The sequence below is a fragment of the Clostridium hydrogeniformans DSM 21757 genome, assembly GCF_000686705.1.
Taxonomy (GTDB): Bacteria; Bacillota; Clostridia; order Clostridiales; family Clostridiaceae; genus Clostridium_Z; species Clostridium_Z hydrogeniformans.
This window is the reverse complement of record NZ_JMLJ01000015.1, coordinates 1-57,671: the sequence shown is the minus strand read 5'-3', so window position 1 is coordinate 57,671 and position 57,671 is coordinate 1. Positions and strand designations below refer to the sequence as shown.

The following is a 57,671-nucleotide window of genomic DNA, read 5'->3' as shown; positions in this document are numbered from 1 at the left end:
GGAAGATTCAGTAGATAAAATTTCCTGAATTTCATCATTAAAGGATATATAGTTAGTCATGGAGCTAAAGGTAGTCACAGTAGAATCTACAAACTTACTAACTATCTTCAGGTTGTTTTTTAAGGTAGTATTTCTTTCAGAATTTGTGTAATTTAATGTATTATAATAGGATATAAACATAAATATTAAGGGGATTGCCATTATAAGAATAAATGCTTTAAAAAGTCGTTTTCTAAACATAAGTATCCTTTCTTTAAGTTAAAGTTACTCTAAGTTTTAGTGTAGAGTTAAAAGATTTATTAATATAAAATTTTATTGGGTATTTAGGCATTTTTCAAATAGTAATAATAGGAAATTTTTTCTATACATTTTAACTTTTATAAATAAACATATAAATTCTTTTTAGAATTATTATAACATCAAAAATAAAAAAGACATAAGGATAAAACCTTATGTCTTTAAATTATATTAAATTATATGAACATTAACAGCATCAAAGGATACTTTAACATTAGCACCTTCTTCAAAAATCTTTTTACCTTGAGGATTATTAAGCTGAATCTTAAGCTCACTATTTTTAGTTTTTACTATATAATCCTGGTAAGATCCCATGAAGGTTGATAGAGTAACAGTTCCGTCAAGTAAACCTTCTTCTCCGATGTCTACAGCTTCAGGTCTTAATACAATAGTACAAGAGTCTTTAGCTTTTTTATCACCAGTATAAGGAACTGTAAGTTCTTGACCTTCTACAAGTATTTTAGCTTTTCCGTTACTTACTTCTATAATTTCTCCATCTATGAAGTTAGCAGTTCCGATAAAGTCAGCTACAAACTTAGTTTTTGGAGTGTAGTAAACCTCTTTAGGAGTACCAACTTGTTCTATAATTCCTTTATTCATTATTATTATTCTATCTGAAAGACTCATAGCTTCTGACTGATCATGAGTTACATATATAGCAGTTATTCCAACCTTTTGTTGTATTTTTCTTATTTCTGTTCTCATATATACTCTAAGCTTTGCATCTAAGTTTGATAGGGGTTCATCAAATAAAAGAACTCCAGGCTCCATAACTAAGGCACGAGCTAGGGCAACTCTTTGTTGTTGTCCTCCAGATAATTGATTAGGATATCTATTTTCCATTCCCTTAAGACCAACAAGATCTATTATATTAGTTACCTTTGATTTTATAGTTTCCTTATCTAATTTCTTAAGTTTTAGTCCATAAGCTATATTATCAAAGATATTATAGTGTGGGAATAAAGCGTAGCTTTGGAACACCATAGATGTATCTCTTTTATCTGGTGAAAGATTATTTATAACCTCATCTCCTAGAACTATATCTCCAGAAGTTGGAATCTCAAAGCCTGCTACCATTCTTAGAGTAGTAGTTTTACCACAACCAGAAGGTCCAAGTAGTGTTACAAACTCACCAGGTTTAATATCAACTGATATATTATCAACTGCTTTAAAGTTGTTATTACCTTCATATATTTTAGTTAAGTTTTTTATATTAACGCCTTTATTTGACATAGTAATACCTCCATATTATAAAAGTGAATTATTAAATTATATATTTTATAAGTTTAAATTTCTTCTTTACTTACTCCTAGCTTACTTAATGCAAAATACATTATTGATATAGCTATATAAACAATTACTATTAAAACTGTTGCAAAGGCACAGGCAACTCCGAATCTTCCTGTATCTACTTGAGAAAGAACTTGAACAGTTAATAGCTTATATCTTGCAGATACTAAGAATACTACTGCACTTACAGCAGTCATACTTCTAACAAAGGTATAAACTAGCCCACTAAAGAATGCAGGTTTAATTAATGGTAGAGTTATAGAGGTAAATACTTTTCTAGTATTAGCTCCAAGATCTGATGCAGCTTCTTCTATAGCTGGATCTATTTGTTGAAGGGATGCAACCCCAGATCTAACCCCTACAGGAACACTTCTCATAATAAATGAAATTATAATTATAGCAGCAGTTCCAGTTAACATAAGTGGTTTAGAGTTAAATGCAGATAAATAACCTATACCTACAACAGTTCCAGGTACTGCCATTGCAAGTAATGAAGTAAACTCAACAAATCCTTTTCCAAGGAATTTCTTTCTTACAATTAAGAAGGCTATTATCATTCCGTAAATTCCAGTTATAGGTGTTGCTATAGCTGCAAGGTAGGTTGTATCTATTAATGAGCTAAGACCAAGATTAAATACATATTTAAAGTGATCTAGTGTTAATGAGTAATCAACCCCTACAACCTTAAATAATCCACCTAAAGGTATAAGGATATAGAATAAGAATACAAATAGTGATATTAATAAACAGAAAATATCTATTGGCCAAACTATCTTGCCTTCAGTTATAACATCACGTTCTCTAGAAGCTTTACCTGTAACAGTAACATATGATTTCTTTTCAATCCAATATTTTTCAAGAACGAATAATAGTATGGATATAATCATTAATATAACTGCAACAGCTGCTCCACCCTTCATGTCATAGTTACCAATGGCTTGCATGTATATCTTAGTAGCTAGGGTAGAGAAGTTACCACCTATAACCATTGGGTTTGAAAAGTCTGCTACAGACTCTATGAAAGTTAATAAGAATGCATTAGCGATTCCAGGTATCATAAGGGGGAGGGTTACAGTCTTGAAGGTTGTCCATCTAGATGCTCCCATATTCCTAGCTGCTTCTTCAAGAGATGGGTCTATTTTCTTTAATAAACCAGTTAAAAGAAGATAAGCAACTGGGAAGAAGGTCATAGTTTGAACTATAACAATACCCTTAAATCCATATATACTAGCATCTTGTATTCCAAGTATTTGTCTAGTTATAAGTCCATATTGTCCAAATAATATAATAGAAGATAGTGCAAGGACAAATGGAGGAGATATTATTGGTAATATAGATACTATCTTAAATATTTTCTTAAAGTGAGATTTTATATAAGAATCTGCATAGGCAAATATAAATCCTATGATTGTAGATAATATACCAACGGTGAAACCTAAAATTAAGGTATTCCATAAAGCTGATTTAAATTCTGAGTCATTTAGAGTGTTGATATAAGCATCTAGTGAAAAACTACCGTTATCTATGAAACTAACCTTAAGTACAGCTATTAAAGGATAAATTATAAATATTGCTAAAGTTAATATGACAAAAGTTATTGTAACTAGAAGCATTGGATCACGCCATATTTTTTTCATGTCCGATTTATTTAACATATTGCTTCTCCCTTCCTAGAAAAGTTATTTGGTTAATATTAAATTGACTTTTAAAGTCTTAAAAGAGACCAGAAGCTTATTTGTTGTTCTGGTCTCAAAGTTAATTACTTAATAGACTTGTTCCATTTTTCAACTAATGCTGTTCTGTTTTTACCTGCCCAATCTAAGTCGTACTTTATAAGTTTTGTGTCTTTTAATTCTTCAGCTTTTTCAGGAGCATTAGCATCCTTATTAGTTAAGAATTGATAAGAACCAACTGTTTGTCCAAGTTCTTGAGCTTTTTTAGATAGACACCAATCTACAAACTTTTTAGCAGCTTCTTGATCTGGACCGTCTTTTATAACACCTACAGCTCCAATCTCATATCCTGTTCCTTCTACTGGAGCAGTCATAACAAGATCCTTCATTCCTTCTTCTCTATACTTTATACCATCATGTAAGAAACTTAATCCAACCATAGCTTCTCCTTGACCTGCAAGTCTAGCAGGAGCAGTACCTGATTTTTCATAAGATTTTACTTGACCGTTAAGCTTTTTCATGTAATCTAAGCCTTTTTCTTCTCCCATTAATTGAACTACTGTAGCTAAAGTTGTGTAAGCAGTTCCAGAAGAACCAGGGTTAGCAGTAGAAACTTGTCCCTTAAATTCTGGCTTTAATAAATCTTCCCAAGACTTAGGTGCTTCTATGCCTTTTTCCTTTAATAATTTTTCGTTAGATACAAAACCTAAGTATCCTACGTATATTCCTGTCCAGAAACCATCTTTATCTTTAAATTCATCTAGTATATCCTTAGCACTTGGGGACTCATATTTTTCTAAAAGACCTTCCTCAGAAGCTTGTATAAAGCCATCTGCAGGACCACCGAACCATACTGAAGCTTTTGGATTAGCTTTTTCAGCTCTCATTCTAGTTAATATTTCACCAGAGCTCATTCTTACAGCCTCTGTTTTTATTCCTGTTTCCTTTTGAAACTCATTAACAGCTTTAACCATGTAATCTTCCATAAGACCAGAGTAAATTGTAAGTTTTAAATCACCATTTTTGCTTGCGGAATCTTTACTTCCACATCCAACAAAAGCAGTCATAGTAATTACAGCTCCAAGAGCTAAAGCTAATAATTTTTTCTTATTCATCTATTTTTCTCCCCCTAATATATTTAGATTATTATTTTATGACTTCCTAGTCATAATGAAAATAGATTTAAATATTATGAATACGTTTTTCATTATAAGGTATTATTTAAGAAAGAGTATAATATAGAGCAAAATTTTATACATAAAGGTAAAAAAAATTAACATTATAATATTTTTAGGGAACATTTTACATAGGTTATATGTCTAATTAGGGGAGGGGGATGAAGGTGGAATCAGTTATAAAATTAGATAATACTATAGAGTTTCAAGTTGCCTTGGCAAAGAATGGAGATAAAGATGCCTTTGCAAGAATTATAAGACAACATAAGGAGTCTATGTATAGAGTGGCTAAGTCCATACTAAATATAGAAGAGGATGTAGAGGATGCAGTAAGTGAGGCAATATTAAAGGCTTATATAGCCATAGATAGTCTTAAAAGTAATTCTATGTTTAAAACTTGGATTATTAGAATAGTTATAAATGAAAGTAATAATTTGCTAAGAAAAAGAAAAAAGATAATAACACTAGATAATGTATACATGGATAATGAAGGGATAGAAGACAAGCATAAGGATATATGTTTGTATGAGGCTATAAACTCCTTAGATGAAGAGCTAAGAGTTACTACTATATTATTTTATTTTGATGACATGAGCTATAGAGACATTGCTAGTATCTTAGATATTAGAGAAGGTACTGTAAAGTCGAGGCTTAATAGGTCTAGAAAGAAATTATATCTGTTGCTTAAGGAGGAGTAGGTATGAAAGAATCTTATATTGATGATAAATTAAAAAATATTGCAATGAATAGTAATACGGATATTCCAGAGAGCTTTAATGAAAGATTTGAGGATACATTAAGTAATTTAGAGAATAAAAAGTCTAAAAACATAAGTTTTAAGAGAAAGTATTTAATAGCCTCAGTGGTTTTTATTGTTATATTAACAGGGGTTCTTTCTACTCCTAATCCTGTTTCTGCATATATAGAAAGTGTTGTATTTTCTATGTTAAAGGAAGACAAAGGATTAAAGAAAGCGGAGGAAAGAGGATTTATGCAGAACCTAAGTGAAAGGGATGAGGATAAAGGAATAGAAGTGAAGGTTGAAAAAATGTTTTTAGATAAAGAAAATATAGGGATATTTCTAGAGTTAACCTTAGATAAGAGATACAGGAAAGATTTTGATAAAATATCCTTTGGAAAAGCATTATTTAAGGATAATAATGATAATGTATTTTATTATGGAAATAATGATGCGTTATATGATAAAGAATATCATAAGGGAAATGTTGTATCTAAGGGAATGAAAGATAACATTAATTTAGATGACCTTAAAGATAATGGGAAGATTAAATTAGAGTATAGATTTGGGGTTAATTTAAAGGAGATACCAAAGGAAATAAACTTAGATATAAGGAATATACAATTATCTAATAAGGTAGGAGCTATTAGGCGTGATCAAAAGAATAATAGCGGTGGGAAAAAAAGAATTAATATAAATGGACATTGGAATGTTACCCTTAAGGTTAATGAAGAGAAGACAAAATTTGAAGAATATATGTTTAGAGGTGAAAGTGACTTAATAAAAGACATTAAGTTAAGTGTAGCACCTTTTAGTTCTAAAGTAAGCTTTAGGGTGAATAAAGAGACTAATAATGAAGAGATAAGATATTATGAACCATATAAATTAATAGATAATAAAGGAAATGAATATAACAATATATATGGCAGTAGAGAGGAGGGAAGTAATATAGAGGCAAAGATGGAAAGTAGTTATTTTGAGGATATAGAATACTTTGATTTAAAGGTACAGGTAGGATATGATAAGAAAACACATGAGTATATTTATGAAACTATAAGGTTAAATAAACAATAAAATTCACAGAAAGACTTATCATTAGGTTATAGATTAATGATAAGTCCTTCTTTAATTTAAGATATATTATAGGAAATTAACTTTAAAGGTTAATTCATGAACATTTCTAAAGCAAGATAAATCAAATATATTTTTAATTAATAGGTTAGGGATTTATATTAAAATACTATAGGATTTTAAGTTTCAAACTTAATTTATACATCTGCCAAAGCAAAATAAACGAAAGATATTTTTAATGAATAAGTTAAGAATTTATGTTAAAACCATATATACAGTTTTAAGTTTTTATGTAAAAAACCCACAATGATAAAAGATTAATCTAAGACTAGGACTTATTTTATATATTCCTTATAGAAGTTTTTAGGTGATAAACCATAAAGTTTTTTGAAACTACGAACAAAGGTGGAATAATCACAAAATCCACATTCCTCACATACTGATGATATGGATATTCCCTTTTTTATAAGATCTGCTGCCATTATAAGACGTTTTTGAGTTATATAAGAATGGAGGGTATAACCAGTTTCTTTTTTAAACTTATGCATTAAATAATATTTACTCATAAAAAATTTATTGGCTAATATCTCTATAGATAGATTTTCATTAAGATTACTATTTATATAACTTAGAATTTCTTCAATGGTTTTATCAAACTCTATATCTTTTAATGGAGCCGAGTTTTCTTTATTTACAAATAGACGATTTATATATACCATAAACTGAATAAATAGAGAGTTACCTAAGATTGTACTAAAATCCTCTTTGCTTTTAATATTAGTTTCAATCTGCATAAGAAGATTTTCAAACACATTAATCCAAGTATCATTAGGTCTTAAAAGATTAAGTTTTTCCTTAGATGATATAGAAAAACAATTTAAAAGATCAGAGCCATCTTTATTATTAAGGGTTAGGAAATCAGAATTTATCCAAAGAACGTATCTTTCGTAAGGTTCACTACTATCTATTATTGGTTTATGAACCTCGTAGCTGTTAACAAGGAGGATATCCCACGGTTTTAATTTATAGGACTTACCCTCAATTAAATAAGATACTTTTCCAGAAATTAATATAATAATCTTCTTAAAATCATGATAATGAAGTTCGAATTCTTGGTTTAATTTATCTTTTAGGTGAAAAAGCTGAAAGTCTTTATTTAAGTATCCTCTTTTATTAGTAGAGGAAACATCATCTATATCCATGATAAACACCTCTTTAAATATTATTGTAACACTTTTTGCAATATTTTTAGCACTTTTAACTATATACTATGCAAAAAATATTTAATATAATAGTATTAAAGCACAACACTTAAAATTATAGAAACAAATCTTCCTTTAGATGGTGTTATTTCTACTATCTGAGGGTTAGAGTAGTTAATCTAGAGGCATAGCAACTGTTATTCTAAACCTTGTAGTAAGATTTTAGATTTACAGTTACTAGTCATCAGATAAAAACACTAATTCACTTTAACTTATGGCTCTGACTTTGTCTGGGCCTTTTTAAAAACAAATTATTAAATTTTGCTTAATTATACAGAAGATAAGTTTTCTTTAGTAAGAAAAGAAATTAATATGTTTATATAAAGTTTATTACGGAGGTTTAGATATGGAAAGAAAATTAAAGGTAGGAATATTAGGAGCAACAGGATTCGTTGGTCAAAGATTAATAACTTTACTTCATAACCATCCATTCTTTGAAATAGCTGTTTTAGCGGCTAGTGAAAGATCAGCAAATAAAACTTACGAAAATGCAGTTAATGGAAAATGGAAACTTAATATAGAGATGCCAGAAGTGGTTAAAAACATGGTAGTTAAAAATGTAAATGAGGTTAAGGAGATAAGTTCATTAGTTGATTTTGTTTTCTGTGCAGTAGATATGCAAGCAGAGGAGATAAGAAAAATTGAAGAAGAGTATGCTAAAACTGAAACTCCTGTAGTTTCAAATAACTCAGCTCATAGAATGACAAAGGATGTACCAGTTATAATTCCAGAAATCAATAATCACCATTTAGCTATTATTGAAAGTCAGAAGAAAAGACTTGGAACAGAGAGAGGATTTATAGTTGCAAAACCAAACTGTTCTATACAAAGTTATGTACCAGCTATAAATGCTTTAATGGACTTTAAGCCAACAAAGATATTGGTAACTACTTATCAAGCTATTTCAGGAAGTGGTAAGACACCAAAAGAGTGGCCAGAAATGGAAGACAACGTAATACCATTTATAGGTGGAGAGGAAAAGAAAAGTGAAGAAGAACCACTAAAGGTTTGGGGACGTATAGAAGGTAATGAAATAGTACATGTGCAGGAACCTGTTATAAGCTCCCAATGTATAAGAGTACCAGTTTCAGATGGTCATATGGCTGCTGTATTTGTATCCTTTGAAAATAAGCCATCAAAGGAAGAAATATTAGAGCATTGGAAAAAATTCAAAGGAAGACCTCAGGTATTAGAACTTCCTAATGCTCCAGAGCAATTTTTAACTTATTTTGAAGAGGATAATAGACCTCAAACAAAATTAGATAGAGATATAGAAAAAGGAATGGGTATAACAATTGGTAGATTAAGAGAAGATGTTATATTCGATTATAAGTTTGTATGTCTTTCTCACAACACACTAAGAGGAGCAGCTGGTGGTTCTGTTCTTACAGCTGAACTTTTAGCTAAGGAAGGATATATAGTTTCCAAGGAAGGGCTTTAAAATAAAAAAAGGCTTAATTTACATTAAGTTTTAACTTTCTTAAATGTTCAAAGTTTTAGGAAATTGAACCATCTATAAGTTAATGCTTAATTTATAGATACTATATAATACTAAAACTAAAGCTTATATTTTAATATTAAAGTTAAATAAGGAAAGTCATGGATATACTATAAAAGCATATCCATGACTTTTTTATTCTTAATTAAGGTTACTTAGTCTCTAAGTATTCTGTTATTCTAACAACCTCACCAGGTTTAAAGCCTTCACCTTGTATTAGATTACATATAGTTTCCCCAACTAATTCCTTAGAAAGAAGTTGTCCTTCTTCTTTAAAGGATTTGAATTTCTCAATAGATGAAAAATTATCTTTATCTAAGCTTCTTATTTCTTCTTGAAGATTAGTATCTATTATTCCAGGATATAATACCATAACTTCAACACCGCTATTTTTTTCATTTTCTTCTAAGTGAAGAACTTTAGAAAACATGTCTAATCCACTTTTACTAGCTGCATATGTACTCCAGCCAAATACAGGACCTACAGCAGCACCAGAGGAGATATTAAGTATTCTTTTAACTCCACTAAAAGAAGCAGTTCTATTAATAAACTCCTTACAAATCATCATAGGAGATATAAGGTTTATATTAAGATGTGTAGCAACTTCATTAGCATTTAGTTTACATGCTGGCATGGAAGGATATATTACCCCTGCATTATTTATAAGATATATCTCATCATTATCATTTAGATTGATATTTGAAAAAATCTTATCCATTAAACAAGAGATGTTTTCAATATCTTTTAAGTCATAGTTAAAGAAGTTTAGTTTATCAGAAAACTCTTTTTTTAGAATTTCATTAGAACTTCTAGAAATACCTAGTATTTTAACGTTTTTTAAAGCACCAAAGCTTCTAACAATTCCTTCCCCAACACCCTTTGATACACCAGTTAGTATTAAATATTTCAAATTTATAACCCCCTTAAATTATTATAAAAATATAATAACATATAATGGATTAAATATATAAGATATTAATTAAGTTCATAATAATATGTAAGAATATTTAAAAAATATATGATAAAATATATATTATACATAAAGAAGGGAAGTATTATATTGTTTTTTGTAGGTATTTTAGGAGTAGGACAAAAGGAAAAGTTAATAAAAGAATTCAGAGATTGTGTGTGTAGACATTGCACCACATCTAGTATATCCTTAATAAAAACCTATAGCTATTTTCATATATTTTTTATTACCCTACATTCTTGGGGAGAAAAATATTATGGATATTGTCCAAATTGTAATATACTTTATGAAGTGTATAAGGAAAAAGGAAAGGCTATAGAAGAAGGAAAAATAGATACTCTAACTTATTGGGACTTAATTGATATAGAGAAGCATAAGTTAGGAGATAATCTTTGTAGTAGCTGCGGAGGTGTACTTGAAAGTAAGTATACTTATTGTCCGTATTGTGGTAAGCACATAGAATAATTATTTTTTAAAATAAATATTCTATGTGCTTAAATTTAAACTTTAATTTAGTTAGCCTTGACCCCGATTCTTTCTCCCATTAAAATATGAGTTTCAAATCCAAGTCTTGCTTGTTCTAATATGTCATCATCTAATTTTAAGGTATTTTCCTTAAAGAATAATATAGTTGTAGAGCCTCCAAACTTAAAGTACCCTTTTTCATCCCCTTTTGTTACTTGTGAGTTAGGTGTATAGGTTTGAATTATAGTACCAACACAGGTAGCACCTACCTCCATAACTATTACATCATCAAAGTTATTAGAATGTAATATACTCCATTCCCTTTTATTTTGGCAGAAAAGCTTTGGAACTTTCTCAAGGGCAATAGGGTTAACAGAATAATAATGACCATTTATTTCTCTTGATTCAGAACAGACTCCATCATCTATAAAATGTAGTCTGTGATAATCAGTAGGACATAATCGTACCACCATACATGTTCCATTTTCATATTGTTTAGCTATTTTTTCATCTCCTATAAGCTCCTCTAAGCTATATGTAAATCCTTTAACTTGGACTATATTTTGAAGATCTATGTTTGTAAACACACTTAGTCTTCCATCAGCTGGAGAGGTTAAAACTCCAGGAGTAGTATCTATAGGTCTAGCATCAGATTTTAATTTTCTTATAAAAAATTCATTGAAGGATTTAAAATCTTCTTCTTTAGATTGTGCAATAGACATGTCTATATCTAAGTCGCTAACAAACTTAGATATTTTTTTTGAACTAAATTTTGTATCACAATATGAACCATATATTTTTGAAAAGAATTTTCTCTTAATAAACAATTCAAGAAGATTCATACCCATAGGTGATGAATAGTTCCATGTTAAATATTTTTCTCCAGCTACTTTCTCTATATCATAATTTTTAGTTTTTCTATTATACACTTTTATCATAAAAAATCCCTCACTTAATCAAGAATCTATTTTTAAAATTAATATATATGCTTCATTAATAAAACTACATTTATCTGATGGCTACCAACTGTAACACCCCATCCGCGTGTAAGGTGGGGGTGTTACAGTTGCTACGCCCCTAGATTAACTCATCTAACCTTCAGGTGGTGGAAAGAACACCACCTGAAGGAAGATTCGTTCTATGCTATGTAAGCATTGCAGTAGCAGCTATTCCAAGTAAGGAAAGTTCATTGAATCATATATATATTATTATTATAAAGCATTAACGTATATATTTTAACCTATAATAATCATATAATACAAATTATAAACTTTTTAGTGCAACTATACAGAAAATTCGGCATAAGAAATATTTATTATTGTATGTGTAGTAAACTTAGAGTATTATTAAGATGGATTTACATTATAACTTGGAGTGATTAATTATGAACAAAACAAAAAAAGCTATATTCCAGTCTGCAATAAAAGTTTTTTCAAATTGTGGATATAGTGGGGCTACTATGGATGATATAGCATTAGCAGCAGGGGTTGCTAAGGGGACTTTATATTACCACTTTAAAAGTAAGGAAGAGATTTTTAATTATATAATGAGTGAAGGGATGGATCTTATAAAAGATGAGGTAAAGAGTGCGGCAGATGCAGAAGAGAATATCTTATTAAAAATGAGAACCATGGTTAAAATTCAATTGCAGCTTGTTTATGAAAATAAAGATTTTTTTAAGGTAATTATGAGTCAAGTATGGGGACAAGAACTTAGACAATTAGAGCTTAGAAAACTTCTACAGGGATATTTAGAAATAATAGAAGGATATCTTGAGGAAGCTATGGAACATGGAATTGTGAAAAAGGGAGATAGTAAATTCATGGCATATACCTTCTTTGGAACTTTGTGTTCTGCTGCTATTTATGAATTGATAAATTCTAAAGACGCAGATATTGATGGGCTTATAGATAGTTTAATGGGATATGTTTTAAAAGGAATACAGGTTTAGTTTGTAAAGTTTAGGTTAAAAAAACCTAGACTTTATTTTTTTTATTGACACTAATTTCAAAAAGAGGTATATATATATTATGAACCGACTAGTCAGTACAAAAGATAAGGGGATGTAATAACAATTAAATATAGAAAAGGGGGATGGCCCATGAGCTTTTTAAAGATTGCAAAGCAAGATATAAGCAGTACATTTAAAAACAGATTCATTAGAATATCAGTAATAGCAATTATAATAGTACCACTATTGTACAGTCTTCTTTATCTTGCAGCGTTCTGGGACCCATATAGTAAACTAAGTGAGCTTCCAGTTGCAGTTGTAAATATGGACAAAGGTGCTATAAAGGATGGAGAAAATTTTAATGCTGGAAAAGATGTAGAGGATAAGCTTAAGGAGAATTCAGTAATTGGATGGAAATTCGTATCCTATGAAGAAGCCAAAAATGGAGTTGAAGGAAAGGATTACTATGCAGCATTTGTAATACCTGAAAACTTTTCAGAAGAGGTAATGAGTGCAAAGGATGGAGCTCCTAAGGAACCTAAGATACTTTATACAGCTAATGAAAAGAGAAACTTTTTAGCAGCACAAATTAATGGAAAGGTTCTTGTAGAATTAAAAGGAGAGATAAGCAGGAATATAACAAAACAATATACAGAAGTAGTGTTTGATAAGATGTATGAACTTAAGGATGGAATGGAAAAGGCAGCAGATGGAAGTAAAGAGCTTGCAGATGGCCTTGATACATTAAATAGTAAAGTTCCAGAGTTAAGTGATGGAGTAGAGAAGTTACATGACGGTTCAGGAAAGTTAAAAGATGGACTTGGAGAATTAAACTCTAAGATTCCGACATTAGCAGGGGGAGTTAATCAATTAAAAGAGGGAAGTGGAACATTATCTACTTCTTTAGATAAATATAGAAGTGAAGCTATTAACCCAGTTGCTGGTGGAATTAAAGATTTAAATAATGGATTTAAAAGTTCAGTATTACCTGGTGCTTCTAAATTAGAAGAAGGATCTAATAATTTAGCAAATGGATTAGGACAAGCTGTTCAAGCTTCTAAGCCATTAGGAGAGGGAGCAGAAAGTTTAAGCCAAAACGCAGCTAACTTACAAGAGGGAGCTGGTAAATTAAAGGCGGGAGAGAAGACTCTTAAAGCTGGTATAGGTAGTTTAAAAGAAGGATCTAATCAAGTAGCTAAGGGAGTAGATTCATTAATAGATGGATCTATGAAGACCCAAGGGAAACTTCAAAATTCAGTTGAAAGTAATTTAAAGAAATATTTAGCTGCAAACCCAGAGGCTATGAAGGATCCCAATATGCAAAAGTTTTTAAAGGATTTAGAAGACATAAAGCAAGAATCTAAGGGAAGTGAACAGAATATAGCTTCTTTAAAGAAGGGAGCTCACGATTTAGAACAAGGAGTAGGTAGCTTCGGAAATGGTATAGATGGCTTTATAAAAGGATCTACGGGCTTTGCTGAAGGGGCAACATTATACTCCGAAGGGGCTAAGAAATTCTCTCAAGGAGCTGGTAATTTTACAGGAGGACTTACTGTTCTTCACAAAGGTGCTAAGGATTTAAACTTAGGAGTAAAGGGTTTAAATAGTGGACTTAAGGATACCTTTGCACAAGGACTTGAGAAAATAGATGGAAACATGCCTAAGGTAGTAGATTCTACTAATAAGTTATATGATGGTTCTAAAAAATTAGATGGAGGACTTTCAGAGCTTTCAGGAAATGTTCCAGCTTTAGGTGAAGGTGTAGCTAAGTTATATGACGGGTCTAATGCCTTAAGTAATGGGCTTGGAGAATTAAATGGCAAGATTCCAGAATTAAGTGACGGAGTGACTAAGCTATATGATGGCTCTAAAGAGTTAAGTGATAAATTAGGAGAGGGATCTGAAAAGTTAAAAGACAATTTAAAAAATGACAGTGAAACCATGGGAAAATTTGTTTCAGAACCAGTTAAGATGGATGAAACTAAGTTTGATGCAGTTCCAGACTATGGTACAGGATTCGCACCTTATTTTATACCATTATCTTTATGGATAGGAGCTCTTATGATGTTCTTTATAATAACTGATAAGGTAGAAGGGGTAGAGGATGCAAAACCAGGTTCTATAGTATTAGGTAAATTTTTATCCTATGGATATATAGGAGTAATGCAGGCGGTATTAACGAGCGTAGTGGTTTTATTCCTAGGATTAAAACCAGCTAATTTACCTTTATATATTTTATTTAATGTATTCTTATCTTTCGTGTTTATAGCCATAATTCAATGCTTTATATACTTACTTGGAGAAGCAGGAAGGTTATTGTCTATAGTACTATTAGTACTTCAATTAACTGCATGTGCAGGAACTTTCCCATTAGAGGTTGTTCCTGAGTTCTTTAAGGTTCTTAATCCATTTATGCCATTTACCTATGCAGTATCTGGACTTAGAGAACTTATTTCAGGGGTGGATTATTCTGTTCTTACTAAAGATTTTATAGTTTTAGCAGTAACAATGGTAGTATTTATATCTATATCTATAATAATGAAAGGTCATGCAGATAAATTACAAGAAAGAGTAAGAAATAAAAAAGAAGAGATATCTATTTAACGCCTACTAAATTATTTGTAGTCTAATATAGACATACATTTAATATATTTATAATTTAACATCTAAAATATAATTTCAAAAGGAAAACACTATGAAAATTAATATTATTGATTTTCATAGTGTTTTCTTTTTATTTAGATACTCTATAATTATATTTTTATCTCTAGACTTTGAAATTATAAGACTCCATTTGGTCTAATACTGGGAACAAGGAGTTTAAAGTCACTATATTAGTTCAGATATAATTTATCTGGAATTCATACTCAAAGTTAAGTAAATTATATTTTATAGATACTTTACATAAGACCTGATTTAAGGATTGATATTAAAAGCCAAATTCCAAATATAGCAGAAAGACCAAAACCTACCACCCCTACTATTGATATTCCATACATTTGAGGGCCAGCATTAGAATTTAATATAAGGCAAGAGCCTACAATCATAGAGGATACCACAAGGCCAAATACCATTCTATTAACCATTTTGTTTAATGAATTTATTGGTTTTTCTAAGTTTTTATGATCCATTTGAATTTTAGTTCTACCACTTAATATAGCATCACTAATATCAACTAGTTTGTTTGGAATTTTTAAGCTTTCCTTTATAAAACTATAGCCTTTTAAGCTTAATTCATTAACCGATAACTTAGATAAAATATTAGAGTTGTTTTTTACATAGGGTATTGCAATATCTAATATTTTAAGATTAGGGGCTAATAAGGAGATAGTACTCTCAAGAAGTACTAGACTTTTCATAACTAAGGTTAAATCCTTAGGCAGTTGAACATTATGTTTTTTAACAAGATTAAATATATCCTCTAGAACTAAAGAAATCTTAATGTTTGATATTGAAGAGGATAGATAGCTGTCAAATATATATTTCATATCCTCATAAAGGGAGTTTTTATCTACATAGCCTTTTCTAATACCTATGGATAAAAAGACATTAATAAGCTTATTTATATCCTGAAGAGCTAGAGCTACTATGGCATCATTTAAGGCTTCACGTAAGCTATCAGAGAGATTCCCCATAATTCCAAAATCAATAAAGCATATTTTAGTATCTTTAATAAGAATATTTCCGGGGTGAGGATCCCCATGAAAAAAGCCGTCCTTGAATACTTGCTTTAAGAAACCAATAGCTAACTTCTTAGCAATATCTTCTAAATCATAGTCCGCTTCTTTTAAAGAACTTATATTATCTATTTTTATTCCATTAATGCTTTCTAATGTTAACACCTTAGAGCTACTTAATTCTTCTACTACATAAGGAGTGTATATAAAAGCTACATTTTTATTAAGCTTAGAGAAGGTTTTTATATTACTTATCTCTATATCAAAGTCTAGTTCTTCTTTAGAAGCTTCCCATATTTCATCTATAGCATCATAGGGATCTATAGGGGAAGAAGCAAATCTATTCTTAGCAAACTTTAAAATTTTCTTAATAATATGTATATCAACTTCCATCTTCTCTTTAACATGGGGACGCTGAACTTTAACTATAACCTCTCTGCCATCCATAAGAGTAGCACTATGAACTTGAGATATGGAGGCTGATGCTAGTGGAGTTTTATTAAATTTAAGAAATGAGTCATCTATGGATTTATTAAATTCATCTCTAAATACTTCATCTATTTCCTCAAAACTGATAGGGGATACGTTGTCTTGAAGCTTTCTAAGTTCATCTATGTATTCTTTAGGAATAAGGTCAGAACGTGTACTTAAAATTTGTCCTATCTTAACAAAGGTAGGTCCAAGATCTTCAAAAGCTTTACGTAAATTCTCAGCAGAAGGATTCTTCTTTTTAAGTTTTAAGTCTACGATAAAGCTGAATCCATAGTTTGTAAAAACCTTAACTATTTCTTTGAACCGTTTGTGATATCTACTATACATACATCCTCCTATACAAATAATCATAATCTTACATGATTCATAAATACTAATTAAATATATTATACTGTTATGGTAAGTAATAATATATTTAATTAATATTTATAACACATTAATTACATACCCTATCAATAGGGACTTATATTAAAACCCTATATTTTAAGGTTTAATTATGGATTAACTTAAATTATATATTAATTAAGCAAATACTACCATATATTAATGGCTGCCCTAAGATAATAAGACAGCCATACTTTAATTACTTTAATTTTTCCTCAAGAAGTTTTATTCTTTCTTCTAGGCTAGAAATTTCATTTTTTAGTTCTTGAACCTGAAGTTTTGATGCAAATTGCATATCTTCTAAAAGTATATATAACTCCTTTTTTGTAAGAGGTATAACTTTTTCAGATATTTCATCAGAAGAATTTTTAATATTTTTCTTAAGTTCTGATGAAAGTTCTTTACCTTCTTCAATGGATAACTTACCTTTTTGAACAAGGTCTTCTATAACCTTTGAGGATTTTTCATAGGTATAGGCTATTGAACCAATACCAGCAAGTAATATTTTCTTTAAATCTTCCATAATCAAAAACCTCCTATATTAGAATAGCTACGGATTCTTATATAAGTTAACCTAAACTTATAGGTATTAACCTTTACCTATAAGTTTAGATTAACTCTATTTATAAGATATTATAGTAGTATTATACTATAATGAAAATATTATTAAAAGTTAAGCTGATTAGTATAGTTAGTACTTATTATAATCTCTTGATTTTAGAAATTTATAATTTTAAATTATAAATTTTGGTTGCTTTTAGGTTTAATTAAAAGAACAGGTTATTATATTATAGATATATAATTTTAAAGTGAACTGATAAGTTAACCTTTAGAAGAGTTAATTTAAGGGTTATTTTGTTTTTTATCTTTATACTATTATAGCCACTTAAAAAAGAAAAAACACATAGGCAAGCCTATGTGTTATATAACTGCTCCAGCATTATTTTCTCTTGCTTCTTCTACAGAAGGAGAGTTTTTCTTATTTTTAATAAAATCCTCAGCTATTTGAGGGAATAGAATATAAGATAAAACATCTTCATCCTTTGTTGTTATATCTTTAAGTTCTTTTTTAGTATCCTCAAATATTGGAGATAAGGTATCAGCAAATCTTCCTGTTATAGGAGTATCTTCACCTAATGCTTTCTTAGACACCTCAGGGTTTATATCTCCAGGAGCCTTACCATACTCTCCTCTACAATAGGATTTTACTTCTTTCAATATCATTTTATAGCTTTCACCAGTTAGTATGTTAACTGTAGCTTGTGTTCCTACCATTTGGCTCATAGGAGTAACAAGTGGAGGGAAACCTAAATCTTCTCTAACCTTTGGAATTTCATTTAAAACCTCATCTAGCTTGTCTATGGCATTTTGAGCCTTAAGCTGAGATATCATGTTTGAAAGCATTCCACCAGGTATTTGGTAAGTTAAAGCTTCAGGTTGAGGAGTTAATACCTTAGGATCAAGAACTCCACTCTTTATGAAACTTTCTCTTACAGGCTTAAAGAAATCATTTATTGTTTTTAGTGACTTAGCATTAAGTCCAGAATCAAATCCGCTTGCCTTTAAAGCAAAGTGCATAGATTCTGTAGGTGGTTGAGCAGTACCAGAAGATAGGGAAGATATTGCAGTATCTATGCCATCAACTCCAGCTTCAACTGCTTTTAAATAAGACATTTCTGCTAAACCATTAGTTGAATGAGAGTGTAGGTAAACAGGTAATTTCACAGTTTCCTTAATACTCTTAACTAAGTCATAAGCAGTTTGAGGCATAATAAGTCCTGCCATGTCTTTTATACATATAGAGTCAGCACCCATGTTTTCAAGTTGTTTTGCTAAATTAACATAATTATCCATGTCATGGATAGGGCTAACTGTATATACTATAGTACCTTGAGCATGAGATCCTTGCTTTTTAACCTCATCCATGGCTACTTCAATGTTTCTATAGTCATTTAATGCATCGAATACTCTAAATATATCCATACCGTTATAAGAAGATAGCTTAACAAAGTTTCTAACAACGTCATCTGGATAGTGCTTATATCCTAATATATTTTGTCCTCTTAATAGCATTTGAAGAGGTGTTTTTTTGCATATCATCTTAATTTTTCTTAATCTTTCCCATGGATCTTCATTAAGGTAACGAATACAGGAATCAAAGGTAGCTCCACCCCAACACTCTAGTGAATGATATCCTGCATTATCTAATTCATGAAGAATTGGCGCAAAGTCATCAAAAGGTAGTCTTGTAGCTATTAAGGATTGCTGAGCATCCCTAAGTACAGTTTCTGTAATATTTATTTTTTTCAATAAAATCACCTCATAGATAAAATTGTGGTCTGTAAACTATTACTTAAAATCATTTTAACAAATAAAATGCAATAAATCTATTATTTTTCAGAAAAAAGTAACAAAAGTTGCAAATCATTTTAATATTATAACCATTGACAAATTCATATAATTGAATTAAAATGTTCTATGTAATAATTTTACATACATGCCTTCATAGTTCAATGGATAGAACAATCCCCTCCTAAGGGATAAATGCTGGTTCGATCCCGGCTGAGGGTACCAGTTCCTAATTATTTTAAATTAGGAACTTTTTTTATTATGAAGAACTATATTGTTATAGTATTTTAATAATAAGGGTATTTTATAACTATGGAAATTTACTAAAAAATTTTTAAAAATAATACATTTAAAATACATGAAAACTATATCTAGAAAATATAATGTTCATATAAACATGAAAAATAGTGTGAAATATTGAATAAATAAAAGAGAAGACAAGTCTTATAATAAAAAATAACTCTATTCTTATCTAGTGGCATTTTTAGGGGTGAAACATCCTCTGTAAACCATTAGTGGATATAATAAGTGATTAAAAGATATGATATAATTTATTATGGTCTTGTTATATTCAAGACATTTCACAAAATTAATATATACTTTAGGAGAGTGGTACTTTTGGAACCTGGCACGTGGCAAATAATTCTTTTAGCAGTTCTTTTACTTATGTCTGCTTTTTTCTCATCAGCAGAAACAGCTTTAATGACTCTAAGCAAGATAAGAATAAAGCATATGGTAGAGGAAGGAATTAAGGGTGCGGATAAAATAGAAAAACTTATAGAAAATCCTAATAAATTATTAGGAAGTATACTAATTGGGAATAACGTAGTAAATATTGGAGCTTCAGCTTTAGCTACATCTATAGCAATAGATACCTTTGGCAATGAAGGGGTAGCTATGGCAACAGGGATAATGACTGTTCTTGTGCTTATATTTGGAGAAATAACTCCAAAGTCTTTGGCAGCACAAAACTCAGAAAAAATATCTTTAAAGGTAGTTAATATAATATCTATAGTGGTAACTATATTAAAACCTGTAGTTATAGTATTTACTTATATTTCAGCTCCATTTATAAAGCTTCTAGGTGGAGATGCCTCAAAGAATCAACCATTTATAACTCAAGATGAGCTTAAGACTATGGTAGAGGTTGGAGAGGAAGAAGGTGTACTTGAAGTACAAGAAAAAGAGATGATTTATAATGTTTTTGAATTTGGAGATCTTCAGGTAAAGGATGTTATGGTACAAAGAGTTGATATAGAGGCCATAGAAATAGATTCTACCTATGAAGAAGTTATGGAATTAATTAAAAGAGAGCAATTTTCAAGGATTCCTGTTTATAAGGAAACCATTGATGATATAGTTGGAATTTTAAATGTAAAGGACTTACTTATATTAGATGAGGCTGAAAAATTCTCTATAGAGTCTAGCATGAGAGAACCTTATTATACTTATGAATTTAAGAAAATAATGGATTTATTTAGAGACATGCAAAAGAATAGAGCTTATATGGCTGTTGTTTTAGATGAATACGGTGGAACAGTTGGTATAGTTACTATGGAAGACTTGGTAGAGGAAATAGTAGGTGAAATAGAAGATGAATATGACCATGATGAAGATAAAGAAATAGAAGTAATTAAAGAAGATGAATATGTGGTTCTAGGTAATGCTAGAATAGATGACTTTAATGAACTTATAGGAACAAATATAGAGTCAGAAGAATTTGATTCTATAGGAGGATTCATCATTGGACAGCTCGGTAGATTTCCAGAAATGGGGGAGACTATTGAATATCAACACATCAAGTTTATAATAGAAGAGCTTGATAAAAACAGAGTAAAAAAAGTTAGAGTTTATACTTAAAGACCATAATTTTGATTATGGTCTTTTTTCCTTAAACTTCATTTTGTTAAAAAGTAGGGTTAGTATTTTTGTATAGATAAAGTTTAGTTTTTTGAGGAGAATGAATGTTATGGATTTTATGAAAGAGGCATTAAAGGAAGCTGAGAAGGCAAAGAGGTTAGGGGAGGTTCCAGTAGGAGCAGTTATAGTTAAAGATGATGAAATTATATCAAGAGGATATAATAGGAGAGAGATACTAAATTCTGTATTAGCTCATGGAGAGATTATGGCTATAGATGAAGCTACCAAGGTTCTTAATAATTGGAGGCTTGATGGATGTTCTATGTACGTAACTTTGGAGCCTTGTCCTATGTGTGCTGGAGCTATACTTCAAAGTAGAATAAGTAAATTATATATAGGTACCTTCGATCCAGTATCAGGGGCTGCAGGATCGGTGATAAATATCTTGGAGAATGATAATTTAAATAAGTGGACCAATGTAAAATGGTGTTATGATGAAGAATGTAGTAGTGTTTTAATTAACTTTTTTAAAGAGAGAAGAAAAAGTTAAACTGTACTCTAGAGAGTAATATAACTTTACTTTCTTTATATATGTACATTTTGCAGAGTACAGTTTATAAGATATATTTAAAATAATATTGTATTTAGTAATACCTTTATATTGTTAAATATTAGGGAGTATGACACTTTATTATATAAAGTTTAAAAATTAGAGTTATATTCTCTATATTTTAAAGGTATATACTTCAATGCACTTGATACTAACAAACAGCAAAGGATCTTGTCTATAAAATTTGAAAATACTCTTGGAATAAATGCAGCGGAGAAAACTTTAACTCCAGAATTCTTTAGTATGGTAAAAAATACATCAGTTCCAGAACCTACAACACCATCAAAGAGATATACAGATATAGGGGTTCCTACCAGTGGGCATATAATAGAAAGTGATATTCCTGTTAATAGAGCTGTTTTGAAGCTAAAGTTAAATTTTTTAGCTATTAGACCTACCACTAACCCAACAGCCATATTAACTAGGAAAAAGGGAATAGTTCTAGGGTTACCAGATAATATAGGTGCTAATATATTTGAGATAGCGCCTACAGTAGCTCCGCTTATTGGACCAAATAAAGCTGCTATAAAAATAGTACCTATAGTATCTAGAAAAACGTAGCTAGATAAATAGGGAATTCTTGCGCATAAGGCTCCTAAGGCTATATTTATACCTATGGCAATGGAACATAGAACTAGGATAAAAGACTTATTATTCCTCATTTTGATAAAATCCTCCTTAAAATATATTCAATAACAATTTTAGTTAATAGAAATGGATATTAGAAATAGTTTATATTTATAGGATAATAAGGAAGTATTTAGAATACAAATAATTCAACATTTAAATAGTAAATATAGATAAAATAAATAATGAATTAAAACTTTCAATATTCAATTTTAATGTATGGGGTGAATTATAAATGAATAGAAGTAACAAAGTGGTTATTGTTAGTCATTGTATATTAAATCAAAATAGTGTGGTTAATCCTTTAGCTAGAGCCAAAGGAGCATTTGATATAATACAGCCTATATTAGATAGGGGAATAGGAATAATACAGCTTCCTTGTCCAGAATTTAAATTTTTGGGACTTACAAGAAAGCCTATGACTATAGAAGAGTATGACTGTCATGATTATAGAAGGCTTTGTAGAACCTTAGCTGAACCTGTGGTTAAAGACTTGCTTGAGTATAAAGCTAATGATTATGAAATAGTAGGCTTAATAGGAATACACCATAGCCCAACCTGTGGAATAACAGGGGGAAGAGGGATATTTATGGATGAGTTTATAAAACTTCTTATAAAAGAAGATATAAATATTAATAGATTTGAAATACCAGCATGTGATTTAGATGATAAGTGGGATGAGCTAAAAGAAGAATTAGTAAAAACTTTTAATATATAATGAAGAATAGTAGGAGTTAATACCTTAAAGAATCATTATAAAAGTGCAAGGACTAACTTAATTATAAGTTAGTCCTTGCACTTTTATAAGTTTTTTAAGTTCTAGCTATTATATGTAACTTAAGAAAGAATGTAAGAAACTAAAATAGACTTCTTAATTTATAAGATGTGAACACCTCTTTTAGGTTGATTTTATATTTCTTTAAGAGCTTCTACTATTTTTCTAGTATTAATTAAGTAATTTTCAAGGCCGTTAAGACTATCCATAGTAATTCCTAAAAACAATGTATCTGTTAGAAAAAGCTCAGAATTTCTAGAGGAAATTGCTCCTATTCTAAGTTCTTTTTCTACACTTGGTATATTAAGAATTATATCTGATATAGAAGATAATGGGCTTTTACCACATTTAGTTATGGCTATTGTTTTAGCACCATTTTCTTTAGCTCTCTTCATAGCCATGTTAACTTCCTTAGTTCTTCCACTATAGGATATTCCTATAGCCACATCCTTTGGTGTGATATGTACAGAGGTAGCCACTTGAAGATTGTTATCCATATGAAAGAAGGTTTTCTTATTTATTCTAAGAAGCTTATATTGAAAATCAAGGGCAACTATAGCAGAAGCTCCAACTCCAAATAGGTATATATAATTTGCATTTTTTAAGTAGTCCACTGCGTCCTTTAATTTAGGTATATCCATAAGGGATACTGTATCTTTTATGGTATCATCACTTCTTATCTTTAGTTTATCAACCATTAAATCTAAGCTATCACCAAAATTTATGATGTCATCTATATTATCCCTTTTACTAGAAGTATCATCGCTAATTGCTAAAGCTATTTTAAGTTCCCCTAAGCCATTATAGCCTAATTTTTTTGAGAATCTTATTACTGAAGCAGGAGAGGTACGGGTTTTTTCTCCTATCTCTTGGGCAGAATAATTAATTACATCCTTATGATTTTCAATTATATAGTCAGCTATTTTTTTATCAGAATTAGTAAATGACTTATAGTTTTCTCTTATTTTTATAAATGCGCTCATAGAAACACCCCTAAATAAAATATAATCTATAATATATTATCTCTATTCTAACTTATTTAGTAAACCTAAGATTTTAATTATGATATTATTTTTATATAGGATAAATTTTTAGTTGAAGGATTTGATGTGTTATGAAGTGTCAGCATTGTATAAATAAATTATGTGCAAGAAAGGTACCTATATTTTCTGCCTTACCTGATAATGTTTTATTAGAACTTGTTAAGATGTCATCTCATGAGGAGTACAAAAAAGGGAATATAATATGCTCCCCTAATGAAAAAAGTTCAAAAATTTTTATAATAAATGAGGGAAGCATTAAGCTTTTTACTTATACTAATGAAGGCAAGGAGCAAATTCTTCATATTCTTAAGGAAGGTGATTTCTTTGGAGAACTTTCCTTATTTAGAGATGAATACTATGACTTTTATGCATCACCTTTAGGGAATATTAAGCTTTGTATCTTCACTCAGGAAGATATAAAAGCTCTTATAAATAAATATCCAGAAATATCATTTAAGATATTAGAGGTGTTCTCTAAGAGGATATCCAAGCTGCAGAAGTTAGTAGAAACCTTGGCAACAAATGATGCGGAAAGTAGAATAATAAATTTACTATTAGAACTTTCGAGAGAAGGAGGCAGCCCAAGTAAAGAAGGGGTTGAAATTACCCTTCCTATATCAAAAGAGGATATGGGTAATTATACAGGGGTTGCTCGTGAGACTATAAGTCGTAAATTAAGGAAACTAGAAGATGAAGGATTTATAAAAATTATAAGTAATAAAAAAATTGTTTTAAAAAACAAATAAAAATTGATTTAAATCACATATATATTTTTATATTTATCTTAGAATAAAATCATGAAATATATAGGGAGTGATTGAGATTATGTTTAATAAAAGAGATAATTTAGGATATATAGTTGCAAATTTCATGGAGGCATCTAAAGTTTTTAATAAGTATCAGATGGATTATTGTTGTAATGGAAATAGAAGTGTTATAAAGGCTTGTGAAGAGCAAGGACTTAATCCAGATGAAATACTTCAAGAAGTAAATACTAAATATTTAGAAGTATTAAAGAATGAAAAGCCGATTAAAACCTTTATTGACTCTAAAAGTGATGAATTAATAGATCATATAAATAATAATCATCATAAATATACAAAAGTTGAGGTAGAGGAGCTAGAGGCTCTTATTGATAAGATACTAAGAGTCCACTATGATAATCATGGTAAAATGTTAGAAAAGGTTAGAGAAAAGTTTTTATTACTTAAAAAGGATATACTAGAGCATCTAGAAAAAGAAGAAGAGAGTATATTTCCTCTTATGAAAGAGTACATGAGTAATGAAGATGAATCCATACTTCTAAGGATAAGAGAACTTATAGGAGAAGGACATGAAGAGCATGATACAGCAGGGAATATATTAAAGGATATAAGAAATATAACTAATAATTATAAGATAGATTCTTCTATGTGTACTACTTTTAAGCTAACTTATAATAGGCTTATAGCACTAGAAGAAGACTTATTTACACATATTCATAAAGAAGAGAGTATATTATTTCCTAGATATCTTTAATGGATATAATATATATCTATTTCATAATAGTTATTAGAGGGTAGATCTATTATGAAATAGATAAGTATAATAAAGAGGCTTTTAAATAAAGGTTTTTAACCAATGGGATATTTTATTTATCCTATTGGTTATTTTATTTTTATGGATATTTTTAAGATATAGTAGGGCTTAAAATATAAATTTTAATAAGGTTGTAATTTATTTAAAGTTTTAAATTTTTATAATACTCCAAATAGATTTATTTATAAATTAAAGCCTTATAAACTTATAGAAATTATTAAGTATATATTGCATAAAAGTTTGTACAGTTAAAGAATAAAGGCAATGATTGGATTTTATCTTTTATTTTTATTCTTTAATTGTAATATTTAAAATTCAATCTATATAATAATAAAAGGAAGGGAATTTAATTTCAATAAATATAATTTAATATTGAAATTAAATTTCAAACATGTATAATAAAATTAAGAAGTAAAACGATTTCTCGTAATGATAAAAGGTAGTTAATTATATGTAATCAATATACTAATTAGGCAAATTGTTTGCTTATGTATATGTGCATAAGATAAATCTAATGAGGGGGAAGAGATATGGAAAAAATAAATTTAGATAAGTTAGTTACAGAAAAAATAAATGAAAATACTAAAAATATAGATAATGTATCTACTGCTGAGATGCTTAGTATGATAAATACTGAGGATAAAAAAGTTGCTTATGCTGTTGAAAAAGAGATTCCTAGTATTTCTAAAGCTGTTGATGAAATAGCTGAGGCATTTAAAAGAGGCGGTAGATTAATATATTGTGGTGCTGGAACATCAGGAAGATTAGGAATATTAGATGCTTCAGAATGTCCGCCAACTTATGGAGTAAGTGAAGAACTTGTTCAAGGGATTATAGCAGGGGGACATGAGGCTATATTTAGAGCTAAAGAAGGAGCAGAGGACTCCAAGGAATTAGGAGTAGAGGATTTAAAAGCTATTGGACTAAACGATAATGATGTTCTTGTAGGCATTGCAGCTAGTGGAAGAACACCTTATGTTATAGGGATTCTTGAATATGCAAATAGCTTAGGAGTAACTACAGTTTCAGTTACCTGTAATCCAGAATCAGAAATTTCAAAGGTTTCAAAGATATCAATAGCACCATTAGTAGGACCAGAGGCAGTAACAGGATCTACAAGAATGAAATCAGGAACTGCTCAGAAGATGGTACTTAACATGTTATCAACTGGTGCCATGATAAGAACAGGAAAAGTATATGGAAACCTTATGGTAGATGTAAAATCTACTAATGAAAAGCTAGTAGAGAGGGCTAAGAGAATAGTTATGGAGGCCACAGGTGCTGAAAGAGAAGAAGCTGTAGAAACTCTTCAGGTTACTGGTTATGATGTTAAGTTATCAATATTAATGATAGTAACATCTATGGATAAAGATAAGGCTATGGAGTTATTAAATAAACATGAGGGATATATAGCAAAGGCTATATATGAATTTAATAATACAAATATTAAAAAATAAGTTCTTGTATTATATTTGTTAAGGAAAAAATTTTAAAATTTATAATATAGGAAAGTAAAGCTTAGTATATACCTTTATATTACGTAACAGTTGTGAATGATTTTTCATTTACAACTGTTTTTGTTTGTAAATAATAGAGTTAACATATATGCATAACTTATGCTATATAAGAATATAAATAAATATATTTACATGAATAATATTTATTTATATTTTGAATTTGATATATGAAGTACTAGGGTATAGAATAAATTAAAAGTATATTGAGAAAATTCCCAATATACTTTTGTTTTTTAACTTTAAAAATAAGGGGGAATAATAGTGGAGTTAAAAGAGGTGTATAAGGTAAGCAGGGTTAATGAAGCCTTAGAGATTCTTGAAACCTACAAGGAAAATGCTAAAGTGTTAGCAGGAGGAACAGATTTAGTTATAGAGATAAAAGAAAGGAAGCTAAAAAAAGAAGTTCTTGTGGATTTATCAAGTGTAGAAGAGTTAAAGTTCATAAGAGAAGATAGTGAGTTCATAGAAATAGGAGCTGGAACCACATTTACTGAAATTTCGAATAATGAGATTCTAATACAAAAAGTAAAGGGACTTAGCCATGCAGCAAAGTCAGTAGGATCTCCTCAAATAAGAAATAGAGGAACTGTGGGAGGAAACATATGTAATGGCTCTCCAGCTGCAGATACGGTGCCGCCACTTTTAGCATTGGGAGCTACTTGTCTTATTAAAAGTAAAAATAGCTATAGAGAAGTTAATCTTAGGGACATTTACTTAGGAAAGGGACAAGTAGATTTAAAAGATAATGAAATACTTTATTCTGTAAAATTTAAAACACCTTTAAGTAATCAATATGTTGGATTTAGCAAATTAGGACTTAGAAATGCTCTTGCCATTGCTAGAATTTCTTGTGCTATTTTTATAGAAGTTGATGAAGACGATTACTGCAAGGATATAAGAATAGGTAGCGGAGCTATATCAACTACTCCTAATAGAGAATTTGAACTAGAAAAGGTTCTAATAGGTAGAAAAGTTGATGAGAGTTTTATGGAAAAAGCATGTTCATTCTTTGAGATTATTGTTAAGGAAAGGCTGAAAGGAAGAAGTTCCATGGAGTTCAAAAAAGAAGCCATAAAGGGAATATTTAAAGAAGCCTTAAACAATGCTCTTAAGGATAGAAAATAGTTAGGGTGGTGGTTATATGAAGAATATAAGTTTAATAGTTAATAATAAAATTTGCAATGTTAATATAGAGGAAGATTTAAGACTTTTAGATCTATTAAGGGACAAGCTTAATTTAACTGGAACTAAGGAAGGGTGTAGTGAAGGTGAATGTGGAGCTTGTACTGTTATTATGGATGGAGAATTAGTAGATTCATGCTTAGTTATGGCATTCCAAGCTGAGGGAAAAGAAATTTTAACTATAGAAGGAGTTCAAAATGGAGAGGAAATACACCCTATACAAAAGGCATTTCTAGATGTAGGGGCAGTTCAATGCGGATTTTGTACACCAGGAATGGTTTTAGCAGCAAAATCTATATTAGATAAAAATCCAAATCCAAATAGGGATTATATAAGAGAAGGAATATCAGGAAACTTATGTAGATGTACAGGCTACAATAAGATTGTTGATGCAGTAGAAATAGCAGCTAGTTACTTAAATAATGATATAGATAAGGCAAAGGAAATAGCAACTAAATATGAATGTAAGGAGGGTAATTAATATGAGCTACGATGTAGTTGGAAAAAGCGTATTAAGAATTGATGGCTTATCAAAAGTTACAGGACAAGCTGTATACCCTCAAGATATATATATGGATAATATGGTTTATGGAAAGACACTTAGATCCACTAAGCCCCATGCCAATATAAATATAGATATATCTAAGGCAGAAAGCTTAGAAGGAGTTTTAAAAGTATTTACTCATAAAGATATTAAAGGGGAAAATCATCATGGAGTAATGTTTAAAGATCATGAGGTGCTTTGCGCTAAGAAAGTAAGAAGAATAGGAGATCCTATTGCTTTTGTTGTAGCAGAAAGTGAAAAGATAGCAGAAAAGGCTTTAGAGTTAGTAGAGGTAAATTATGAAGAATTAGAAGCTATATTTGATCCAGAAGAGGCAATGAAAGATGAATCACCAAAGGTTCATAATAATGAAAGTAATATTATATATCACTATAAGATAAGAAAGGGAAAGAATATAGAAGATGCTTTTGATGAATGTGATGCTATTGTAGAAAATACCTATAAGACATCTATGGTGGATCACGGATTCATACAGCCAGAAGCAGGAGTAGCTTATATTGAGAAGGGTGGAACTGTAGTAGTATGTGCTGCAACTCAATATCCGCACTTTGATCAAATTGAAGTAGCAGAAGCTTTAGGTTTAAAAAATGAAGAAGTTAGGATTATAAACCCTGCCATTGGAGGAGCATTTGGAGGAAGGGAAGATATAACTCTTCAAATACACATTGCTATGGCAGCAATGGAACTTAAGAAACCTGTAAAGGTGGTATATTCAAGAGAAGAATCCTTTATAGCTCACTCTAAGAGACATCCTATTACATTTCATATTAAAACTGGAGCAAAGAGTGATGGAACATTACATGCTATGGAAGCTAAAATAATAGGAGATTCAGGAGCCTATGCTTCATGGGCAGTAAATGTTTTAAGAAAATCTGGAGTTCATATATCAGGACCTTATGTCATAGAGAATGTAAAGGTAGATAGTTATGCAGTATATACAAACAATCCATTTACAGGAGCTATGAGAGGTTTTGGAGCGGCCCAATCACCTATAGCTTATGAAGGACAAATGGATGCTTTAGCAGAGAAACTAAATATTAGTCCTTTAGAAATAAGATTTAAGAATGCTTTTAGAAAGGGTTCAGAAACAGCAACGGGACAAGTTTTAACAGAAAGTGTTCCAGTTATTCAATGCCTAGAGGCAGTTTCTAAGGCTATGAATCTTTCAAAGGATGGTGATAAATAATGAAAAAGAGAGGAATAGGAATATCAAGTGCATTTTATGGTACAGGCTATGGTAATGGGTTCCCAGATGTGTCTAATGCTATTGCAGAACTTCAAAAGGACGGGACGGTTAACATATATGTAGGAGCTACTGAAGTTGGACAAGGTGCAAAAACTATTATGAGTCAAATACCAGCAGAGGTATTAGGACTTCAGGTTAAAGATATTAATTTTATAAATGAAGATACTAAGATAACCCCAGACTCAGGAACAGCAGCTGCTAGTAGACAAACATATAACACAGGTAATGCTATAAAAATGGCAGCAGAGGAGCTAAAAAAAGAACTTACTAATATAGCAGCGAAGGAGCTTAAATTAAATAATAATATAGGGCTTCAATTTAGAGAGGGAGAAATATATTTAAAGACTTTCCCTAGTAAAAGAATAAGTATAGAGTCAATTGCAAAGATTTATGGAAATATAAGAAAAGAAGCTCAGTTTGTAGCTCAGACTGTAGAAATGGATGGAGAAACAGGACAAGGAGCCCCTTACTGGCCATATACTTTTAATGCTTGTGCAGTAGAAGTAGAAGTGGATACTGAAACAGGAAGAGTGGAAGTTATAAAGGCAGCTCATGCTCAGGATGTAGGAAAAGCTTTAAATCCATTGCTTATAGAAGGGCAGATGGATGGGGGATTTGCCATGGGAATGGGATATGCTATCTTTGAAGATATTGGATTAAATAATGGAAAAATAAAAAATAATAGATTCACTAATTATATATTACCAACCTCTATGGATGTCCCAGATATAAATAATATAATAATAGAAGACCCAGAACCTACAGCTCCATTTGGCGCAAAAGGTATAGGAGAGCCAACTATGGTGGCAGTAGCTCCAGCTATCTTAAATGCCATATATAATGCTGTAGGAGTAAGGGTTACAGAGATACCAATAACCCCAGAAAGACTTTTAAAAGCAATAAAAGATAAGGAAAAGTAAGGGGACGGTTAACATTTTATTGGTATAGTATCTTTTATAATAAGTAAATAGTTAATTAATCATTAATCTAGTAATGATGGGGACGGTTAACAATATTTTATAGATAATAACCTTGAAAAAGGTAAAGATGCTATAAAGTATTAACCGTCCCTAAGTATTAATTATTTAAAAATTTTAAAATAAGATAGGATATAAGATGTTAACCGTCCCCAAATAAATAATTCTATAATTTTAAACATAAGGAGAGAAAGTTTAATTATTACATATAAATTTATAAATTCTACACATGGTAAATGAAAACAGTTCTCATTTAATCTTTTTTGGTGTATAATCAAAATCAGATGGCACTTAGCAATAATTATCGCGGCAATTATTAAGATAATTATTTTAGGAGGGCATTATGGCCAAGATAAGAACACCAAGATTTAAATTAAGCAGAAGACTAGGAGTAAATATTTATGGACATCCAAAAGCTATGGAGAGATATAAAAGAGAAACTAGTAGAGCTGGTAAAAAATTGTCAAACTATGGAGTGCAGCTTCTAGAGAAGCAAAAGATTAAGTCTTACTATGGAGTATTAGAAAAGCAATTTAGAAGATACATGGAAAAATCTATGAAGAGCCATGAAATTACAGGAGATGCTTTAATTAAACTTTTAGAATGTAGATTAGACAATCTTGTATATAGAATGGGATTTGCAAGTTCTATACGTCAAGCAAGACAAATGGTTAACCATGGACACATGTTAGTTAACGGACAAAAAGTTGATATTCCTTCTTATGGAGTTAAAGTAGGAGATGAAATAACTCTAAAAGAGAAATATAGAAAAAATGAAATGTTCAGTGAAAATTTCATTAATACAATAAGTACGCTACCTTACATAGAAAAGGATGCAGAAAACTTCAGCGGTAAGCTGGTTAGAATGCCTGAAAGACAGGAAGTACCAGTAGAGGTTGATGAGCAAAAGGTAGTAGAACTTTATTCTAAATAAGACCCATAATATTTTACCTAAGTTTACATTTGATCCCTATAGGTTACCCATACCTATAGGGATTATATTTTTGTGCTAAATACTTAATTTTAGGTATAAGTAAATTTTATAAATTAAAAGGTTAAATTTATAAGACTTTATTTTTACACCGTGTATAATAATAATTGAAAATGAAAATCAATATTAATTAAGGGGTTAAAGATAATCATTAATTTATGATTACTTTATTTAGGAGGGGTTTTTATGAGTAAGATTACTATAGTTTATTGGAGTGGAACAGGAAACACTGAGGAGATGGCAAAACTTATAGAAAGAGGAGCTAAAGAATCAGGTGCAGAGACTGTTTTACTAAATGTATCAGAAGCTACTGAAGAAACCATAAAAAATTCAGAAATTATAGCTTTAGGATCACCATCTATGGGGAATGAAGTTATAGAAGAAGGAGAAATGGAACCATTTGTAGAGTCAATTAAGGATTTAGTAAAAGGTAAAAAGCTAGGCTTATTTGGGTCCTATGGATGGGGAAGTGGTGAATGGATGGAAAGCTGGGTAGCAAGAATGGAAGGCTATGGAGCAGAAGTTATTGAAGAGGGCATCATAGTAAATTCATTCCCAGAAGGAGAAGAAGCTGATAAGTGTATAAACTATGGTAAGATTTTAGCTTCATAAAACAATCCAATTGATATTCATGACATAATTTTTAAGAACTAATTTACATTAAAACCTTTAAGAGTTTAAAGTTAAATAATTACACACAAATACACAAGGAATATGTCTACCCGCCAGTAGATATATAGCCTCCAGATTTTAATGATTAATTACACACACCCTATATCTATGCCTTATAAGGTATAGGGCCTCCTAAGATAAGGCAAGACCATGTAAATAAACGTGTCCGTAGAAAGAGTGTCACCATCTAAAAAGATGGTGACACTCTTTTTTATAAAACTATTAAATGAATTAAATTTATAGAATCACTTACCTTTATAACTATTATTTAATTAGTAATTAGCATATATAAGTTTGTAATATAAAACTATATTAGATTCATTTTAAGGATATTGATCTATCAATCATTGTAATATAAAGTAGATATAAAATGTAATTAGGATTAGATATAATTGCAGATGGTTATTAAAAATATATTTTATACAATAGTAATATGGAAAATAGTAACAGTAACTATCTTCTATTAATATAATATAAAGATTAAGAATTTTATATTTGGAGGATTTACTTATGCTATCTAGAGTTGACTTTATAAGGCAATCATTAGAGTTACATCTCTTCTTTGCACGTATTATGAAGGAACATTCATTTTTTCTAGAAGTGGGCTTTGTACCAGCAGATTCAAATTTTATACTTCAAGCAGATACTTTTAGAAAAGAATTTGATAAGCTATTATCAGAAGTTATAAGTGTTTCTAATGGAGTTGTTAGTTCTGATGTATTGGAGTCAGGAGAAGTGGTAACACCTTACACACTAAAAGCTGAAATGGCTTCATCCTATCTAACAGGAGTTAAAATTCAAACTAACTTAACACAGGAAGAAATGAATCTAAAGGGACATAGAGTTATTATGGATGATAGAATCCTTGAAGATAAAGTATTTGCTATTAATGATAGATCTATAAGACTAATAACAGCCTTAATCGGATTTAAAACAATGTTGTTATCACAGGTTTTAGCATGTAAGGTATTTACAGCTAACTACCCATTACTTATAGATCATATTTTAAGGGAGGCAAGACTTTACCTAAGCATAGTTAAAAGACTACAAAAACGTGAAGAAGTTGATGTAGAAAAAGAATCCTATGAGCAAGAAGCTTTCTGGGATACCATTATGGCAGAACATGCTAAATTTATCCGTGGACTTCTTGATCCTACTGAAGAAGCACTTATGAAGATTGCTAATGATTTTGGAAATGAGTTTGATAAATTAACAATGGAAGCAAAAGTAGCCATGGAAAAAACTCTACCTATTGGAGCTCTTACTAATGAAACTATGAAGTCAACTAAGGCTATACGTGACTTTAAGGAACAAGGAACTAAAGGATTATTAGAGTGTAAAATTAAATCCATAATAATACCTTTATTAGCGGATCATACTCTAAGGGAAGCAAACCATTATTTACGCTTGTTAAAAATATTTGAAAAGCGTTAGTAAAAAACACCTTAAAAATTCAATAGACTTAAGCAAAATAAATTAGTTAATGTAAAAAGTTAAATTATATAATATAAAGGAAAAGGCTTTACTATATAGGTATAATACTATAGTAAGGTCTTTTTTAATCTTCTAAAGTTAGATTGGAATTATTTACTTCAAAAAGATAAATGAGTATAGTAATAATAAATAATTTATTATATAAGTTTTAATATTAAAACTACATTGGATTCGCTTGAAACTTATTGAGTCATCAGCTAGTGAAATGTAAGTTGTTTAATGCAATATATGTATTAAAAGAAAAGCTTAATTTATATATTTTTATTAGATTAAACTTTAAATAAAGATATATATAGATAAAACACTTCAGAACTAAAAATATGACAAACTTAATATTAATAGTTTAAGTGGAGTTTATATTTAATTTTCATAGGGTATATTTATAGAAACTTAAAAGCTTTACCGTTAAAATTAAGGGATAGAGTATCAATATTAATAAGTCTTAAGGCGATGAAGAGGAATATAATTATAGAAAATCATTTGCTGAAGTATTATTTAGTAGGTATTCATAAGATAAGTTAAATCACACTGCTATAGGAGGATTTAATATGAAAAAATTAAGAGTTAACTTAAAAGAAAACAGTTATGATATTTTAATAGATAAAGGAATCCTAAGTAACATAGGAAGGGAAGTAAAAAAAGTTTTTCATGGAGATAAGATAGCTGTAATTACAGATGAAAATTTAAGTAGATATTATAGAAATAGTATTGAAGAAGAACTTTTAAAAGAAGGGTTTAATGTAAAGATAATAGTCCTTAAACCAGGAGAGAAGACTAAGGATTTTAATACATTACCATATATATATGAGGAACTTTTAGATTTTAATCTTACAAGAAGTGATCTCATAATAGCTTTTGGTGGAGGAGTAATAGGGGATATAGGTGGATTTGTAAGTGCCACATACTTAAGAGGGATTAGTTTTATTCAAGTTCCAACATCTCTTTTAGCTCAGGTAGATAGTAGTGTAGGGGGAAAGGTAGCTGTAGACTTACATAGAGGGAAAAATCTAGTTGGAGCTTTCTATCAGCCTAAGTTAGTTATTATAGACACTGAGGTTCTTAATACCTTAGAAGATAGGTTTTTTAATGATGGCATGGCAGAGGTAATAAAATATGGATGTATAAAGGATAAGAATCTTTTTTCTATGCTTCAGAATCTTAAGGGCAGGAAAGAGGTTATGGAAAATATAGAAGATATAGTTTATACATGTTGCGATATTAAAAGAAGAATTGTTGAGATAGATGAGAGGGATACTGGAGAAAGAATGATTCTAAATTTTGGTCATACCCTAGGGCATGCTATTGAAAAATATTATAACTATGAGGTATTTACCCATGGAGAGGCAGTAGCCATAGGAATGCACTTAATTACAATCTTAAGTGAGGAGAAAAAAATAGCTAAAGAAGGAGTAAGTCAGTTATTAAAAGAAATACTTCTTAAGCATAACCTACCTTGTAAAATAAATATTGAAGATAAAAAGAAATTTATAGAAAATATAAAATTAGATAAAAAGAATTTAAATAATAATCTTAATTTAATAGTTATTAAAGACATAGGAGAAGCTTTTATTTTAAAAGAAAATATTAGTTTTTTTGACTCTGTAACAATATAATATTAACTTATTGTGGTAGTTAAGTATTTTATTTAGTTAATAAGTAAATTAAGAATTATTATGGTATATAGGAGAAAATATTAATGAAATTATTAAAAATAAATCCTAAGTTATTAAATGGAGATGTAAATATACCACCTTCAAAAAGTATGGCACATAGGGCCATAATTTGTGCTGCATTAAGTAATGGAGTTAGCCATATAGAAAATATTGATTTATCTGATGATATTATAGCCACCATAGAAGGAATGAGGGCAATGGGGGCTAATATAGAAGTTAATGATAGAAGTGTAATAGTTCAAGGTATAAAGAGCTTTAAGGATAAAGATATAACTATTGATTGTAATGAATCAGGATCAACATTAAGATTTTTAATTCCTATATCAATAGTAAATGATAATAAGGTAAGGTTTATAGGGCAGGGGAATTTAGGGAAAAGACCTCTTAAACCTTACTATGATATATTTGATGAGAAAAATATAGATTACAGTTTTAAAGAAGATATATTAGATTTAAATATAAAAGGAAGATTAAAGCCTGGAGATTTTTATGTTAATGGAAATATAAGTTCTCAATTTATAAGTGGTCTTTTGTTTGCTCTACCCCTTTTAGAAGAGGATTCTAGATTAATAATAAATACAGAACTTGAATCTAAGGCATATATAGATCTTACATTAGCTACTATGAAAGATTTTGGGATAGAAATAGATAATAAAAACTATAAGGAGTTTATAGTAAAGGGAAATCAAAAGTATAAGTCAAAAAATTATTATGTTGAAGGAGATTATTCCCAAGGAGCATTTTTCTTATGTGGAGGAGCCATTGGCAATGATATAAGATGTTTTAATCTAAGTGAAGAGTCCCTCCAAGGGGATAAAGAAATTATAACCATATTAGAATCTATGGGTTCCAGCATGGTTAAGAAGGAATACATAAAGGCTGAAAAGAATGAGCTAAAGGGAATTATAGTAGATGGAGCCCAGTGCCCCGATATTATACCAGTTATTACAGTAGTTGCAGCTTTAAGTGAAGGAATTACTATAATAAAGAATGCATCTAGACTTAGAATAAAAGAATGTGATAGATTAAAAGCTATTAGTACGGAGCTTAATAAAATAGGAGCTAATATAATAGAAAAAGAGGATGGGCTTATAATAGATGGGGTAACAAGCTTTACAGGAGGAGAGGTTTATAGCTGGGATGACCATAGAATAGCCATGGCTTTAGCTATAGCCTCTACTAGATGTAATAATTCACTTATTATAAGAAATCCTATGTGTGTTAAGAAATCCTATCCTAAGTTTTTTGAGGACTTTAAAGAGTTAGGTGGAGAGTATTACTATGTTTAAGGAGTAAATTGTTTGGAGGATGATATATATGAGCGGAATGTGGGGAAATAACTTTAGGCTTTCAATATTTGGAGAATCTCATGGAGAAGCTATAGGAATAACTATAGATGGAATTCCAAGTGGATTTGAAATAGATATTGATAATATAAAACAAGAAATGGAAAGAAGAGCACCAGGAAGAAACTTAATATCTACCCAAAGAAAAGAAGGGGATGTATTTGAAATATTAAGTGGAATGTTTAATGGAAAAGCTACTGGAACACCACTATGCTCAATTATAAGGAATAAGGATAAAAAATCTAGAGATTATTCAAAAATGGAGAATATAATGAGACCAGGACATGCTGATTATCCTGGAGTATTAAGATATAGAGGGTTTAATGACTATAGAGGGGGAGGACACTTTTCAGGGAGGATAACTGCTCCTTTAGTTTTTTCTGGAGCAATAGCTAAGCAAATCCTTAAGGAGAGAGGAATTAAAGTTTTAAGTCATATAAAATCTATAGCTCACATAGAGGATGAAAATATAGACTATTGTAATCCACCTGTTGAAATCTTAGAATCATTAAAATTAAAAGATATGGCAGTTATAAATGATGAGATTAAAGAAGAAATGAAGTCATGCATATTAAATGCCAAAAAAAATAAGGATTCAGTAGGTGGGGTTATAGAGTGTATCATCACGGGTATTCCAGGAGGAGTTGGAAATCCATTCTTTGATTCTCTAGAAAGCACAATAGCTCATTTAGCGTTTTCAGTTCCAGCTGTTAAGGGTATAGAGTTCGGTTGTGGATTTGAAATAACAAAACTTAAAGGTTCAGAGTCAAATGATGAATATTATTATGAAAATCAAGAGGTAAAAACCTATAGTAATAATAATGGAGGAGTAACTGGAGGAATAAGTAATGGTATGCCAGTGGTGTTTAGAGTAGCTATAAAACCTACTGCATCTATATTAAAGCCTCAAAGGACTATAGATATAAGTAAAAAAGAGAATACTGAAATTGAAGTAGAAGGAAGGCATGACCCATGTATAGTTCAGAGAGCTGTTCCTGTGATCGAAGCCATTGCGGCCATAGCAATTACGGATCTTATGGAATTAAAATAAGTAGGTAAGAGGTCTTAGAGATTTTTAAATTATATAAGAGAGTAAATTTAGTTAATACTATTAGGAGTTTAGTTAGGAAGTATAGATAAAAATCACAAAAATAATAAGGATTTATTTTAACATTAATAGGAAAACTTTAGAGTTTTTAATTATATAGATATACCATATGATAATTGAAACTAAATCGCTATCTATTATTATTTAATGTGTATGAAAGGAGTGAGTTTCTAGGTGGTTTATCTATAATATAGTAATAAAGAGTTAATATTTAGGTTTATTAGAAAAGCTTAATATTTCATTAAAGGTTAAGAATGAAAGTTTAAATAGCAAATTCAAGGGGAAAGAATTATTATGGATAGCCTATAGAAAGGAGAATATATATGAAGTTTTTAATTGTAAATGGACCTAACATAAATATGTTAGGAATAAGGGAAAAAAATGTTTATGGAGATAAAACTTATGAAAGTATATGTAATTATATAAGAAGTGAAGGAAAAAAAAGAAATGTACATATAGATATAGTTCAAAATAATATAGAAGGAGAAATAATAAATTATATCCAAGATGCACATTTTGAAAATTATGATGGAGTAATAATAAATCCAGGAGCATATACCCATTATTCTATAGCAATATATGATGCATTGAAATCTATTAATATTCCATGTATTGAAGTTCATTTAAGCAATATATATAAGAGGGAGGAATTCAGGCATAAGTCGGTAACTGCTCCAGCATGTATAGGGCAGATAAGTGGTCTTGGTGAATATGGTTATATATTAGCAATGGAGGGCCTTATTAATTTTATTAAATAAAGAAATATTAGTTTATTATAAAATAGAAATCCTAATTTAAACTATATATTTATAAACTAGAATAAAAAAACCATAGATATAACAGAAATTAAATTTCTATTTACCTATGGTTTTGAGTTTTCATGAGATTTTATAAAGTGTAAAATTAAGATTAAAACCTATATTAATTTTAATGAAGAAGCTATTATTATTCTTATAAGTGATAATCAGTATATAAAAGATATCAGGCTTATTACTACCATGTAAAATAAAGGCTACAACATTTTACATAATAACAACAAGAATAAGTAATATTCAAAATAGTTTTAAAACATGCTATAATATTACTAAAAATCAATTATATTCTAAAAGGGGTGGAGTATTTGATATTTTATAAGGCTTTATTTTGGGAGTTTATATTAATATCAAATATGTATAATTTTGAAATAAATATAATAAATAAAAAATTTATATTAGGTATTTTTTTTATTCTAACTTTTAGTTTGAAAATGTTAGATTATAACTATTTTTTTATAATTCCTATAGTCTTAATATTTATACAAGCTATGTTATTTAAGAGAAATAATAATATGCTAAAAAATTTTTTCTTTGTATCTATTTCTATTATATTATTTGCAATGAATCATTCTATAATATCACGTTTAGTATGGAACCTACCAACTATACAACAGGGAGTCCTAAGAGGACACCATAGACGAATTGCGATAGGTATATATGTATTAGTATCAGCTGCTTGCTTTATAGAAAGTAAGGTCATAGGAAAATATATTAAAAAACTCAACTTAGATGAAATTATTAGAAAAAAACATTGTAAAATTATAGCGACTCTTGTACTAACTATAATGAATATAGCTATAATTTTGTATATGAATTCTACCATTGGAAGTAGAATGGGATTTAAAAAGTGTTTAGATTTAATGAATACAGATATATTTATTTTTTATTTTCTTTTAAACTTTATATTACTTTATTGTTTGTCAGACCTTTTAGTTAAAAGAATAGAGTATAGACATAAAATTAGAAATCTTAGTAATTTAAATGAATATACTAAGAATATTGAGAGTTTATATAGTGAAATAAGGAATGTGAAACATGATTATACTAATATTATATTAACTATAAGTGGATATATAGATAATTCAGATTTAGAAGGTTTAAGAGAATATTTTAATAATAATATTATAAAATATAATAAGAATCTTAATAAAAAAATTAATACATTACCCTTATTAAGTAATTTGAAGATACTTGAACTTAAAGGATTAATATCATCTAAGTTACTTAGGGCTGATTATCTTAAAATAGAGGTAAAGGTAGATATTAGCGATGAAATTAACTTCATAAACATGAATATAATAGATGTTTGTAGGATAATGGGAATACTTTTAGATAATGCTATAGAGGCTTCTGTAGAGCATAAAGAACCTAGGATTATGCTTTCTATAGTGAAAAGTAAGAATGGTGTTGTATTAGTTGTAAGCAATAACTATGTAGAACCTATTGCGAAGGTTCAGGAGATGTTTCAAAGTGGATTTTCCACTAAGGGAAGGGATAGAGGATTAGGACTTACTATAGTGAAAAAAATTTTAAGCGAGTATGAAAAGGTATTCATGGAGACGACTATAGATAATGGACAAGTTATACAATTAATAAAAGTAGAGAATGTAGGCGGTAATTTATGATTAATATAATAGTTTGTGAGGATAATCCTATTCAAAGGGAAAAAATAGTTGATATTATTAAAGAAATAATAAGTGTACATAACTTTAACATGAATATGGCTTTGGTTACAGGAGATCCTTATGAGGTAATAGAGTATTCTAAAAAAGATCATAAGCCTAATGTATATTTATTAGATGTGAATCTTAAGTCTATTATAAATGGAATTCTTTTAGCAGATAAAATCAGAGAAGATGATAATCTATCCTTTATTATTTTTATTACATCTCATGAAGAGATGAGTTACTTAACTTTTAAATATAAGGTTGAGGCTATGGATTATATCATAAAAGATAATTATTCTAATGTTAAAAATAAGGTTTATGAATGTCTTAATATAATAAATAAAAGAGTTAGTGATGAAAAAGAAGATAATATTAATGACATATTTACAATATCTATGGGGGATATTGTAAGAAAGATAAGCTGTGACGACATAATGTACTTTGAAACTGTTGGCAGTGGTCATAAAATTAGAGTCCATTGTGTGAAGAGGCAGATAGAATTTTTAGGAACTCTTAAAGAGATTAAAGAGTCTTTGGATAATCGGTTTTATAGAAGTCATAAATCATATATTGTAAATATCAACAATGTAAGCTTTATTGATAAAAAATCGAAGATTATACATATGAGTAATGGAGAACAGTGCTTTGTATCTAGAAATTATATTAAAGATATAATAAAAGGTTTTACTGATAAATATGAAAAATTAATATAGTAATTTTTAAAGGTTATCCATAAGTTAGGTCTATGGATGGCCTTAATTTATATATATATCCAAGGTAAAATCTAAACTTATCTAAAAGTTTTTTTACAACTATCTCTAAGATTAGTAAAGAAAAATTTAAGTAATAATTAAATGTTAGATTGAGGGTACCTATAATTAAGTCAAAATTCTATAGTATATAGGGTTTTACATAAACACTTAACTTATTCCTTAAAAATATCCTTAATTTATCTTTCTTTGAATAGATGTATAAATTAATTTTTAAACTTAAAACACTATATGTATCTTTAATTTTAAATTATATTCTAATAGGAGAAACTTTAGATTTAAGAGGAAGGTTTTAATATATAGAATGAATATATATTCATGTTATGCTTAAATAATTACATGTTACGAAATCATAGTTAAAAAATAGAAAGTATTAGGGTAAGATATATTTAAGAACTTATTATGATAATTTAATAAGTTAAGGAACAAATAATTGATAAATAATTAATAGAAGTCAGGATTTGATTAAATTTATTTTATTTTAGGGAAGAGTTTTAAGAAATTTATAATTTTGATGGATGACTTTAATTTTAGAAGTATACATATTTATGTCTACTTCTAATTTTTTTATTTAAAAACTAAGATTAGGTAATATAGGAAAGAAGGATAGTTATTTTTTAAACAAAACTTAATTACTTTATAAAAAACATATATCATTTTATAAAAAACAACACAAATTTTTTATATTTGTTGACTAAGTAGGGCGTATGAAATACATTTTTATATGAGAATAATTATCATTATAAAGGAAGGCAACATATGAATAGTACAAAACATAAGATAAAAGGAATAGTTTTAGTAGTTATAGGAATTTTAATTATATATTTAGGATATAAGTTATCCATATCCTATGGATTCCTAGATACTGAAGAAGTAATAAAGGAAATAAGAATTCCAAGAGCACTAGCAGCTATTGTGGTTGGAGCAGCATTAGCTATTTCAGGAGCAATAATGCAAGGAATAACTAGGAACCCATTGGCATCTCCAACTTTGCTAGGATTAAGTAGTGGGGCATCCTTTATGATAACTTTAGTAATGATAGTATGGCCAAGTGTGTCATTTTTAGGATTATCAATGGCATCATTTTTAGGATCCTTACTAGCAGTTATGGTAGTTTATTTCATATCCAGGTTTTCTCCTAATGGACTTACCCCTGTTAAGTTAGCATTAGCAGGGACAACTATTAGCGCATTTTTAGGAGGCATAACCTCTATAGTGGGAAGAATGTTTAATATGTCTCAAAATGTTTATATGTGGTTTTCAGGAGGACTTTCTGGAGTAAGTATGTCAGTGCTTAAGGGGTTTATCCCTTTTATAATAATAGGAATAGTATTATCTATAGGATTATCAAGAAAAATAACAACACTTAGTTTTGGTGAAGAAGTAGCTTTAAATTTAGGAGTTAATGTGAATAAGGTAAAGCTATTTTCTATGATAGCAGTACTCTTTTTAGTCTCAGCAGCGGTAGCTATGGCTGGAAACATAGGTTTTATAGGACTTATGATGCCTCATATAGCTAGGAAGCTTGTTGGACAAGACTATTTTAAAATAATAATAACCTCAGGAATTTTAGGAAGTATACTTTTAGTATACTCAGATTTAATATCAAGAATGATAAGACCACCTTTTGAAACTCCAGTTGGAACAATAACCTCCATTATAGGAGTTGTCTTTTTCTTATATTTAGCAAGAAAAACAGAAGGAGGATTTTAATATGGAAGTTACAAATGAGAAGAAAAGATTTATTTTATGGACTTCTGTACTAACTTTATCCTTAGTAGGATTATTTGTATTAGGAGTTACTTTAGGAAGTACCAATATATCTATTATTGAATTACTTACAGAGAAACAAGTTATATTATTTCACTTTAGAATGCCAAGGGTAGTAATGGCAATTATAGTAGGAGCAGCTCTAGCCTTATCAGCAGTTATAATGCAATCCATAACAAGAAATGGATTAGTAGATACATCTATTGTAGGGGTTAATTCTGCTGCAAGCCTTGTAGTTATAGTCTGTTTAACTTTATTTGCTAATGGAGCTAAGAGTCTCAATTCAAATTTTGCATACATTATGCCGTTTTTCTCTATAGCAGGAGGGATAGTATCTTTATTTATAATTTACTCCTTAGCTTGGAAAAAGGGTGTTAACAATAATAGGTTAATACTAACAGGAATATGTTTAAGTACAGCCTATAGTGCTTTAACCTTACTTTTAACTATGAGTCTATCTAATGGAGACTATAATTTTGCAACTCTATGGATGTCAGGAACCCTATGGGGAAGTAGTTGGAATGGAATTATAGCAATACTGCCTTGGGTAGTAATACTTATTCCATACATAGTATATAAAGCCTTATATCTAGATGTATTTAATCTAGGAGAGCATACAGCAACATCTCTTGGAGTTAATGTGGAGAAGGAAAGATTTAAGCTTATATTTGCGGCAGTTCTTCTTTCATGTTCATCTATAGCAATGGTTGGGTCCATAGGATTTGTAGGGTTTGTAGCTGCTCACATAGGAAGGGCCTTAGTTGGACCAATGCATAAAAGGCTAATTTTTATATCAATGTTAGTAGGATCAGTGCTTTTAATGGCAGCTGATCTTCTTGTAAGAGTTCTATCAAGCGGTGGAGAACTACCGGTGGGAATGATTATATCTGTACTTGGAGCACCTTATTTTCTTTATTTAATGATAAAGAATAATTAATTAGGAGGATATTATGAGTAATATAATAAACATAAGTGATTTAGCTGTTGGATATGGAAAGAAAATAATAATAAATGGGGTAGAAACTGCTATTCCGAAAGGAAAAATAACATCTATTATAGGACCTAATGGATGTGGTAAATCTACTTTAATAAAAACTATTGGTAAGATTTTAAAAAGAGAAAGCGGAAGTATACTTTTAGAAGGAAAAGAAATTAGTAAGATAGAGGGAAAGGAAGTAGCTAAGAAGTTAGCCTTTTTAGCTCAAATAACAACCTCACCAGAAGGGCTTAAGATTAGAGACCTTGTGGCCTATGGAAGATTTCCTTATCAGAAACCATTTTCTTCATTAACAGATGAGGATTATAAGTATATAGATTGGGCTTTAGAGGTAACTAACTTAAAGCATATTGAAAACTCAAAGGTAGATAGCTTATCAGGAGGGCAAAGACAAAGGGTATGGATAGCCATGGCTTTAGCTCAAGGAACGGATACAATAATACTAGATGAGCCTACAACCTACCTTGATATAATGCATCAGTTAGAAGTGCTTAATCTATTAAAGAGGCTAAATGAAGAAGAAGATAAGACAATAATAATGGTATTACATGATATTAATCAAGCAGCAAGTTACTCTCATAATATAATTGCTATGAAGGATGGAAATATAATAGCAGAGGGAAGTCCTAAAGAGGTTATAACCAAGGAAAACTTAAAATTAATATATGGAATTAATGCTGATATAATGACTTATAGAAATAAAATAACCTGTGTACATTGTGAAGTATGTGATATATGTGACTCATGTGAGATGTGTGGAGCGGTAGAAAATTAAATTACTACATAGGGTTAAATCTTAAAAGTTAGTAGATTTAATATTATTAAACTAAGTATAATTTACATATAAAGAAGGAGTATAACTAGTTTTTATATAATTAGTTATACTCCTTTGTTATTTTCTATTATTGTATCTATAATGACTTACTATTACTATTACTATTACTATTACTATTAGCTACAGGTCTCTTAGCAAGCGCTAGTATGGCACCTAAGGCTATGGAGAGAAATGATGCAGATAGGACCCTATATTCTCCAGGTAGCATAAAGGTTAAGGTATGAGCTGGAATCCAGAATAATGGAATAGTTTTTATAACTACAAATGATATAAACCCACTCCAATCAATAGATTTTAGAACTCTATTTAGGTTAGTTGTACCTAGGTCAATACAGGTGTCCGTTACTCTATGAAAACTCATAAAGGTAGGAGCGAAGGTTAAGTTCATAAGGGCACTTGTAAAAAATGCGGTTACAAACCTATCTAGGGTTGAATTAGATAGAGTAGGTAGCAACCCCTTAGATTTTGCAGATAAAACACCACTAGAGAATAAATCAAACATGATTACAAAAACAACACCTATGAATCCCCATACTATAGATTTTAATATAAGACCTTTTGGCTTTATAAAATCGCCATCTTTAATCCTTATGGCAAGAAGTTCACCCATAGTAGCAAGTAAGGAAACCTTTACAAAACCTGTAATATAAGGATATGACTTAGTAGCTCCAACAAATATTTCATGAGTTGAAGGATACACTAAGAAGAAAATAATAAGTATTAAACTAAAACCCCACAAAATGTCTTTCTTTTTCATTTTTTTAATCCCCCTCTTCATATTAGATTATAACAGAAAATGGCAATGTTCATGAAGAGATTTCATAAACATTGCCATTTAAATTAATAAAAACTATATCTATAATATTTAAGAATATAATTAAATTATTTTTCACTTCCAGTATACATATAATGAGATAATCTACCAGCTAAGTTTTGAATAGGCATACTTTGAACATATACTTTACCAGGTCCCGTAAGGGTAGTTAAGAAAAGACCTTCTCCACCAAAGAGCATGTTTTTAACCCCTTTAATCATTTCTATATCGAAGTTAACGGAAGGCTCAAACATAGCTACATTACCTGTATCAACTTTCAATTTTTCTCCAGGAGCTAAAAGAATTTCTTCAATATATCCGTCAAATTCTAAGAATACAATACCAGGTCCAGTGACCTTTTGAAGAATAAAGCCTTCCCCACCAAAGAATCCTGTACTCAATTTTTTTCTAAAATGAACCTCTAAAGATAGAGTATTACTACCTGCTAAAAAAGCTCCTTTTTGGCATATTATTGACTCATCGGCTGAAAGTTCTCTTGCAATAAGTTTACCAGGAAAAGAGGATGGAAAGGCTATAGACCCTACTCCATGAGAGCAAGTATAGGTGTTTAAAAATATAGATTCTCCAGAAAACATTCTAGATATTCCGCCCATAAGGCCACCTTTCATATTGGTATCCATCTTAAAATTATCACTCATCCAACCCATAGCACCAGCTTCAGTGATTAAAGATTCCCCTTCTGTCATTTCACATACTACCACGGGAAAGTTATCTCCTTTTATTGAATAATGCATGAATAATCACTCCTCTAACTTTACTACTTTATATATTAAGCTCTTAAAATTCAATTTTTTAATATAGTTTAATTATATTATTAATTTTAAAAAATACTCTTAAATTAATATTAAATTCTCTTAAATAGATATTAAATTATTAGCTTAATAAAAGGTTTTACATTTTTAAAAGGTTATATTCTTAAGATTGACTTCATAAGAATGTAGATATATAAATTATCTTAAATATGATTGTTGCATACTGATAAAGTTATCCAAATTAAATTAATTCTTATAAATAAATATTCATAAAAATACTATATTAGAAATAGATATAGAAATAAGAGTTTATAGAATAAATTATATATAACCTTTATGTATAATTATTGTAGATTTCTTTTTTAAGAATAAAATACCACTTAATATTTTTGCAAAAATACTTGCATTACTTAAAATGCTGTATTATAATAACCAATGTAACAATTAAATATGTGTAGCATAATAAATAACTTGGAGAGATGTCTGAGCGGTTGAAGGAGCACGCCTGGAAAGCGTGTGTAGGGGCAACTCTACCGCGGGTTCGAATCCCGCTCTCTCCGCCATTTTATTTTTGCCGTGCTAGATGGGGAGCTGGCGGTGCCCTGTACCTGCAATCCGCCTTAGCAGGGTCGAATTCCTCATCGAGGCATTAATTCGTAGGGTCTGGCCCATATAAGTGGTGTTGAGAGTCGGGTCCCACGCAACGGAAAGCTATGAACCTCGTCAGATCCGGAAGGAAGCAGCGATAAGTAGTCCCTTCCGTGTGCCGTGGATCAATCTGGCTTGAGCTAACTGTATGGGTAACGCTTATGAGTTATTGTCGACATGAGGTGCACGGTCTACATAAGCATATTAAAGGATATACATTTGTATATCCTTTTTTTATTGTATTTTTATACTACAATCCATACCTGGGGATCTAAGGGCTATTTAGCTAATATGATGAAAGATAATATGAATAAAAATTAAATTTACAGTGAGTTAAAGGATTACATAAGCTTTTGCATAATATAATAATAAGGGACTTTTTATATACACTTTTAATTTATTCATGAAAAATATTCTTGATTTATTTTGTTTTAGGTAGATTTATAAATTAATTTTAAAACTTAAAACCATATATAAAGAATTGAAGGTTAATAAAGTAAAAATAAGGGGGATTTATACATGGAGGGGAAATGGAGTATAAAGCATAGTGATAATTATATATTTCACTATATAAAAGATAGTTTAGGGGAAAAAGATATAGAAAATATAATAAATATTCAGGAACAGTGTAATAAACATATAAGTAAAGTTCTTAAGGTTTCTATGAAGGGTAAAATAAAATATTTTTTATGTAACTCTAGGGAAGAAGTAGGGGTTAGTTATGGAGATAATGAACCTTGTAGTGGGTTTTCTAGGATGCCTAATGAAATATGGGCTGTTTATAATGAAAAAAATAAATGCATAGGATATCATGAGGATGCTCATATAATTTCATATAATACTTTGGGGGTACCAGAAAGTACGTTTATAAGAGAAGGACTTGCTATGTATTTTGATAGGGTTTGGTTTGGAATAGATAATAATTTTTGGGTACATGAGTATTTAAAAAGGAATAAATATGTAAGTATAACTGATTTAATAAATAATAAGGAATTTTCTAAGTATAGTGATATTTTAACATACCCTATAGCAGGGGCCTTCACTGAGTATCTTATATCACTATTTGGTATTGAGAGATTTAAAGGGTTTTATGTACAACTAAGTTCTTTAAGAAACATAGGGTTTGAAAAGAACTTTAAAGAAGTTTTTCAACAATCTGTTGAAGAGGTAGAGGAAAAGTTTAAAAGTTATATTTTAAGCATAAGGCCTAATGATGCTATAGAGAAAGAAATAGTACAATATATAAGTAATTTTTAGTAGGGTTAAGAGGGAGAGAAAATTTATGTCTGTAGTATGTAGGGTTAAAGAGATATTAAAAGAAACTGGCATTACTCAAAAGGAGTTAGCATCTAGCTCAGGATTATCAAAACAAACTATATCCAACATAGTAAACAATCGTTACTCTACACCTTTAGAGTCAGCTTTTAAAATTTCTAGATTTTAAAATAAAAATATAGAAGATGTATTTATATACGTAGAGTATAAATAAAGGATTAATTTTTAATAAACTCAATGAGACAATAAGTTTCTTTGAGTTTATATTGTTTTTTAGATAAATTTACAAAGTAATTTATATTTTATATAAGTACATAGTATAAATACATAGTAATAATATGCTAGTTTAAAATATAATTAATGAAGGTTATAATGGTATTATAAAAGTATTTTACATATTATAAGATTTATAAAAAGTATAGATGATAACTTGTGATTATATAATAGTATTATTAATAAAATTAGGAAACTAAGTTTATAGGTGTTTAAGATATTTATGAAGTATGATACCCTTATAATAAATGATAATAAGACTAAGAGGTGATGACCGTGGCATATACGGCCTTATATAGAGAATGGAGACCTAGGATTTTTGAGGATGTAGTAGGTCAAGATCATATAACAATAACACTAAGAAACCAAATACTTAAGGAAAGAACAGCCCATGCATATCTTTTCTGTGGTACTAGAGGTACGGGAAAGACATCTACTGCAAAGATAATGGCTAAGGCCTTAAATTGCCTCGATTTAAGAGAGGGTGAGCCTTGCAATGAATGTGATATGTGTAAAAAAATAAATTCAGGGCTTTCTATTGATGTTACGGAATTAGATGCAGCTTCTAACAATGGAGTTGATAAAATAAGAGATATTATAGATGATGTACAGTATCCACCTCAAGAAGCGAAGTTTAAAGTTTATGTAATGGATGAGGTTCATATGCTTTCCCAAGGAGCTGTTAATGCTTTTCTTAAAACCCTTGAAGAGCCTCCAAAGAGAGTAGTATTTATATTAGCAACTACAGATCCACAGAAACTTCCTATAACTATACTTTCAAGGTGCCAAAGATTTGATTTTAAAAGAATTAAAACAGAGGATGTATCTGCAAGACTTAGGAAGATAGCAGATGGATTAGGGATTTTTGCTGAAGATAAGAGTCTTGACTTAGTTGCAAGAATGAGTGATGGAGCAATGAGAGATGCCTTAAGCATACTAGATCAGGGTATAGCTATGGGTGGTGGAAAGATAGAATATAATAATATAATAGAGATGCTTGGACTTGTAACCAGCGAACACTTATTAAATCTTATGGAATGTGCAATAGGTAGGGATACAGAAAAGGCAATGAGATTAATTGATGATATAGTCTTTGCGGGGAAAGATATTCAAACATTTATAAAGGATTTTACAACTCATATGAGAAATTTACTTATGGTAAAGGTAAGCAATAATCCTCAAGAGGTTTTAGATATGTCTCTTGAAAACATAGAACTTTTGAAAAAGCAGTCTGATAAGATAGGCATAGAAGAAATCATGAGATTTATAAGAATTCTTCAAGAGGCTGAAGAACAATCCAAGTGGAGCAAACAGGGACGTATATATCTAGAATTAGCTCTTATAAAAATGTGTAGAATAGAGTTTGATAACTCTCCAGAGGTTATACTAGCTAGAATAAACAAACTTGAAAGTGCTTTAAGAAGTGGGAAAATAGCTGTTTCAACAGAGCCACAAGAAGAGCTAAGTATAAATGAACAAAGAAAGAACCTTCCACAAGATACACCAAAACCTAAGGTGGTAAAGAGAGAAGAAGTTAAAGAGGAAATAGATGAAAACTTTAATGAGAACTCTGAACTTAACATATCTAAGGTAGAGAAGGCTTGGCAGGATATACTAGAAACTTTTAAAAGCAGAAGACAGATGGTTATATATGCCTCCCTTATAACAGGAAGATTATATTCTTGTAAAAATGGAGTAATAGAAATAAAATATGAAGAGAAATTTTCATTTAATAAACAAAGACTTGAAAAAGAAGATTACAGAAAATCAGTAGATAGTGCATTTTCAGAGGTGCTAAGAGAAAATGTTAAGGTTAAGTACACAATAGAAAAAGAAGAGAAGGAAGTTACAGAATCCAAGGAAGATAAGCTTAAGGCTGCCTTTGGAGAAGATATGGTGGAGATTATAGATTAATTTCACTTATTATAAGGTTAGAAAGTGAAGTAGTTTAAGTTTATAACTTTCACATATTAAGATAGGATAAATAATAATGATATAGTAGGTATATATAAGATGTAAGCTTTGTTTTAAAACTTGCACTTTATATAGTATTAAAAGAGAAAATAATATATAATAAAAATTAAGTTCATTTTAAGGAGGATTTTATATGGCAAGAGGTGGATTTCCAGGAGGCTTAGGCGGAGGAAATATGCAAAACTTATTAAAGCAAGCTCAAAAGATGCAAAAGCAAATGGAAGATATGCAAAAAGATCTTGAAAGTAAAAGTTTTGAAGCTACAGCAGGTGGCGGAGCAGTTAAAGCAGTAGTTAATGGAAAGAATGAAGTTTTAGAAATTAAGATAAAGCCTGAAGTTGTAGATGAAGATGATGTTGAAATGTTAGAGGACTTAGTGTTAACTGCAGTTAATCAAGCACTAAAGAATGCTCAAGATGAAACATCAGAAGGAATGAAGAAGGTAACTGGTGGAATGAATATTCCAGGAATGTTTTAATAGAGTTTAGACTTAAGTTTTAAGTTAGGCGTACAATGTAATTGTATGCCTAAAACAATTTATATAGTTGTTTAAAATAATATAAATATTACTATTTTCTTATTTTAAGTGTAATCTTAGGTTAAGATAAGTTTATATAGAATTGAAGCATAGATTTTAAATATAAATTTTAAGTTAAGGGATGTGATGCTTAATGGATTTCTATCCAGTAGCAATAGAAAAGCTTATTGAAGAATTTGCCAAGCTACCAAGTGTAGGATATAAAACCGCTCAGAGATTGACCCTACATGTTTTAAATCTTCCTAAAGATGAGGTGGAAGAGTTCGCTAAAGCTTTAATTGAAGCTAGAGGGACTATAAAATATTGCTCTATTTGTGGAAATTATACAGATAAAGATCCGTGTGCTTTATGTGCTAATCCTCATAGAGATAAATCCTTAGTTTGTGTTGTAGAGCAACCTAAGGACATAATAGCAATGGAAAAGGTAAGAGAATTTAATGGAGTTTATCATGTTTTACATGGAAATATTTCTCCTATGGCAGGAAGAGGACCAGCTGATATAAAACTTAAGGAACTTATATCTAGAATGAATGGAAGCATAAAAGAAGTTATAGTTGCTACGAATCCTACTATTGAAGGAGAGGCTACAGCAATGTACATATCTAAGATATTAAAGCCATTAGAGGTTAAGGTGACTAGAATAGCCCATGGTATACCTGTAGGTGGAGACTTAGAATATGCTGATGAGGTAACTCTTTCTAAGGCTCTTGAAGGAAGACGAGAACTATAGATTAAGAAGAAATCTTATTTAGTTAATATAAAACGAATCTTCCTTTAGGTTGGGGTCTTTCTACCGCATGAAGGTTAGATAAGTTAATCTAGGGCATAGCAAATGTTATCCCCCACCTTATACGTGGATGGGGGTATTACGGATTATAGCCATCAGATAAAAGAGTTCAAGTATAGGCTGATTAAAAAAGTTTATACCTGAACTTTTTTTATTGTTTATTATAGAGTGATACTAAGTTTTTATGTCATTAAAAGACTTGTATTGACTAAGGAGATTTTATATAAAAGTATTATGAAACACTTTATATAATCAAGAAGATATATAACTGTTAATAGTTAGAACTAAAAAGTGACTTTTAAATGATGAACTAGTATGGAGTAATAAATTAAAAAATGTGATAATCATTTCATAGCACGTGTTAGAAAAAAATGGTATAATTACATGAAATTATGTAAGAAGTTATGATTAGATAAAGTTCCGTAAAATGATTTAGAGAGGTGTTGAGGATTATTGATTAATGTAAAATTTTATGATTTAGATGCTATTGAAGATGAAAAATTAAAATATGCAGTTATAGTATCAAAATATAATGATATGTGGATAAATGTAAGGCATAAAGAGAGAGAGACTTGGGAAATACCAGGAGGACATAGGGAAGGAAACGAAAGAATTGATAATACAGCAGAAAGGGAACTGATTGAGGAAACTGGAGCGAAGGACTTTAAATTATATCCTGTATGTATCTATTCAGTAGAGAGGGAAACTAGAGAGTCTTTTGGACAGGTATTCTATGCTGATGTATTTAATTTAGGAGAATTACCTTATTCAGAAATAGGTGAAGTAAGACTATTTGATACTATACCAGAAAACCTAACTTACCCACTAATGCACCCCTTTTTATTTGAAAAGGTTCTTAAATTTTTAGAGGAAAGTGTATAAGTGGCTGAAGTTTTAAGAGAAGATTTTCAGATATTTCAAGGATTAGACTATTTTAATAAGCTATTATAACTAAATAAGGAGGTAAAGATATTTTTATAAAAGTTAATATATTCCTTATATTACTTTAAGATATACATATAAAGAAATTGAAGGTAAAGGATTATTTAAGATAAAAAAATATAAAAGTATAGAACATAAAAAGTATATGTATGCTTAGAATTTATTTATATAGAATGTATAAGATTTATATTAATGATTTTAAGGATAATAAGGGCATATAAGATATGGTATCTTATAAAGAATAAATCACCTATTTGTGTCAATAATTAAGAAGAGATATAAAATAGGAGGTTTATGATTATATGAATAAGAGTTTTATAATTAATAATATAAAATTAAAGGTATGTGAAGAAGGATTTAGTAATAAAGATGAATTATTAGAAGCTATAGACAAGGTTATATGTGAATTGGAAGCTATAAGAAATTATTTTGATAATGTACAAGATCCTAAGTTAATAGAAGTAGCTGTTTATACAGAGGCAGCTGTGAAGGCCAAATACGATTATTTAATTAAAGAAGCAAAAAGATTAGGATTAAACTGTAATATAGTAGCTTCCTAGCATATTATGTTAATATATTAGTATAAATATTAAAGGGATAGGAGGTATGAAATGGAGGCATTAATAGCATTTATAGGAGCTATAGTAGGTTTATTTATAATAGTAACTATATTTTCATGGCCAATAAAGATTTTTATAAAACTTTGTGTTAATGGAGTACTAGGGGCAATTCTTCTGTGGATAGTAAACTTAGTTGGAGCTAGTTTTGGAGTTCAAATAGGTATAAATATAGGTACAGCTCTAATAGCAGGATTTTTTGGAGTGCCAGGGGTTATATTTTTAATTATATATAAGATGTTTATATAATTAAGGTTAAAAAATAAATAAGTCTAGGTTATTTTAGAAGTTATAAAAATAGGATTAATAGAAATTCAGGGACTTAAAGGATGCGAGAGCTCATATTAGAAATTCTTAGGTATAACTGATAAAAGTAAATAATATAAAAAGTATGGACAAGTTATTAAATGAAAAATAAAAATTATTTTTTAAAATTAATTATAGAGGAATAAAAGCTTCTTAATATATAAAGTTCATAGAGATTTAAAAATGAAAATAAAAGCAGACTACCGAAGGGGGCTTATGGTAGTCTGCTTTAAATTTAGATGGGAGAATGGATAAAATTTTCTTAAATAAAGACAGGCATCTTTTGTGGGAGAGCTTGTTTTGTTTAAAAATGCTCTTCTAGAATCAGTATATGAAGATTTAAAAAAATGGTTACTATATCATATATTGTATTAATTGAGAGGTAATAATGTTATGAGTAAGTTATTTAGTCAAGTTATATTTATTGTTTACTATCTTGTAATGTATAATACTAACTGATATACTATAGTTAATATAAAAATTAAAATTTTTGTGCTGACTTTAGTTAAGTAGAATTATTGGTTTGTTAAATGAATAAGAATATTGAGTTTGATAGAATAGACTCGCATATTAATAAGGTTATAGTAAAAAACCTACATTTAAACAAGATTTAATTTATATAGCATATTAATAATAAGGTAGGTGATTAATTTGAATTCTCAATTAAAAAAGGGTGTTTTAGAATTATGTGTATTATCTTTACTAGCTAAAAAGGATTACTATGGATATGAATTAATACACAAGATATCTGAAAATATTCAAATATCTGATGGAACTATATATCCTATCTTAAGGCGACTGAGTAAGGAAGGATATTTTACAACTTATCTTCAGGAATCTCAAGAGGGACCCCCAAGGAAATACTACAAAATAACAGAACTTGGATTAAACACTAAGGAGGCACTCATAAATGAGTGGGAAGAATTCATAGAAAGTGTAAACAACACATTAGGGGTAGGTGATGATAATGAATAAAGAAGAATTTTTACTTGTATTAAAAAACAACTTAAGAGGATTCACTAATGAAGAAATGCAAGAAATATTATATGACTATGAGGAACACTTCTCAGTAGGGGGAGCGGAAGGAAAGACAGAAGAAGAAATAGCTAAAGAGTTAGGTGACCCTGTAACTATAGCAAGACAATACAGTGAGAGTAATAAGAATAATAATACCAATACCACTAATAACTATACTGGTAATACTTATGCAGGAAGTAGTGGTAATGTTAAAAGCAGCAGTAATGAAAATAAAAAAGTGTTATCAATGATTATTTTAATAGTTATCATTATTTTAGCTTTAGGACCCCTTGCAGGATTAGGTGGATTGCTCATTGGTATATTTGGAGCTGGTGTTGGTCTTACATTGGGTGGAGTTGGTCTCTTAATAGGTGGAGTAACTGGGACTGTAGGGACTATGTTCTTTAGCCCTATAGCACTACCACTGTCTGCTTTGATATTTATTGGGATAGGTACCTCTGCTTTAGGACTTCTAGTTTTAATTGGAGCAGTATATTTAGTTATGTTACTAATTGACTTAACTAAGAAATTCTATAAATTTATATATGAATCTTTACAGTAGGAGGTGCTATATGACTATTAAATCTAAAAATTTTAAAATAAAGAAGTTTGTCTTAGTATTAGTATCACTAGTGTTTATATGTTATGGAGCAGGAGCTTTAATAATTTTAAGCTCAGGTGGTACTATATATGATATTTTTAATAGGGGAAATTTTAATGGTTTCCTAAGGAATAATTTTAGAGGATATGGAAATGAACTTAATTTGGAGAGAAGTGAATCTATAAGTTTAAAAGATATATCTAAAATAAATGTATCAACCACATTTTCAGATGTAAAAGTTATCTATAATGATGGGGAAGAGTTAAGGGCTGACTTGAAGGGGTCAGTGAGAGGAACTTTATCATCAAGTGATATAGAGTTAATATTGACTAGTTCTAATGGAGAGGTAAATGTAAAACAAACATCTCCAAGTGGAATGAATATAAATTTTTCAGATGCAGGTCTTACATTATATATACCTAAAAGTTATTCAAAAGCTATGGACATTTCTACTATAAGCGGAGATGTAGATTTATCTCAGGTTAACTTAGATACTACAGGTATGAAGATCAAAACTATATCTGGAGATATAAGATGTAATAATATAAAAACTAAGGATATGGAGATAAATTCAACATCAGGAAGTGTTAGTATAAATAAGCTTATAAGTTCTACCTTAAAAAGCAGCCAGATTTCGGGGGATATTAATATAAATGATTTTGAGGGAGCCATAGAATTAAAGACTACATCAGGAGAAATTAGGCTGAAAATGAATAAGATAAATGATTCGGCGAAAATAAGTTCAATTTCTGGAGATGTGGATCTTTATATAAACCCTAGTATAAATATAGAATTTGATATAAATTCAGTATCAGGGGATGTATCTTTGGATAATTCTTTAAACACCTCAGGGATAATAAAAAAATCAAAAGGATCTATTAAAGTAAATTCAGGAGGGATATCATCCTCAATATCTACAACTAGTGGAGATATAAGAATAAAATCCAATTAATAAGGATGATGAACAGGCATATTAAAATAAATTTATTGTGCGTATAGAATCAATAGACTAAGAATATATAAGAATAATAAGTTAAAAGTATCCTATTTCATACATATGAATTATGAAATAGGGTACTTTTGTTTTAAAATAAACTCTATGTGATAGAGAGTAATTATAATAAGTAGGAGAATATGAAAAACTTCAGGGATGAATATAAATTAAGAGAAGTATAAAGAAGAAGTGTAAAAATATATAGAATGATTATTACTAGAGTAAAGAATAGGATTTAGAAATAATGAGGAAGAAAATAGAAGTTAAGTGATAAGGTCATAGAGTTTATTATGTAGAATAATAGAGTTTTAAAATTAGAGATCTATATTCTTAAGGAAAACAAAGTATATAATTTTAAGAAATCCTGTGGTTATATGGTATAAGTATATAAAACATAAAAGAAACATAACCTAGTGTATCAATATACTTATAAGAAAGAAAAACATAGAAACTAAGAGTATAAGTAGTATAAGTTATAAATTACACTATAAGATAATAGACAAGATTAACTCTTATATATGATATTATGAAATACGTTGTCGCAAGAAAAGAACTTAAATCAACACTTTAAATTAATTTTAAAATATTAAAAAAAGTTGTTGACAGGAAAAAATAAAAGTGATAACATAAAGAAGTCGCTTGAGGGCGACATGGTCTTTGAAAATTAAACAGATTAAGATAAAGAACCAGCAATTCTTTTA

General features: G+C 29.6%; 53 protein-coding genes, 2 tRNA genes and 1 other RNA gene (1 of these 56 running past the window's edge). 42 read left to right on the top strand and 14 right to left on the bottom strand.

The window, feature by feature from the left end; genetic code table 11:
* The 4 genes from BR69_RS0109810 to BR69_RS0109795 all read right to left on the bottom strand — a co-directional run.
* Positions 1-240: the beginning of a sensor histidine kinase gene (locus BR69_RS0109810; RefSeq protein ID WP_027633041.1), read on the bottom strand. 1,458 nt of this gene lie to the left of the window's left edge; 240 of the gene's 1,698 nt are visible here — the first part of the coding sequence; it begins with the start codon at positions 238-240; its stop codon lies off the left edge, out of view.
* 228 nt (positions 241-468) lie between these two features.
* Positions 469-1,530 (bottom strand): ABC transporter ATP-binding protein, encoded by a 1,062-nt coding sequence (locus tag BR69_RS0109805; protein WP_034849666.1) that lies wholly within the window; start codon positions 1,528-1,530, stop codon positions 469-471.
* 53 nt (positions 1,531-1,583) lie between these two features.
* A complete protein-coding gene (locus tag BR69_RS0109800; protein ID WP_027633039.1) occupies positions 1,584-3,242 on the bottom strand; it encodes an ABC transporter permease in 1,659 nt (552 codons plus the stop codon).
* A gap of 104 nt (positions 3,243-3,346) precedes the next feature.
* Positions 3,347-4,375 carry an ABC transporter substrate-binding protein gene (locus BR69_RS0109795; protein WP_027633038.1) on the bottom strand — a complete coding sequence of 343 codons (1,029 nt, stop codon included), beginning with the start codon at positions 4,373-4,375 and terminating at the stop codon, positions 3,347-3,349.
* A 221-nt stretch (positions 4,376-4,596) separates the two neighbouring features.
* Between BR69_RS0109795 and BR69_RS0109790 the strand changes: the two genes are divergently transcribed.
* Positions 4,597-5,133, top strand: a complete 537-nt coding sequence (locus BR69_RS0109790) for an RNA polymerase sigma factor (protein ID WP_027633037.1) — start codon at positions 4,597-4,599, stop codon at positions 5,131-5,133.
* A gap of 2 nt (positions 5,134-5,135) precedes the next feature.
* A complete protein-coding gene (locus tag BR69_RS0109785) occupies positions 5,136-6,248 on the top strand; it encodes a DUF4179 domain-containing protein (protein ID WP_027633036.1) in 1,113 nt (370 codons plus the stop codon).
* Positions 6,249-6,580: 332 nt separating this feature from the next.
* Here BR69_RS0109785 and BR69_RS0109780 read toward each other — a convergent pair whose 3' ends face one another.
* Positions 6,581-7,447 carry an AraC family transcriptional regulator gene (locus tag BR69_RS0109780; protein ID WP_027633035.1) on the bottom strand — a complete coding sequence of 289 codons (867 nt, stop codon included), beginning with the start codon at positions 7,445-7,447 and terminating at the stop codon, positions 6,581-6,583.
* Positions 7,448-7,853: 406 nt separating this feature from the next.
* On the opposite strand from BR69_RS0109780, the gene asd reads away from it, so the two are divergent.
* Entirely contained in the window at positions 7,854-8,948 is a 1,095-nt protein-coding gene (asd, locus tag BR69_RS0109775; RefSeq protein WP_027633034.1) for an aspartate-semialdehyde dehydrogenase, read from the top strand.
* A 208-nt stretch (positions 8,949-9,156) separates the two neighbouring features.
* Here asd and BR69_RS0109770 read toward each other — a convergent pair whose 3' ends face one another.
* A complete protein-coding gene (locus tag BR69_RS0109770) occupies positions 9,157-9,915 on the bottom strand; it encodes a (S)-benzoin forming benzil reductase (protein WP_027633033.1) in 759 nt (252 codons plus the stop codon).
* A 150-nt stretch (positions 9,916-10,065) separates the two neighbouring features.
* On the opposite strand from BR69_RS0109770, the gene BR69_RS0109765 reads away from it, so the two are divergent.
* The gene (locus BR69_RS0109765; protein WP_027633032.1) at positions 10,066-10,440 is read left to right on the top strand and encodes a zinc ribbon domain-containing protein; all 375 of its coding nucleotides are present in this window, start codon (positions 10,066-10,068) and stop codon (positions 10,438-10,440) included.
* 47 nt (positions 10,441-10,487) lie between these two features.
* On the opposite strand, the gene BR69_RS0109760 is transcribed toward BR69_RS0109765, so the two are convergent.
* The gene (locus tag BR69_RS0109760; RefSeq protein ID WP_027633031.1) at positions 10,488-11,378 is read right to left on the bottom strand and encodes a phosphatidylserine decarboxylase; all 891 of its coding nucleotides are present in this window, start codon (positions 11,376-11,378) and stop codon (positions 10,488-10,490) included.
* Between the two features lie 446 nt (positions 11,379-11,824).
* On the opposite strand from BR69_RS0109760, the gene BR69_RS0109755 reads away from it, so the two are divergent.
* Together BR69_RS0109755 and BR69_RS0109750 are read left to right on the top strand one after the other, a co-directional pair.
* On the top strand, positions 11,825-12,391 hold the full coding sequence (locus BR69_RS0109755; protein ID WP_027633030.1) for a TetR/AcrR family transcriptional regulator: 567 nt from the start codon (positions 11,825-11,827) through the stop codon (positions 12,389-12,391).
* Between the two features lie 150 nt (positions 12,392-12,541).
* Positions 12,542-14,995 carry a YhgE/Pip domain-containing protein gene (locus BR69_RS0109750; protein WP_027633029.1) on the top strand — a complete coding sequence of 818 codons (2,454 nt, stop codon included), beginning with the start codon at positions 12,542-12,544 and terminating at the stop codon, positions 14,993-14,995.
* A gap of 296 nt (positions 14,996-15,291) precedes the next feature.
* Here BR69_RS0109750 and BR69_RS0109745 read toward each other — a convergent pair whose 3' ends face one another.
* The 3 genes from BR69_RS0109745 to BR69_RS0109735 form a co-directional block, all read right to left on the bottom strand.
* Positions 15,292-16,887 (bottom strand): ABC1 kinase family protein, encoded by a 1,596-nt coding sequence (locus tag BR69_RS0109745; protein WP_027633028.1) that lies wholly within the window; start codon positions 16,885-16,887, stop codon positions 15,292-15,294.
* 256 nt (positions 16,888-17,143) lie between these two features.
* Complete coding sequence (locus tag BR69_RS0109740) at positions 17,144-17,467, bottom strand: phasin family protein (RefSeq protein ID WP_242840679.1); 324 nt, start codon at positions 17,465-17,467, stop codon at positions 17,144-17,146.
* Positions 17,468-17,865: 398 nt separating this feature from the next.
* The gene (locus BR69_RS0109735; RefSeq protein ID WP_423219676.1) at positions 17,866-19,263 is read right to left on the bottom strand and encodes a pyruvate carboxylase subunit B; all 1,398 of its coding nucleotides are present in this window, start codon (positions 19,261-19,263) and stop codon (positions 17,866-17,868) included.
* 180 nt (positions 19,264-19,443) lie between these two features.
* Here BR69_RS0109735 and BR69_RS0109730 point away from each other — a divergent pair.
* From BR69_RS0109730 to BR69_RS0109720, 3 genes are all read left to right on the top strand, one after another.
* Positions 19,444-19,518: transfer RNA gene (locus tag BR69_RS0109730), tRNA-Arg, on the top strand.
* A gap of 393 nt (positions 19,519-19,911) precedes the next feature.
* Complete coding sequence (locus BR69_RS0109725; RefSeq protein ID WP_027633025.1) at positions 19,912-21,153, top strand: HlyC/CorC family transporter; 1,242 nt, start codon at positions 19,912-19,914, stop codon at positions 21,151-21,153.
* 109 nt (positions 21,154-21,262) lie between these two features.
* Positions 21,263-21,703 carry a nucleoside deaminase gene (locus BR69_RS0109720; RefSeq protein ID WP_027633024.1) on the top strand — a complete coding sequence of 147 codons (441 nt, stop codon included), beginning with the start codon at positions 21,263-21,265 and terminating at the stop codon, positions 21,701-21,703.
* 152 nt (positions 21,704-21,855) lie between these two features.
* On the opposite strand, the gene BR69_RS22470 is transcribed toward BR69_RS0109720, so the two are convergent.
* On the bottom strand, positions 21,856-22,425 hold the full coding sequence (locus tag BR69_RS22470; RefSeq protein ID WP_034849662.1) for a CD3073 family putative ECF transporter S component: 570 nt from the start codon (positions 22,423-22,425) through the stop codon (positions 21,856-21,858).
* A gap of 200 nt (positions 22,426-22,625) precedes the next feature.
* Here BR69_RS22470 and BR69_RS0109710 point away from each other — a divergent pair, with 200 nt between their 5' ends.
* The gene (locus tag BR69_RS0109710) at positions 22,626-23,108 is read left to right on the top strand and encodes a CD3072 family TudS-related putative desulfidase (RefSeq protein WP_027633022.1); all 483 of its coding nucleotides are present in this window, start codon (positions 22,626-22,628) and stop codon (positions 23,106-23,108) included.
* Positions 23,109-23,299: 191 nt separating this feature from the next.
* Here the strand turns inward: BR69_RS0109710 and BR69_RS0109705 are convergent, their stop codons facing one another.
* On the bottom strand, positions 23,300-24,148 hold the full coding sequence (locus tag BR69_RS0109705) for a MurR/RpiR family transcriptional regulator (protein WP_027633021.1): 849 nt from the start codon (positions 24,146-24,148) through the stop codon (positions 23,300-23,302).
* A gap of 131 nt (positions 24,149-24,279) precedes the next feature.
* Between BR69_RS0109705 and BR69_RS0109700 the strand changes: the two genes are divergently transcribed.
* The 19 genes from BR69_RS0109700 to BR69_RS20315 all read left to right on the top strand — a co-directional run bounded on the left by BR69_RS0109700 (position 24,280) and on the right by BR69_RS20315 (position 45,351).
* A complete protein-coding gene (locus BR69_RS0109700; protein WP_027633020.1) occupies positions 24,280-24,954 on the top strand; it encodes a Crp/Fnr family transcriptional regulator in 675 nt (224 codons plus the stop codon).
* Between the two features lie 79 nt (positions 24,955-25,033).
* Positions 25,034-25,726, top strand: coding sequence for an iron-sulfur cluster repair di-iron protein (gene ric, locus BR69_RS0109695; RefSeq protein WP_034849659.1), 693 nt, complete (start codon positions 25,034-25,036; stop codon positions 25,724-25,726).
* 590 nt (positions 25,727-26,316) lie between these two features.
* On the top strand, positions 26,317-27,243 hold the full coding sequence (murQ, locus tag BR69_RS0109690; RefSeq protein ID WP_027633018.1) for an N-acetylmuramic acid 6-phosphate etherase: 927 nt from the start codon (positions 26,317-26,319) through the stop codon (positions 27,241-27,243).
* Between the two features lie 321 nt (positions 27,244-27,564).
* On the top strand, positions 27,565-28,428 hold the full coding sequence (locus BR69_RS0109685) for an FAD binding domain-containing protein (protein ID WP_027633017.1): 864 nt from the start codon (positions 27,565-27,567) through the stop codon (positions 28,426-28,428).
* A 16-nt stretch (positions 28,429-28,444) separates the two neighbouring features.
* Entirely contained in the window at positions 28,445-28,966 is a 522-nt protein-coding gene (locus tag BR69_RS0109680; protein ID WP_027633016.1) for a (2Fe-2S)-binding protein, read from the top strand.
* 1 nt (position 28,967) lies between these two features.
* Positions 28,968-30,236 (top strand): xanthine dehydrogenase family protein molybdopterin-binding subunit, encoded by a 1,269-nt coding sequence (locus tag BR69_RS22295; RefSeq protein WP_027633015.1) that lies wholly within the window; start codon positions 28,968-28,970, stop codon positions 30,234-30,236.
* On the top strand, positions 30,236-31,216 hold the full coding sequence (locus BR69_RS22290; RefSeq protein ID WP_027633014.1) for a xanthine dehydrogenase family protein molybdopterin-binding subunit: 981 nt from the start codon (positions 30,236-30,238) through the stop codon (positions 31,214-31,216). The genes BR69_RS22295 and BR69_RS22290 overlap by 1 nt, the downstream gene beginning before the upstream one ends.
* A 400-nt stretch (positions 31,217-31,616) precedes the next feature.
* A complete protein-coding gene (rpsD, locus tag BR69_RS0109665) occupies positions 31,617-32,207 on the top strand; it encodes a 30S ribosomal protein S4 (RefSeq protein WP_027633013.1) in 591 nt (196 codons plus the stop codon).
* Positions 32,208-32,450: 243 nt separating this feature from the next.
* Positions 32,451-32,876, top strand: a complete 426-nt coding sequence (locus BR69_RS0109660; RefSeq protein ID WP_027633012.1) for a flavodoxin — start codon at positions 32,451-32,453, stop codon at positions 32,874-32,876.
* A 570-nt stretch (positions 32,877-33,446) separates the two neighbouring features.
* Positions 33,447-34,370, top strand: coding sequence for a DUF2935 domain-containing protein (locus tag BR69_RS0109655; protein ID WP_027633011.1), 924 nt, complete (start codon positions 33,447-33,449; stop codon positions 34,368-34,370).
* A gap of 608 nt (positions 34,371-34,978) precedes the next feature.
* Positions 34,979-36,043: a 3-dehydroquinate synthase gene (gene aroB / locus BR69_RS0109650; RefSeq protein WP_027633010.1), complete on the top strand. Its 1,065-nt coding sequence runs from the start codon at positions 34,979-34,981 to the stop codon at positions 36,041-36,043.
* 83 nt (positions 36,044-36,126) lie between these two features.
* Positions 36,127-37,392: a 3-phosphoshikimate 1-carboxyvinyltransferase gene (aroA, locus tag BR69_RS0109645; RefSeq protein WP_027633009.1), complete on the top strand. Its 1,266-nt coding sequence runs from the start codon at positions 36,127-36,129 to the stop codon at positions 37,390-37,392.
* A gap of 28 nt (positions 37,393-37,420) precedes the next feature.
* Positions 37,421-38,500, top strand: a complete 1,080-nt coding sequence (gene aroC / locus BR69_RS0109640; RefSeq protein ID WP_027633008.1) for a chorismate synthase — start codon at positions 37,421-37,423, stop codon at positions 38,498-38,500.
* A 380-nt stretch (positions 38,501-38,880) separates the two neighbouring features.
* Positions 38,881-39,315 carry a type II 3-dehydroquinate dehydratase gene (gene aroQ / locus BR69_RS0109635; protein ID WP_027633007.1) on the top strand — a complete coding sequence of 145 codons (435 nt, stop codon included), beginning with the start codon at positions 38,881-38,883 and terminating at the stop codon, positions 39,313-39,315.
* 569 nt (positions 39,316-39,884) lie between these two features.
* Positions 39,885-40,997 carry a sensor histidine kinase gene (locus BR69_RS0109630; RefSeq protein ID WP_160169945.1) on the top strand — a complete coding sequence of 371 codons (1,113 nt, stop codon included), beginning with the start codon at positions 39,885-39,887 and terminating at the stop codon, positions 40,995-40,997.
* Positions 40,994-41,752 carry a LytR/AlgR family response regulator transcription factor gene (locus BR69_RS0109625; RefSeq protein WP_027633005.1) on the top strand — a complete coding sequence of 253 codons (759 nt, stop codon included), beginning with the start codon at positions 40,994-40,996 and terminating at the stop codon, positions 41,750-41,752. Before BR69_RS0109630 ends, BR69_RS0109625 begins: the two co-directional genes overlap by 4 nt.
* Positions 41,753-42,568: 816 nt before the next feature.
* Complete coding sequence (locus BR69_RS20320) at positions 42,569-43,522, top strand: FecCD family ABC transporter permease (protein ID WP_034849657.1); 954 nt, start codon at positions 42,569-42,571, stop codon at positions 43,520-43,522.
* Position 43,523: 1 nt separating this feature from the next.
* A complete protein-coding gene (locus BR69_RS0109615) occupies positions 43,524-44,516 on the top strand; it encodes a FecCD family ABC transporter permease (RefSeq protein WP_027633004.1) in 993 nt (330 codons plus the stop codon).
* Positions 44,517-44,529: 13 nt separating this feature from the next.
* On the top strand, positions 44,530-45,351 hold the full coding sequence (locus BR69_RS20315; RefSeq protein ID WP_051623563.1) for an ABC transporter ATP-binding protein: 822 nt from the start codon (positions 44,530-44,532) through the stop codon (positions 45,349-45,351).
* Between the two features lie 136 nt (positions 45,352-45,487).
* On the opposite strand, the gene BR69_RS20310 is transcribed toward BR69_RS20315, so the two are convergent.
* Together BR69_RS20310 and BR69_RS0109600 are read right to left on the bottom strand one after the other, a co-directional pair.
* Complete coding sequence (locus BR69_RS20310) at positions 45,488-46,168, bottom strand: hypothetical protein (protein ID WP_051623562.1); 681 nt, start codon at positions 46,166-46,168, stop codon at positions 45,488-45,490.
* A 125-nt stretch (positions 46,169-46,293) separates the two neighbouring features.
* Positions 46,294-46,980, bottom strand: coding sequence for a TIGR00266 family protein (locus BR69_RS0109600; RefSeq protein ID WP_027633003.1), 687 nt, complete (start codon positions 46,978-46,980; stop codon positions 46,294-46,296).
* 491 nt (positions 46,981-47,471) lie between these two features.
* On the opposite strand from BR69_RS0109600, the gene BR69_RS0109595 reads away from it, so the two are divergent.
* From BR69_RS0109595 to BR69_RS0109540, 13 genes are all read left to right on the top strand, one after another.
* A tRNA-Ser gene (locus tag BR69_RS0109595) sits at positions 47,472-47,561 on the top strand.
* 11 nt (positions 47,562-47,572) lie between these two features.
* Positions 47,573-47,836, top strand: an RNA gene (ffs, locus tag BR69_RS21515) — signal recognition particle sRNA large type.
* Between the two features lie 329 nt (positions 47,837-48,165).
* Complete coding sequence (locus BR69_RS0109590) at positions 48,166-48,903, top strand: hypothetical protein (RefSeq protein ID WP_027633002.1); 738 nt, start codon at positions 48,166-48,168, stop codon at positions 48,901-48,903.
* Between the two features lie 25 nt (positions 48,904-48,928).
* A complete protein-coding gene (locus BR69_RS21510) occupies positions 48,929-49,090 on the top strand; it encodes a helix-turn-helix transcriptional regulator (protein ID WP_084315400.1) in 162 nt (53 codons plus the stop codon).
* Positions 49,091-49,470: 380 nt separating this feature from the next.
* A complete protein-coding gene (gene dnaX / locus BR69_RS0109580; protein ID WP_027633001.1) occupies positions 49,471-51,108 on the top strand; it encodes a DNA polymerase III subunit gamma/tau in 1,638 nt (545 codons plus the stop codon).
* A gap of 193 nt (positions 51,109-51,301) precedes the next feature.
* Positions 51,302-51,646, top strand: a complete 345-nt coding sequence (locus BR69_RS0109575) for a YbaB/EbfC family nucleoid-associated protein (RefSeq protein WP_027633000.1) — start codon at positions 51,302-51,304, stop codon at positions 51,644-51,646.
* Between the two features lie 193 nt (positions 51,647-51,839).
* A complete protein-coding gene (recR, locus tag BR69_RS0109570; RefSeq protein ID WP_027632999.1) occupies positions 51,840-52,436 on the top strand; it encodes a recombination mediator RecR in 597 nt (198 codons plus the stop codon).
* A 510-nt stretch (positions 52,437-52,946) separates the two neighbouring features.
* Positions 52,947-53,375 carry an NUDIX hydrolase gene (locus BR69_RS0109565; protein WP_027632998.1) on the top strand — a complete coding sequence of 143 codons (429 nt, stop codon included), beginning with the start codon at positions 52,947-52,949 and terminating at the stop codon, positions 53,373-53,375.
* Between the two features lie 362 nt (positions 53,376-53,737).
* Entirely contained in the window at positions 53,738-53,995 is a 258-nt protein-coding gene (locus tag BR69_RS0109560) for a YaaL family protein (RefSeq protein WP_027632997.1), read from the top strand.
* A gap of 51 nt (positions 53,996-54,046) precedes the next feature.
* Complete coding sequence (locus BR69_RS0109555) at positions 54,047-54,301, top strand: pro-sigmaK processing inhibitor BofA family protein (RefSeq protein ID WP_027632996.1); 255 nt, start codon at positions 54,047-54,049, stop codon at positions 54,299-54,301.
* A 708-nt stretch (positions 54,302-55,009) separates the two neighbouring features.
* On the top strand, positions 55,010-55,333 hold the full coding sequence (locus BR69_RS0109550) for a PadR family transcriptional regulator (protein ID WP_027632995.1): 324 nt from the start codon (positions 55,010-55,012) through the stop codon (positions 55,331-55,333).
* A complete protein-coding gene (locus tag BR69_RS0109545) occupies positions 55,320-55,937 on the top strand; it encodes a DUF1700 domain-containing protein (RefSeq protein ID WP_027632994.1) in 618 nt (205 codons plus the stop codon). Before BR69_RS0109550 ends, BR69_RS0109545 begins: the two co-directional genes overlap by 14 nt.
* Positions 55,938-55,947: 10 nt before the next feature.
* A complete protein-coding gene (locus BR69_RS0109540) occupies positions 55,948-56,928 on the top strand; it encodes a DUF4097 family beta strand repeat-containing protein (RefSeq protein WP_027632993.1) in 981 nt (326 codons plus the stop codon).
* Positions 56,929-57,671: the final 743 nt, after the last annotated feature.

Coding starts and splice junctions, on each gene's coding strand:
- BR69_RS0109805 (WP_034849666.1), bottom strand. CDS start 1,530: ATGTCAAATAAAGGCGTTAATATAAAAAACTTAACTAAAATATATGAA.
- BR69_RS0109800 (WP_027633039.1), bottom strand. CDS start 3,242: ATGTTAAATAAATCGGACATGAAAAAAATATGGCGTGATCCAATGCTT.
- BR69_RS0109795 (WP_027633038.1), bottom strand. CDS start 4,375: ATGAATAAGAAAAAATTATTAGCTTTAGCTCTTGGAGCTGTAATTACT.
- BR69_RS0109790 (WP_027633037.1), top strand. CDS start 4,597: ATGAAGGTGGAATCAGTTATAAAATTAGATAATACTATAGAGTTTCAA.
- BR69_RS0109785 (WP_027633036.1), top strand. CDS start 5,136: ATGAAAGAATCTTATATTGATGATAAATTAAAAAATATTGCAATGAAT.
- BR69_RS0109780 (WP_027633035.1), bottom strand. CDS start 7,447: ATGGATATAGATGATGTTTCCTCTACTAATAAAAGAGGATACTTAAAT.
- asd (WP_027633034.1), top strand. CDS start 7,854: ATGGAAAGAAAATTAAAGGTAGGAATATTAGGAGCAACAGGATTCGTT.
- BR69_RS0109760 (WP_027633031.1), bottom strand. CDS start 11,378: ATGATAAAAGTGTATAATAGAAAAACTAAAAATTATGATATAGAGAAA.
- BR69_RS0109755 (WP_027633030.1), top strand. CDS start 11,825: ATGAACAAAACAAAAAAAGCTATATTCCAGTCTGCAATAAAAGTTTTT.
- BR69_RS0109750 (WP_027633029.1), top strand. CDS start 12,542: ATGAGCTTTTTAAAGATTGCAAAGCAAGATATAAGCAGTACATTTAAA.
- BR69_RS0109745 (WP_027633028.1), bottom strand. CDS start 16,887: ATGTATAGTAGATATCACAAACGGTTCAAAGAAATAGTTAAGGTTTTT.
- BR69_RS0109740 (WP_242840679.1), bottom strand. CDS start 17,467: ATGGAAGATTTAAAGAAAATATTACTTGCTGGTATTGGTTCAATAGCC.
- BR69_RS0109720 (WP_027633024.1), top strand. CDS start 21,263: ATGGATTTTATGAAAGAGGCATTAAAGGAAGCTGAGAAGGCAAAGAGG.
- BR69_RS22470 (WP_034849662.1), bottom strand. CDS start 22,425: ATGAGGAATAATAAGTCTTTTATCCTAGTTCTATGTTCCATTGCCATA.
- BR69_RS0109710 (WP_027633022.1), top strand. CDS start 22,626: ATGAATAGAAGTAACAAAGTGGTTATTGTTAGTCATTGTATATTAAAT.
- BR69_RS0109705 (WP_027633021.1), bottom strand. CDS start 24,148: ATGAGCGCATTTATAAAAATAAGAGAAAACTATAAGTCATTTACTAAT.
- BR69_RS0109700 (WP_027633020.1), top strand. CDS start 24,280: ATGAAGTGTCAGCATTGTATAAATAAATTATGTGCAAGAAAGGTACCT.
- ric (WP_034849659.1), top strand. CDS start 25,034: ATGTTTAATAAAAGAGATAATTTAGGATATATAGTTGCAAATTTCATG.
- murQ (WP_027633018.1), top strand. CDS start 26,317: ATGGAAAAAATAAATTTAGATAAGTTAGTTACAGAAAAAATAAATGAA.
- BR69_RS0109680 (WP_027633016.1), top strand. CDS start 28,445: ATGAAGAATATAAGTTTAATAGTTAATAATAAAATTTGCAATGTTAAT.
- BR69_RS22295 (WP_027633015.1), top strand. CDS start 28,968: ATGAGCTACGATGTAGTTGGAAAAAGCGTATTAAGAATTGATGGCTTA.
- BR69_RS22290 (WP_027633014.1), top strand. CDS start 30,236: ATGAAAAAGAGAGGAATAGGAATATCAAGTGCATTTTATGGTACAGGC.
- rpsD (WP_027633013.1), top strand. CDS start 31,617: ATGGCCAAGATAAGAACACCAAGATTTAAATTAAGCAGAAGACTAGGA.
- BR69_RS0109660 (WP_027633012.1), top strand. CDS start 32,451: ATGAGTAAGATTACTATAGTTTATTGGAGTGGAACAGGAAACACTGAG.
- BR69_RS0109655 (WP_027633011.1), top strand. CDS start 33,447: ATGCTATCTAGAGTTGACTTTATAAGGCAATCATTAGAGTTACATCTC.
- aroB (WP_027633010.1), top strand. CDS start 34,979: ATGAAAAAATTAAGAGTTAACTTAAAAGAAAACAGTTATGATATTTTA.
- aroA (WP_027633009.1), top strand. CDS start 36,127: ATGAAATTATTAAAAATAAATCCTAAGTTATTAAATGGAGATGTAAAT.
- aroC (WP_027633008.1), top strand. CDS start 37,421: ATGAGCGGAATGTGGGGAAATAACTTTAGGCTTTCAATATTTGGAGAA.
- aroQ (WP_027633007.1), top strand. CDS start 38,881: ATGAAGTTTTTAATTGTAAATGGACCTAACATAAATATGTTAGGAATA.
- BR69_RS0109630 (WP_160169945.1), top strand. CDS start 39,885: ATGCTAAAAAATTTTTTCTTTGTATCTATTTCTATTATATTATTTGCA.
- BR69_RS0109625 (WP_027633005.1), top strand. CDS start 40,994: ATGATTAATATAATAGTTTGTGAGGATAATCCTATTCAAAGGGAAAAA.
- BR69_RS20320 (WP_034849657.1), top strand. CDS start 42,569: ATGAATAGTACAAAACATAAGATAAAAGGAATAGTTTTAGTAGTTATA.
- BR69_RS0109615 (WP_027633004.1), top strand. CDS start 43,524: ATGGAAGTTACAAATGAGAAGAAAAGATTTATTTTATGGACTTCTGTA.
- BR69_RS20315 (WP_051623563.1), top strand. CDS start 44,530: ATGAGTAATATAATAAACATAAGTGATTTAGCTGTTGGATATGGAAAG.
- BR69_RS20310 (WP_051623562.1), bottom strand. CDS start 46,168: ATGAAAAAGAAAGACATTTTGTGGGGTTTTAGTTTAATACTTATTATT.
- BR69_RS0109600 (WP_027633003.1), bottom strand. CDS start 46,980: ATGCATTATTCAATAAAAGGAGATAACTTTCCCGTGGTAGTATGTGAA.
- BR69_RS0109590 (WP_027633002.1), top strand. CDS start 48,166: ATGGAGGGGAAATGGAGTATAAAGCATAGTGATAATTATATATTTCAC.
- BR69_RS21510 (WP_084315400.1), top strand. CDS start 48,929: ATGTCTGTAGTATGTAGGGTTAAAGAGATATTAAAAGAAACTGGCATT.
- BR69_RS0109575 (WP_027633000.1), top strand. CDS start 51,302: ATGGCAAGAGGTGGATTTCCAGGAGGCTTAGGCGGAGGAAATATGCAA.
- recR (WP_027632999.1), top strand. CDS start 51,840: ATGGATTTCTATCCAGTAGCAATAGAAAAGCTTATTGAAGAATTTGCC.
- BR69_RS0109560 (WP_027632997.1), top strand. CDS start 53,738: ATGAATAAGAGTTTTATAATTAATAATATAAAATTAAAGGTATGTGAA.
- BR69_RS0109555 (WP_027632996.1), top strand. CDS start 54,047: ATGGAGGCATTAATAGCATTTATAGGAGCTATAGTAGGTTTATTTATA.
- BR69_RS0109545 (WP_027632994.1), top strand. CDS start 55,320: ATGATAATGAATAAAGAAGAATTTTTACTTGTATTAAAAAACAACTTA.
- BR69_RS0109540 (WP_027632993.1), top strand. CDS start 55,948: ATGACTATTAAATCTAAAAATTTTAAAATAAAGAAGTTTGTCTTAGTA.